Raw genomic sequence first — 57,671 nt, forward strand, 5'->3', positions numbered from 1 at the left:
GCGCGGCATCGGCGGCCTTGGCTGCAGCGAGCGCATGGTCGGGCGTCTCGACCAGGAAGGCGTTGAGCGGCTTGGCCTTGGCCACCTTCACCACGAAGGCGTCGGCGACCTCGACCGCAGAAAAGCTGCCGGCGCGCACGCCGTCGCGGATCGCGGCGATGCCCAGATCGGTCAGGTCGGTCATTATTCGATCACCTTGGGAACGGTAAAGAAGCCGTGCTCCGCCTGGGGGGCATTGGCCATCAGGGCGTCACGGATGCCGCCGCCGGTCAGCGGATCGGCGTTCACCACGTCGTCGCGCAGGCGCAAGCTATTGGGGATGACCGCGGTCATCGGCTCGACGCCGGCGGTGTCGACCTCGCCCAGTTGCTCGATCCAGCCGAGCAGGTTGCTGAGTTCGGGGGCGAGGCGGCCGGCGTCCTCGTCGGTGATCGCGATGCGCGCGAGCGCGGCGACCTTCTTTACGGTGGCGGTGTCTACGGACATGCCGAAGCGGCTACACCAAGCCCGCGCTGCGGCGCAACAGCTTCGGTTGCGGACGGATCGACCCGCCGCCCCTCCGCGCCCCACCCCGTTCGTGCTGAGCTTGTCGAAGCACGGGGTTCCACAAGCGACTCCAGTGCATGCGGCCACCCGCCCTTCGACAGGCTCAGGGCGAACGGATAACGGGTAGAGGGTATCGGGTATCGGGTATCGGGTATCGGGTATCGGGTACTCTATCCCTGTGCGGCGACATACTCCTCTACCGACCGCGTGCCGGCGCCCCCGCCGTCGATGCCCAGCTTCTTCAGCCGCAGCGCCACCTCCGCGCCGATCGTCTTTTCCATCGCGTCGCGCTGATCGGGCGGCATCGCCTTCAGATCGTCCTCGGTGATCTTCATGTCTTTCATCACCTGCCGCCGCATCCGCTCGGCCGGGGTCATCGTGCCTTCCTTGCGGAAGGCCTCCAGCGCGGCGTCGAGCTTGGCGCCGGCCGTCATGGGCACCGACGATGCGAGCGGCCCGGCACCTGTCGGCCGATCGCTCTTCGTGTGGAACCGCTGTAGCGTGAACCGCGCCGACTCCAGATAGATCGCGTCACCGTCGACCCGCGCCTTTGCATCCGTGATCCGATCGTTCAGCGTCGCCAGCCAGTCGGTCGGCGCGCCGGCCGTCGTGCCGCCGCCGCCCGTATCGATCGGGGCGGTCAACTGCGCCATGGCGTCGGAGCGCGCCGCGCCGCTCAGCACGAGATGGCCGGTAACGATCCGCAGTTCCCGCGGGCTCATTGCGGAAAAGTCGTAACGCCCCTCGGGCAAGCCCTGTGCCGCGCTGACGGTCCGCGCGCCCTCGGAATATTGCGCTTCGACGTCGGCCCGGCTGTGTCCACCGGCCCCGTAGTCGAGGTCGAAGGCCGCCACCGCCGCGGCGGCACTGGTACGCGCATCATCCCCGGCGACCGGCGTGGCCTGCGCCGCGAGCGCCGCCTCGAACCCGGCCTGACGCCGGCCCATGGACGGCATGGCAATCGCACGATCTGCTCTGGTCACCGCGGCAATCATCATGGCCTGCTCCCCTTCTGTGCGGCAGCAGTACCCACAATTGGTAAATGCCCAATGACCGTTTCGGACCGAAATCCTGATTGCCCCACCCCACATTGCCCCGCCGCCCGGCATCGGGCAGAGCGCGTCCATCGAACCGGGAGCCTCGCTTGGCGCGCAAATTCCTCTATGTCTTCGCCGTCCTGATCGCGCTCGTGATCGCCGGGGCGATCGCCTACCGCCTCGCCGGCAACCGCATCCTGCGCATGGCGCTGGTGCCGACCGAGACGTTCCAGGCGCAGGCGAGTGTCGATCCGCGCGTCTATGCCGACGCCAAGATGTGGATCGCCCGCCCCGATATCCCCGGCAATCCCGCGCGGTGGACGCCCACCGGCTACACCCCCGCCGCCGCGGGACAGGCGAAGGCCGCGGTCTTCTTCATCCACCCCACCTCGTACATCGGCCGCGCGCACTGGAACGCCGCGCTCGACGATGCCGAGACCAACGCCCGCGCCGCGATCTTCCTGCGCGGCCAGGCGAGCGCGTTCAACGACAGCGCCGACATCTGGGCACCGCGCTACCGCCAGGCGACGTTCGGCGCCTTCCTGACCAGCGAGGCCAGCGCCACCCAGGCGCTCGACCTCGCCTATCGCGACGTCGCCGCCGCCTTCGACGCCTTCGTGCGCCAAGTCGACCCCAAGCGCCCGATCATCCTCGCCGGCCATAGCCAGGGTGCGCTCCACCTCACCCGGCTGCTGCGCGAAAAAATCGCCGGCACGCCGATCGCGCGTCGTATCGCCGCCGCCTATGTCGTCGGCTGGCCGGTGTCGAAGACGACCGACCTCGCCGCGCTCGGCCTGCCCGCATGCACCCGCCCCGATCAGGCCCGCTGCCTGCTGTCGTGGCAGAGCTTTGCCGAGCCTGCCGACCCGTCGCTCATCACCGACCTTTACGACACGACGACCGGCTTCGACGGCCGCCCGCGCAAGGGCACCCCGATGGTCTGTACCAACCCGTTGACCGGCATCGCAGGCGCCGCCGCGCCGGCCAGCGCCAACCGCGGCACGCTCTACCCATCGGCCGATCTCAGCACGGCGACGATCCAGTCGGGCAAGGTGCCCGCGCGCTGCGACCCGCGCGGTGTCCTGCTGATCGGCACACCGCCGGAGGTGGGGGGTTACGTCCTCCCCGGAAACAACTATCACGTCTACGACTACAGCCTGTTCTGGGAGAATGTCCGCGCCGACGCCGCCCGCCGCCTCGCCGCGTTCGGAGCCAGCGCATGATCACCCTCGACCGCACGGACTTTCGCGCGGCCTTGCCGCAGGGCGGTCGCCTGATCGGGCTCGATCTCGGCACCAAGACGATCGGCACGGCGCTGTGCGACGCCGGCTGGAGCTTCGCGAGCCCCGCGGACCTTATCCGCCGCACCAAGTTCACCGCGGACAAGGCCGCGATCGCCAAGCTGATCGCCGCGCAGCACGTCCGCGGCATCGTGCTTGGCCTGCCGCTCAACCTCGACGGGACGGAAAGCCCGCGCAGCCAGTCGACCCGCGCCTTCGCGCGCAACTGCGCCGATCTCGCCCTCCCCATCCTGCTGTGGGACGAACGCTGGAGCACGGTGGCGGTCGAACGCACGATGATCGAACAGGATATGAGCCGCGCCAAGCGCGCCGAACGGATCGACAATCTCGCCGCCGCGCACATCCTGCAGGCAGCGATCGATGCCTTGGTGATGGTGCCGGCGCCGCCGAACTGATCGATCCGACGATCACCGCCAAAACTCCTCCCCCCGCCAGGGGGAGGTGGCGCGTCGAAGCTGTGACGGAGGGGGAGGTAAGGACGCCTATCGGTCCGAAACGCGCATGAACCTCCCCCTCCGTCAGCGCTGGCGCGCTGCCACCTCCCCCTGGCGGAGGAGGAATGATCGGCGCCGCACCCTCTTGGTAATCGACTCGGCCGATCCTGCTCATCGAAACGATCACCCGGATCCTCCGCGTCCTTGCCGCGTTGCAGCATAAGGGAAACATCCCTCGGGACGTCCCTCACCCATCTCCATTCCAAAGGTTTCCATCATGCCCACCGCCACCCAGGGCTATGCCGCCCAGGCTGCCGATGCCCCGCTCGCGCCCTTCCACTTCGAACGTCGCGATCCCGGTGCCAAGGACGTCGCGATCGACATCCTCTATTGCGGCGTCTGCCATTCCGATCTCCATACCGCGCGCGGCGAATGGGACGGGACGCTCTACCCCTGCGTCCCCGGGCACGAGATCGTCGGCCGCGTCTCCGCGGTCGGCAGCGACGTGACGAAGTTCAAGGTCGGCGACATCGCCGGCGTCGGCTGCATGGTCGACAGCTGCGGCCATTGCCCCTCGTGCAACGACGGCGAGGAGCAATATTGCGAGACGACGGGCTTCGTCGGCACCTACAATGGCCCGGACGAGGTGATGGGCGGTCACACCTTCGGCGGCTATTCCGACCATATCGTCGTGACCGAGGATTTCGTCCTCCACATCGGCCATGACGAGAAGGACCTCGCCGCCGTGGCACCGCTGCTCTGCGCCGGCATCACCACCTATTCGCCGCTGCATCACTGGAAGGTCGGCCCCGGCCAGAAGGTCGGCATCGTCGGTCTCGGCGGGCTCGGCCATATGGGCGTCAAGATCGCCGCGGCGATGGGCGCGGAGGTCTATGTCTTCTCGACCTCGCCGAACAAGCGTGACGACGCCAAGCGCCTCGGCGCCAAGGACCTGATCGTCTCGAAAGACGCCGATCAGATGGCCGCGCACGAGGGCTCGTTCGACTTTATCCTGAACACGGTCGCCGCCCCCCACGATCTCGACGCGCTGCTCGTCCAGCTGAAGCGCGACGGCACGATGTGCCTTGTCGGCGTGCCCGCGGAGCCGCACCCGGCGCCCTCGGTCGGCAACCTCGTCTTCCGCCGCCGCGCGCTGGCCGGTTCGCTGATCGGCGGGATCAAGGAGACGCAGGAGATGCTCGACTTCTGCAAGAAGCACGGCCTGACCAGCGATATCGAGATGATCCGCATGGAGCAGATCGACGAGGCCTACGAGCGGATGGTGAAGGGCGACGTCAAGTATCGCTTCGTCATCGACATGGCGACGCTGAAGGCCGCGGCCTGAACCGCGTCATCCGCCCGTCCGGTTCGTACCGGACGGGCGGTGTCGGCTAGCGCTCTACCCCGGCGCCATAAGGGCGGACCGCCAGTTGTTCGTGCATGCGCGCAGGCTGGTCGAGCCAGAAGGGCGCGAGCTTGGCGCTGTCGACGCGCTCGACGCCGACGGCGAAGCCGCGCGCGCTCTGCCCGGCGATGCCCGCGCCGGCATCGTAGAGTGCGTTGACCGCGACGACGGGGACGAACAACGTCCGGCCGCCTGCGGTGAGCGGGACGATATCCGCCCGCGCCTGCGCGACGACCAGACGGATCCGCCGCTCCTCGCCGGGGCCGAGCGCGAAGGGCGGGGTCGCGGGGCGGACGACGGGCTGATCGAACACGGGCGCGATCTCGTCGCCCTGCCCCGGTGTCGCACCGATCAGCGCCGCGCCGATGCGGATCGCCTGGGCGGGCACGCTGCCGTCGTTGCGGACGACCAGCTCGGCCTCCACCGTCGCGCTGAGCAGGTTCAGGCCGGCGCGGCGCGGGTGAAGGCTCAGCGACAACCGCCCGCGATCTCCGACGGGTGCGGATGGCGGCGCAGGTGCGGGCGCTGCCGGCGTGGCGGGTGACGCGGCCGGCGTGCGCGGCCGGACCGGTTGCGGTTTCGGAACGGGCACAGGCGCAGCAGGGGTGACCGGCTCGTCCGCGGCGTCGGCGCGGCGGCGACGCCACCACCAGGCCCCTGCCCCGCCGAGGCCCAACACTACCGCCAGCCCGATCAGCCAGCCGTAATCGGAACCGCTATTCGGTGCGGTCGCCGGTACGGCCGTGGCCGCGGGCGACGGCGTAGCGGCCTCGACCGGCGTGGGCGATGCTATTGAAGTCGCGGTCGCTGTTGGGGTCGGGGTCGGGGTCGGCACCGCTATCGCGGTCGGCGTGGCGGCCGGCGTAGGCGATGCGGTCGCCCGCGGCGTCGGGGTCGCTATAACACGCGGCGTCGGTGTGGCACGCGGGGTCACGCGCGGTGTCGGCGTCGCACGCGGGGACGCCGTGGGGGTCGGCAACGGCGCGATGACCGGCGCCGGCGTCGGGCTTGGCGTGGGTGTCGGCTGCGAGGGCGGCAGGCTGAAATTGTCCAGCCCCGGCAACGTCTGCGCGGCACTGCCGTTGCCGGTCTGCGCGGCGGCCGGAGCGATCGTCACGGGCGCGACGGCGGTCGCCATCAGGAAGGGGATCGTGCGCCGACGCACACCCCGGAAACTCGTCATCGGTGCGGAACTCTTCCAAAGATAAGCCCCCGCTCCTGCGGCATGCAGCGACGACCGCCAGTCGCGCTGCGACGAACCGCCCCACCAAGGCGACCGGCCGAACCGGTGCCCAGGCTGAAGCCCGTGTTGGATCGCTGTTGGACGTCCGCCCTTTGACAGCATCCAACACCGCGCCTATATGGGCGGCTCACCACAGCTTTTCGGGACATGAAGCGCCGTCGCGCAGCGCTTCGTACGGATAGAGGGTTGCGGTTTCAGACGCCAAAGGCCGACGCAGTATCATGCGATCGGCTTTTTTGCGTCGCTTCGTGCGTCCGGTCCGGGGATTTCCGGGCACGACATTTCGGCGGGACCCATCCGGGCCTCGCCAGCGACTTGAGGACAGATAACGCTCATGGCCACCAAGGCGATCCAGGGCAGCACCGCCAAGCGGCGCATCCGCAAGATCTTCGGGGATATCCACGAAGTCATCCAGATGCCGAACCTGATCGAGGTTCAGCGCGAAAGCTATGAGCAGTTCCTGCGCTCCGACAAGTCGACGGGCCACGTCTCGGGTCTGGAAAAGACGCTGCGCAGCGTCTTCCCGATCCAGGACTTCGCCGGCACCGCCTATCTCGACTTCGACGATTACGTCCTCGAACCGCCGAAGTTCGACGTCGAGGAATGCCGCCAGCGTGGCATCACTTATGCCGCGCCGATGCGCGTCACGCTGCGCCTGACCGCGTTCGAGGTCGATCCCGATACCGAAGCCAAGTCGGTCATCGATATCAAGGAGCAGGACGTCTACATGGGCGACATGCCCCTGATGACGGAGAACGGCACCTTCTTCATCAACGGCACCGAGCGCGTCATCGTCAGCCAGATGCACCGTTCGCCGGGCGTGCTGTTCGACCATGACCGCGGCAAGACGCATGCGAGCGGCAAGTATCTCTTCGCCGCGCGCGTGATCCCGTATCGCGGCTCGTGGCTGGACTTCGAGTTCGACGCCAAGGACATCGTCAACGTCCGTATCGACCGCAAGCGCAAGCTGCCGGTGACGGCGCTACTCTATGCGCTGGGCATGACCAGCGAGGACATCCTCAACCACTTCTACAACCGCGTGACCTACGTCCGCGGCGAAGGCGGCTGGCGCATTCCGTTCGCGGCCGAGAACTGGCGTGGCGTGAAGCCGCTGTTCGACATCGTCGACGCCTCGTCGGGCGAAGTCGTATTCGCGGCGCAGCAGAAGATCAGCCCCCGCGCAGCCAACAAGGCAGCCAAGGACGGCCTGACCGAGTTGCTGATCCCGACTGAGGAAATCTACGGCCGCTATTCGGCCTATGACCTGATCAACGAAGCGACCGGCGAGATTTACGTCGAGGCGGGTGACGAAATCGGCGCCGAAAACCTCGAAAAGCTCGACAAGGCGGGCATCGACCGCATCGAACTGCTCGACATCGACCATGTGTCGACCGGCGCGTGGATCCGCAACACGCTGAAGGCTGACAAGGCCGAAGAGCGCGAGCAGGCCTTGAGCGACATCTACCGCGTCATGCGCCCTGGCGAACCGCCGACGCTGGAAACCGCCGAAGCGCTGTTCGCCGGCCTGTTCTTCGATCCCGATCGCTACGACCTGTCGGCCGTGGGTCGCGTCAAGCTGAACATGCGCCTGGACCTCGACTGCCCGGACACGGTGACGACGCTGCGCACCGAGGATATCCTCGCCGTTGTGAAGACGCTGGTCGACCTGAAGGACGGCAAGGGCGAGATCGACGACATCGACAATCTCGGCAACCGCCGTGTGCGGTCTGTGGGCGAGCTGCTGGAGAACCAGTATCGCGTCGGCCTGCTGCGCATGGAGCGTGCGGTCAAGGAGCGTATGTCCTCCGTCGACGTCTCGACCGTGATGCCGAACGACCTGATCAACGCCAAGCCCGCGGTTGCCGCGGTGCGCGAGTTCTTCGGCTCGTCGCAGCTGTCGCAGTTCATGGACCAGACCAACCCGCTGTCCGAAGTGACGCACAAGCGTCGCGTCTCGGCGCTCGGGCCGGGCGGTCTGACGCGTGAGCGTGCGGGCTTCGAAGTCCGCGACGTTCACCCGACGCATTATGGCCGCATCTGCCCGATCGAAACGCCGGAAGGCCCGAACATCGGCCTGATCAACAGCCTCGCGTCGTTCAGCCGCGTCAACAAGTACGGCTTCATCGAGACGCCGTACCGCAAGATCATCGACGGCAAGGTGACCGACGACGTCGTCTATCTGTCGGCGATGGAAGAGGCCAAGCACACGATCGCGCAGGCCTCGGCCGAGCTGAAGGACGACGGCAGCTTCGCCGAAGACCTCGTCTCGGCGCGTCAGGCGGGCGAGTTCCTGATGGCGCTGCCCGAAACGATCACGCTGATGGACGTCAGCCCGAAGCAGCTGGTTTCGGTCGCCGCGTCGCTCATTCCGTTCCTGGAAAACGACGACGCCAACCGCGCGCTCATGGGCTCGAACATGCAGCGTCAGGCCGTGCCGCTGGTGAAGGCGGAAGCGCCCTTCGTCGGCACCGGCATGGAAGAGACCGTCGCGCGCGATTCGGGCGCGGCGATCGCCGCCAAGCGTGCGGGTATCGTCGACCAGGTCGACGCCAGCCGCATCGTCGTGCGCGCCACCGGTGACGTGGACGCGGGCAAGTCGGGCGTCGACATCTATACCCTGATGAAGTTCCAGCGTTCGAACCAGTCGACCTGCATCAACCAGCGTCCGCTGGTGAAGGTGGGCGACGTGGTCAACGCCGGCGACGTCATCGCCGACGGCCCGTCGACCGAGTTCGGCGAGCTGGCGCTGGGCCGCAATGCGCTCGTCGCGTTCATGCCCTGGAACGGCTACAATTACGAAGACTCCATCCTGATCTCGGAGCGGATCGTGAAGGACGACGTGTTCACGTCGATCCACATCGACGAGTTCGAGGTGATGGCGCGCGACACGAAGCTCGGGCCGGAGGACATCACCCGCGACATCCCGAACGTCGGCGAGGAAGCGCTGCGCAACCTCGACGAGGCGGGCATCGTCTATGTCGGCGCCGAAGTGGAGCCGGGCGACATCCTGGTCGGCAAGATCACGCCGAAGGGCGAAAGCCCGATGACGCCGGAAGAGAAGCTGCTCCGCGCCATCTTCGGTGAAAAGGCGTCGGACGTGCGCGACACGTCGCTGCGTCTGCCGCCGGGCGTTGCTGGTACGATCGTCGACGTCCGCGTCTTCAATCGTCACGGCATCGACAAGGATGAGCGCGCGATGGCGATCGAGCGCGAAGAGATCGAGCGCCTGAAGAAGGACTCGGACGACGAGCGCACGATCCTCAACCGGGCGACGTGGAGCCGCCTGCGCGAGATGCTGCTGGATCAGGTCGCGACCGCGGCGCCGAAGGGCGTCAAGAAGGGCTCGACCATCGACATGGACCTGCTCGACAGCGTCGACCGCCACGAATGGTGGAAGTTTGCCGTGCAGGACGATGCGGTCCAGTCGAACCTGGAAGCCGTCAAGCAGCAGTATGACGAAGCGGCCAAGCGGATCACGGACAAGTTCCATGACCGTCGCGAGAAGCTGGAGCGGGGCGACGAGCTGCCGCCGGGCGTGCTCAAGATGGTCAAGGTCTTCGTCGCGGTGAAGCGCAAGCTGCAGCCGGGCGACAAGATGGCCGGCCGTCACGGCAACAAGGGCGTCATCAGCCGCATCCTGCCGCAGGAGGACATGCCCTTCCTTGCGGACGGTACGCCGGTCGATCTGGTGCTGAACCCGCTGGGCGTGCCGTCGCGCATGAACGTCGGTCAGATCTTCGAAACGCACCTCGGCTGGGCGGCACGCAACCTGGGTATGCAGGTCGCGGCGCAGCTCGAAGAGTGGCGTGAGGCGAATCCGGATGCCAAGGCGGGCGACATGCCCGACGCGGTCAAGACGCGCCTCGTCGAAGTCTACGGCGATCACTATGCCGAAGACATCCAGAACCGTGAGCCGGAAGAGATCGCCGAGCTGGTCAAGAACATCCGCACCGGCGTGCCCATGGGCACGCCCGTGTTCGACGGCGCGCGCGAAAGCGACGTGTCGGCGATGCTGGAGCTGGCGGGTCTCGACACGTCGGGCCAGTCGGAGCTGTTCGACGGCCGCACTGGCGACAAGTTCGACCGGCGCGTGACCGTGGGCATCATCTACATGCTGAAGCTGCACCACCTGGTCGACGACAAGATCCACGCCCGGTCTATCGGGCCGTACAGTCTCGTCACCCAGCAGCCGCTGGGCGGTAAGGCGCAGTTCGGCGGCCAGCGCTTCGGCGAAATGGAGGTCTGGGCACTGCAGGCGTATGGCGCCGCTTATACGCTGCAGGAGATGCTGACGGTGAAGTCGGACGACGTCGTCGGCCGCACCAAGGTCTACGAGGCGATCGTCAAGGGCGACGACACGTTCGAGGCCGGCATCCCCGAGAGCTTCAACGTGCTCGTCAAGGAAATGCGCTCGCTGGGCCTCAACGTCGACCTCAAGTCCATGCAGGACCTGGAAGACGAAGGCGGCCTCGCCGAGGCGGCGGAGTAAGCCACGGCCTTCCCTCTCCCGGCGGGAGAGGGAGGGAGGCGCGAAACGCGCCGGAAGGGTGAGGGCAGCGGTCTGCCCTGCCCTCACCTTCCCACCAGCTTCGCTGGCGGGCCCCTTCCTCTCCCGATGGGAGAGGAGTTGAGTTTGAAAAGAGGTTCATACCCATGAACGAACTGACCAATTTCGCCAATCCGATCGCGAAGCCGGAAACCTTCGACCAGATCCAGATCGGTATCGCCTCGCCCGACAAGATCCGTTCGTGGTCGTTCGGTGAGATCAAGAAGCCCGAGACGATCAACTATCGCACGTTCAAGCCCGAGCGTGACGGCCTGTTCTGCGCGCGCATCTTCGGTCCGATCAAGGATTACGAATGCTTGTGCGGCAAGTACAAGCGCATGAAGTACAAGGGCATCGTCTGCGAAAAGTGCGGTGTCGAAGTCACGGTGTCGAAGGTGCGCCGCGAGCGTATGGGCCATATCGAACTGGCCGCCCCGGTCGCGCACATCTGGTTCCTGAAGTCGCTGCCGAGCCGCATCGGCCTGCTGCTCGACATGCAGCTGAAGCAGCTCGAGCGCGTGCTGTACTTCGAAGCGTATATCGTGATCGAGCCGGGCCTGACCCCGCTCGAAAAGTATCAGCTGCTCACCGAAGACGAACTGCTCGAAGCGCAGGACGAATACGGTGAAGACGCCTTCTCCGCCGGTATCGGCGCGGAAGCGGTCCGCATCATGCTCGAGAACCTCGACCTCGAGGGCGAGAAGGTGCAGCTTCTGGAAGAGCTGGCGACGACCAAGTCGGAGCTGAAGCCCAAGAAGATCATCAAGCGCCTGAAGGTCGTCGAGAGCTTCCTGGAATCGGGCAACCGTCCCGAATGGATGATCCTCGAGGTCGTGCCGGTCATCCCGCCCGAGCTGCGCCCGCTGGTGCCGCTGGACGGCGGTCGCTTCGCGACCTCGGACCTGAACGACCTGTATCGCCGAGTCATCAATCGCAACAACCGCCTGAAGCGCCTGATGGAGCTGCGTGCGCCGGACATCATCGTCCGCAACGAAAAGCGCATGTTGCAGGAAGCGGTCGACGCGCTGTTCGATAACGGCCGTCGCGGCCGCACGATCACGGGCGCCAACAAGCGTCCGCTCAAGTCGCTGTCCGACATGCTCAAGGGCAAGCAGGGCCGCTTCCGTCAGAACCTTCTGGGTAAGCGCGTCGACTATTCGGGCCGTTCGGTCATCGTGACCGGCCCGGAGCTGAAGCTGCACCAGTGCGGCCTGCCGAAGAAGATGGCGCTCGAGCTGTTCAAGCCGTTCATCTACGCCCGTCTGGACGCCAAGGGTCTGTCGATGACCCTGAAGCAGGCCAAGAAGTGGGTCGAGAAGGAGCGCAAGGAAGTCTGGGATATCCTGGACGAGGTGATCCGCGAGCACCCGGTCATGCTGAACCGCGCGCCGACGCTTCACCGCCTGGGCATCCAGGCGTTCGAGCCGGTGTTGATCGAGGGCAAGGCGATCCAGCTTCACCCGCTAGTCTGCTCGGCGTTCAACGCCGACTTCGACGGTGACCAGATGGCCGTGCACGTTCCGCTGTCGCTGGAAGCGCAGCTGGAAGCGCGCGTCCTGATGATGTCGACCAACAACATCCTGTCGCCCGCGAACGGCAAGCCGATCATCGTGCCGTCGCAGGACATGGTGCTGGGCCTGTATTACCTCTCGCTCCAGAAGGAGAAGGAGCCGGGTGAAGGCATGCTGCTCGCCGACATGGAGGAGGTGCATCAGGCCCTCTTCGCCGGTGCCGTGACGCTCCACACCAAGATCATCAGCCGCGTTCCGCAGACCGACGAGCAGGGCAATCAGTACCTGAAGCGCTACGAGACGACCCCAGGCCGCATGCTGCTCGGCGAGTGCCTGCCGAAGAGCCACAAGGTGCCCTTCGACACCGTCAACCGTGTCCTGACCAAGAAGGACGTGGGCGAGGTGATCGACGAAGTGTACCGTCACACCGGCCAGAAGGAGACCGTGCTGTTCGCCGATGCGATCATGGCGCTGGGCTTCCGTCACGCGTTCCGCGCCGGCATCTCGTTCGGCAAGGATGACATGATCATCGCGCCGGACAAGGATCGTCTGGTCGACGAGACGCGCGAGCAGGTGAAGGACTTCGAGCAGCAGTATCAGGACGGCCTGATCACGCAGCAGGAGAAGTACAACAAGGTGATCGACGCCTGGAGCCGCTGCGGCGACCAGGTCGCGAACTCGATGATGAACGAGATCAAGGCGGTCCGTCACTATGAGGACGGCCCGATGGTCGGCCGCGAGAAGGACATCAACTCGATCTACATGATGGCCCACTCGGGTGCCCGTGGTAGCCCCGCGCAGATCAAGCAGCTGGCCGGCATGCGCGGCCTGATGGCCAAGCCGTCGGGCGAGATCATCGAAACGCCGATCATCTCGAACTTCAAGGAAGGTCTGACCGTCCTCGAATACTTCAACTCGACCCACGGTGCTCGTAAGGGCCTCGCGGACACCGCGTTGAAGACCGCGAACTCGGGTTACCTCACCCGCCGCCTCGTCGACGTGTCGCAGGACTGCGTCATCATCGAAGAGGATTGCGGCACCGAGCGCGCGCTGGAGATGAAGGCGATCGTGCAGGGCGGTTCGACCATCGCGTCGCTCGCCGAGCGCATCCTCGGCCGCACCACGGCCGAAGACGTCGTCGATCCGAAGACCAATGCGGTGGTGATCCCGATCGGCACGCTGCTGGACGAAGCCATGGTCGCGCAGATCGAAGCCATGGGTATCCAGGGCATGAAGATCCGCTCGCCGCTGGTCTGCGAATCGAAGATCGGCGTCTGCGGCAAGTGCTACGGCCGTGACCTCGCGCGCGGTACGCCGGTGAACATCGGCGAAGCGGTCGGCGTCATCGCGGCGCAGTCGATCGGTGAGCCGGGCACGCAGCTGACGATGCGTACCTTCCACATCGGCGGCGCGGCGCAGCTCAACGAGCAGTCGAACCTCGAGGCGCCGGTCGACGGCACCGCGGTGTTCAAGGACCTGCGCCTGATCGTCGACCAGCGCGGTCGTCGCGTGGTGCTGTCGCGTTCGGGCGAAATCATGATCGTCGACATGGACGGTCGCGAGCTCTCGACGCACCGCATCCCGTACGGCGCCTATGTGATGTTCGACGACGGCCATATGCTGTCGAAGGGCGATCGCATGGCGGAGTGGGATCCGTTCACCATGCCGGTGATCACGGAAAACTCCGGTATCGTGAAGTATCAGGATCTGACCGAGGGCAAGACGCTCACCGAGCAGACCGACGAAGCGACCGGTATCGCCCAGCGCGTCGTGATCGAATATCGCACCTCGTCCAAGTCGAAGGAGGATCTGCGTCCGCGCCTGACCCTCACGACGTCGGAAGACGGCGAGGCCGCCCGCTACATGCTGGCGCCGGGTGCGGTGCTGTCGGTCGACGACAATGCCGAGGTGCAGGCCGGTGACGTTCTGGCCCGTGTCAGCCGCGAGTCCGCCAAGACCCGCGACATCACCGGCGGTCTGCCGCGCGTCGCCGAGCTGTTCGAAGCGCGTATCCCGAAGGAAGCGGCGATCATCGCCAAAGTCTCGGGCCGCGTGGTGTTCGGCAAGGACTATAAGGCGAAGCGGAAGATTGGCATCCAGCCGGAGGACGGCGGCGATATCGTCGAATATCTGGTGCCGAAGTCGAAGGTGATCGACGTTCAGGAAGGCGACTACGTCAAGCGTGGCGACAACCTGATCGGCGGTTCGCCGAACCCGCACGACATTCTGGAAACGATGGGCATCGAGCCGCTGGCCGAATATCTCGTCAGCGAAATCCAGGAAGTCTATCGACTGCAGGGCGTGAAGATCAACGACAAGCACATCGAGACGATCGTTCGTCAGATGCTGCAGAAGGTCGAGATCACCGACGGCGGCGACACCACGCTGCTGAAGGGCGAGCAGGTCGATCGCGAGGAAATGGACGCGATCAACGACAAGCTCGACGCGAACCAGGTCCGTGCGCAGGGCAAGCCCGTACTGCTCGGCATCACCAAGGCGTCGCTGCAGACCCGCAGCTTCATCTCGGCGGCGTCGTTCCAGGAAACCACCCGCGTCCTCACCGAGGCGGCGGTCCAGGGCAAGCAGGACACGCTGATGGGCCTGAAGGAGAATGTGATCGTCGGCCGTCTGATCCCGGCCGGCACCGGCGCGGGCATGAACCGCCTGCGCGTCGCGGCCTCCTCGCGCGATGCGGCGCTCCGCGTCCAACAGCGTGCGTTGCAGGCGGCGATCGTCGCCCCGGCTTCGGCCGCGGAACTGCGCGCTGCCGAACAGCAGCGTTCGGTGCGTGACGATGCCGGCACGGGTCCCGATCCGCTCGCCGAAGTCGTCCCCTCGGGCGACGGCAGCGACGAAGCCGCGGGCGAATATCTGAACCGGGAGTAATCCCGGCTCAGGCCCCGGCCTGACCTGACAGAAAAGCCGCCGTCCGGGATGCCGGGCGGCGGCTTTTTCGTGGCCTGCGAATGGAATGGATCGGACGATCGCCCACGAGGGACGTCCGGATTACTCAGATCCGCTGCGGGCGATCGTCGAACTGCCGCTGCGCCGCCTCGACCATCGGCATCGCCGTTTCGGCCCAGTCGATCATCCCCTGCATAGCCGTCAGCAATCCCCGCGCCAGTGGGGTTATGGCGTACGATACGGACACCGGAACGGTCTGTTCGACGCGGCGGGAAACGAGGCCATCGCGCTCCAGCGACCGCAGCGTCTGGCTGAGCATCTTTTGCGAGATGCCATCAATGCGCCGCTTCAGAACGCTGAAGCGCAGCTCGCCATCCCCCAGCAGCAGCAGGACGAGGACGCTCCATTTGTCGCCGATCCGGTCGAGCAGCTTCCGCGCGGGACAGTCGCGCGCATAGACATTGCCGCGGTCGATTACTTCCAGGTGACCGGGTAACATAAAGGTGCCGTCTTGCATGGCATCGGGTCGTAGCCGAGATGGTCACCATCGGAAACCATCGAGGACGATGATCATGAAGGTGGCGGTGTTGGGCGCGAGCGGGCGCGCGGGATCGGAGATCACGAAGGAACTGGCGGCGCGCGGTCATCGGGTCACGGCGATCGCCCGGCACCCGGATCGCATTCCCGTGGCGGACGGCATCACGCCGGTCACCGGCGACGCACACGATAGCGCCGCCCTCGCCACGCTGCTGCACGGCCATGACGCTGTCGTCAGCGCGCTCCATTTCGACGTGACCGCGGACATTCTGCTGTCCGCCTTGCGCCAGGCCGGGGTACGGCGGCTGCTCGTTACCGGAGGCGCGGGCAGCCTGGAGGTGGCGCCGGGTGTCGCCCTGATCGACACGCCGGAATTCCCACAGGAGTGGAAGGCCTTTGCCGAGGGCGGCGTGGCCTTCCTCGATGCCCTGCGCAGCGAACGCGACATCGACTGGACGTTCTTCTCGCCCGCGGCCGAGATTTTCGAAGGCCCCCGCACCGGGCAGTTCCGGCTGGGTGGCGACGCGCTGGTGACCGACGAGGCCGGGAACAGCCGGATCAGCTTCGCCGATTATGCGATCGCGATGGTCGACGAGCTGGAACGCCACCGCCATCCGCACGCCCGCTTCACCGCGGCCTATTGAGGCGACGAAGCCGACGGGCGCTTCTGCACGTCGAAAAGGTCGGTAGCGGCTGGCGAGCCGCACCGATCCGAAGAGCGCGCTCGTCTTATCGTTTTTCAACGAATCACTTGCCGTTTTTCGATATCATGCGCATCATCCGATGATGGAAGATGCGAAGCCCAAGCCCCCTCGCCTGCTGGTCTGGTCGGTCCGTGTCGTGCAAGCGTTTCGGATCGCCAATGCCATTGCGATCGCCTTTTTCGTCGCGGTGCTGATCGCGACGCTGCCCGGCGCCGAGCTGATCGAGCGGCTGCTGGTCCGCAAATATCATGGCCGTATCGACACCGCGGCGGTGATCGCGTTCCTGCAACTGACGATGCTGGTCGGCATCCCCGTCGGGGTGGCGGTCGAGCGGCTGCTTAAGGCGTTGCGGGCGATCCTGCGCACGGTCGAACAGGACGATCCCTTCGCGCGCACCAACGCCGCGCGGGTGCGGACGATCGGGTGGATGCTGCTGGTGATCCAGCTCGCCGACCTTGGCTATGGCCTCGCGCGCGTGGCGGCCAATGTGCTGCACATCGACTATCCCGACTGGCAGCCGAGCTTCACCGGCTGGCTCGCCGTGCTGATCGCGTTCGTCCTGGCGCAGGTGTTCGAACGGGGCGCGGCGATGCGCGACGATCTGGACGGCACCGTCTGATGCCGGTGCGTGTCCACCTGGACGACATGCTGCACGCCCGGCGCATGACGTTGACCGAGCTCAGCGAACGCGTCGACATCACCCTCGCCAACCTCTCCATCCTCAAGACGGGCAAGGCCAAGGCGATCCGCTTCTCGACGCTGGAGGCGATCTGCACCGTCCTCGATTGCCAGCCCGGCGACATCCTCACGTTTACGCACCAGGGAGATGAACCATGACCTTCTGGAAGGGCTTTCGGACGAGCTATGGCGGCAGCCTCGCCTTCCTCGCGGCCTGTCCGCTGCTCGCACTGGTGCCGGTCGTCTTCGAGCTGCTCCAGCACGTCGCCGAGGTGCATATCGGGATGTACGACAGCATCGCCGCTGCCAAGGCGCTGAAGCATCATCCGCTGCGCATGGCGCTGGGGATGGTGAAGGTGCTGGCGCTGCTGGTCCCCACCTATTGGATCACACGCTTCGTCCACACGCGCTCGCCCCGGTTCGCGGCGCAGCGCGATCCATTGGCGATGCGGCTGTTCGCGGGCGTGGTGGCGATCCACATGGCACTGTCGGCGGCGCAATTGTTCGGTCTGCCGCAGACGCCGGCGGCGCTGCTCGCCGGTCTGGCGGGTGGCCTGATCGTCCAGTGCCTGCTGGTCGCCTGGACGGTCGCGGCGACGCTGGGCGATGCGTCGATCGGCCCCGTCGCCTCGATTCGGATCATGGCGCGGCGGCTGCCGTGGACGATCGCCTTTACGGTCGTGGCGATGCTGCCGCTGATGATCCCGCATTATGTGCTGGGCGCTGCGGCGATCGTTGCGCCACGCGTCTGGCTTTGGCCGATCCTCACCGTCGATGCGTTGCTGGTCGGCTGGCTGTGCGCGGTCATGGCGGCAAGCAATTATGTCGCCGCAATGCGTGCCATCGGCCTTGCCGGCGGTGCGCTGCGACCGTCGGGGGTAGCGGACGTCGCAGGGCCGACCGCCCTGTCGCCCTATCCCGGCTAAGCGGCCGCTACCGGCGCCTCGCCCATGCGCCGCACGATCGTTTCAAACGCTCCATCCGCGACGCAAATTTCATTGAAGGCAGGCGGCGTGTGGCGCGTCCGTTTCGACAGCGTGCCCGCGCCGATCATCCGTACGATCCGGCCGTGGCGCTCGATGGGCAGGTCGAAGGGATCGTGGATGTGGCCCGACAGCACGGCATGGGCGCCAGCCTCCGCCAGTGCGCCGAGCGCCGCGTCACCGCCATGCGTCTTGGCGGTCCCCTTGGCGCCGCCGTCGATCAGCGGGTGGTGCGCGGCGACCAGGATGACGTTGCCCTTGGGCGCCTCCGCCATCATCGCCAGCGCGCGCCGGAGCGATCCCGAACTCACCCGCCCCTTCGACCAGTTCCACCGCCATTGGGCGCGCGCCGTCGTCTTCAACGGCACGATCGTGACGCCCGGCAGGTCGAGTTCACGCTCGATCATCCGCTCGACCGCGGCATAGCGCTGATACGGCGCGAACAACCGTCGGAACGGGTCCCAATAATAAGGGATATCGTGATTGCCGACTTCCAGCGTGACGGGCACGCCCAGGCTCGCCAGCCATTCGCCGCCGCGCTGGAATTCGCGGCGGGTGGCGCGCATCGTCAGGTCGCCGGTCATCACGACGGCATCGGGCGCTTCGTCGGCGACGCACTTGCCGAACCAGGCGATGGCCGCAGGATCCTCCGCCCCGAAATGGACGTCGCTGACGTGAAACAACCGTATCATGCTGCGCTGCTAGGCCGGATCACGCGAGGTCGGCAAGCCGCGCCGGCTCGTGCATCGGGCAGCCATTGAAACCGCGACGATAATCGGCGGAGAAGCGATAGGTGTCGCGGCGTGCGCGGTTGATGTTGCCGAGGGGCTGGTGCGCGGCGATACCATGCCAGATGCTGTAGGACAGCGCCTCGTCGGTGGCGCGCGTCTGCTCGTCGTCCCAGCCGATCTGCGGCGGCACGTCGAGCGTGGCGACGGTGACGAACGGGCTTTGCGCCTGGTCCCATTCGACCGTGGCATCCTCTACCGGCATCGAGTCGAGGTCGGTGTTGAGCTGGACGCGCAACTCCCACTGGCCGCCATGCGCGATCAATGTGTCGCGCACCGCCGCCCGCAGCGCATCGCGATCGTCCGAGGTATCGACGGCAACCCCCGTCAGCGCGACGAGTGCAGGCGACACCGGGAACAATGCGAACTTGGCGACATGGTCGCCGTAGCGAAACGGCGTCTGGCTGTAGAATGTCTCGCCCAGCGGATGCAGGTGCGGCGCGCCCCCCAACGTCTTCAACGTCGCCGACGGATGGCCGACCGCCTCCAGCCCCGCCTCGATCCCGCGCAGCACCTTTGACAGGACGACCTTGCCCGCCTCCATCCGATCGGTCGTCTTGGCGAGCAGCTTCAGATTCTTGAGGAACGCCTGCGCATCGGGCGCGGCGAACACGGGTCCGTCCGCCATGACGAAATCCTGCGTCCGGTCGTCCTCGGATCCCGGCAGACGCGCGCCGTCCACATCCAGCACCTTGACCGCCAGCCCGCGCGGCAGCCCGATCGCGTCGGGCAGCAGATCGCCCGCGTTGGTCGACAGGCGGAGCACCGCCTCATGCGTGCCCGGGCTCGCGAAGATGCCCTGTGCGAGTTCGGTCGGCAGCCCCTCATGGATCGTCAGCGTGCCCCGCGCGATGCCATGCGCCTTGGCATGCACCGACCGGACCGCCCGGCCATAGTCGCGCGACGTCGTATCGAGGATGTCGCGGAAGGATTCGGTCAGCCCCGCGATCGTCTCTGCTTCATCCGGATCGATCCGCTCGACATCGGGGCTGTAGCGGATCGGGGTATGGGCGAGCATCGGCATGTCCTTCAAAGTCCGCACCGCCAACCCGCCATGGCAGCGGCGCGTTCCCCCAAATTCTTCGGCGCGCAGACAATATTGATGCAGATTAATACGGGGCGGATTGTAATGCCTTGTGAGCGGGACCATGCTGTCTCGCGGATAGTATCAGAGTGATAATGGCGATTTCCCACCCGACCCGGGCCAGCGATGCGGCGGATTCGCCTCTCGACCTCACCATTTGCGATCGCGAGCCGATCCACATTCCGGGCGCGATCCAGCCGCACGGCCTGTTGCTCGTCGCGAGCATCGACGGCGACCATGCGGTGGTCGCGGGCGCCGGCGATCTGGAAACGCGGCTGCGCAGCGACTGGCTGGGGCAACCGCTCGCCACGCTGATCGGTCAAGAGGTAGGGCCGCTCATCGAAGGCCTCTCGGGCGGGCTGAACGCCCAGATGCCGCAGCCGATCGCCGGGCGCGACGAGCGCTTCACGGTGGCGCTGCACCGGTCGAGCACGCATCTGTTGGTCGAACTCGAGCCGATCGAAGCGGATGCCACCACCGCCGCCGCGACGCTGGCGTGGCTGGACGCGGTGGCGAGCAGCTTCGAGCGCGCGACGGACAAGACGACGCTGTGCGCGCGGGCCGCTGCTGCCTATCGCACGCTGACCGGCTTCGATCGGGTCATGATCTACCAGTTCCTCGACGATGGCGCCGGCGTCGTCGTTGCCGAGGATCGCGCGCCGCATCTGCCGACGTTCCTCAACCACCATTTCCCCGCGAGCGACATTCCGAAGCAGGCGCGCGCGCTCTACGTTCGCAACCGGACGCGGGCGATCCCCACGGTGGACTATACCCCCGCCCCGCTGCGGCCGGCGGGCTTCACCGGTGTCGATCTGTCCGACGTCGCGCTCCGCCACGTCTCGCCGATCCACCTTCAATATCTGCGCAACATGGGCGTGGGGGCGTCCGCGTCGATCTCGATCGTCAAGGACGGGCTGCTCTGGGGCCTGATCGCGTGTCACAATGACGGGCCGCGCCAGCTGCCCGCGCCGACCCGCAGCGCGGCCGCCACGCTGGCGAGCGCCCTCGCCCGCCAGATCCGCACGAAGGAAGAGGCGGCGGCGTATCGCGAACGATTGCAGCTACGCACCGTCGAGGACGGCCTCGCACCCCGGCTGGCCAATGAGGGCACGCTGCCGCAGATCATCCGCGCGACCCGCGACGAACTGCGCGAGATGCTGGACGCCGACGGCCTGGCGCTGGTGACCCGCGATCACGTCGAGGCCAGCGGCCGCTGCCCGCCCGACGCCGTGCTGCGCGCGATCGCCCGCTGGGTGCATGAGCGGGGCAACGAACCCATCGCGACGCACGAACTGCCCGCGCTGATGGGCGTGGAGGACGATGTGCTGACCTACGCCAGCGGCATGATCGCCATGCCGCTGCGGCAGGAGGATGCGACGCTGCTCTGGCTCCGCGCCGAACGGGTCGAGACGATCGAATGGGCGGGCAACCCACACAAGGCCCCCGGCCATAGCGCCGGCCCGCAGGCGAACGACGCCGCCGCCCTCACTCCCCGCGCGTCCTTCGCCAGCTATGTCGAGACGGTGCGCGGGCGCGCGCGCCGCTGGTCGCAGGAGCAGGTGGAGGCCGCGCACCGTATCCGCCGCCGCCTGTTCGAAGGGCGCCAGCAGGTTCGCCTACGCGGCCTGAACCGGGAGCTGACGCGGACGCTGCGCGAAAAGGAAACGCTGCTCGCGCAGAAGGACGTCCTGATGAAGGAGGTCAACCATCGCGTGCAGAACAGCCTGCAGCTGGTCGCGTCCTTCCTGCGTTTGCAGGCGAAGACCGCCGGCCCCGGCGCCATTGCGGACCATCTGGCCGAGGCGCAGGCGCGACTCGCGGCGGTCGCCCTGGTCCATCGCCGCCTGTATCGCGACGATCAGGTCGAGAGCGTCGATCTGTCACGCTATGTCGAGGAACTGGTCGGCGACATGCGCACCTCGCTGGGGGCCGACTGGGGACGCTACCTGACGCTGGATCTGGCGCCGGTGCTGGTGCCCACCGATCGTGCGGTGAACATCGGGCTGATCCTCACCGAACTGGTGATCAACGCGACCAAATATGCCTATGACGGCGCGGCCGGTCCACTGGCGATCACACTGGAGCAGCATGGCGGTCGGCTGCGGCTGATCGTCGCCGACGACGGCCGCGGTCGCGGCGAGGTGAACGGTGACGGCCAGGGATTTGGCAGCCGGATGATGGTCGCGATGGTGCAGCGCCTGTCTGGTACGCTCGACTATCACGACAACATGCCTGGCCTACGCGCCATCATGACCGCCCCGATCGCGGAAGAGTGAGGCGCACGCCCAAAATATTATACTATTGAGATACAACGATATCTCAAATGAAAGCGGCCAACGCCCCCGATTTCTCGATCGTTTCCGCACCGAAATGAGGCGCGGCTAAGCTTTATTTCACCTGTGCTGGTCTAGGGTTCAAACCCAATCAGCATCTTGAGGGATGACAGGTTTCCTGATTCATTGGGGTGTGGATCAGGAGAGGTGAGGCATGGCGCTGTTCTGGTTGTCGGATGAAGCGTGGGCGGCGATCGAGCCGCATCTGCCCAAGAACCAGCCCGGTGCCCGACGGGTAGACGACCGGCGGGTTATCTCCGGGATCGTGCATGTGCTGAAGATCGGCTGCCGCTGGTGCGACTGCCCAGCCGATTACGGGCCATCCACGACGATCTACAACCGGTTCAACCGCTGGTCGCGCCGTGGCTTCTGGCTCAACCTGCTCGACGCGCTGGTGGATGCCGGCGTGGTCACCAGAAGTACCGCGATCGACAGCACCTACATCAAGGCGCAACGCGCGGCCTTCGGCGCAAAAGGGGGCGCCAGATCCAGGCGATCGGTCGCTCGCGCGGTGGCTGGACGACCAAGATCCACGCGCTCACCGATGTCATCGGCCGCCCCTATGCGCTGATGCTGACGGCCGGCAATGTCAGCGACGTGAAGGCGGCGCCTGCGCTTCTCGAACGGGCTGGCCGCATGCGCTACCTCCTTGCTGACAAGGGCTATGATGCAGACCGGCTGCGCCGCTCGCTCCGCGATGCTGGAGCCGTCCCTGTCATTCCCGGCCGTCGAAACCGCAAACGCACCATCCGCTACGACAAGGACAGATACCGTGGCCGCCACCTGATCGAGAACGCCTTCTGCCGCCTCAAGGACTTCCGCCGTGTCGCCACCCGCTACGACAAACTCGCCGCCAACTTCCTGTCAGGCGTCGCCATTGCAACCGCGCTCGCATTCTGGCTCTGATTGAGTCTCAGCCCTAGGATTGGTTCTCGTAAAGGTAATCGGGAACGTGACGGATGACGGTGCCATTGAGCCATGGCGATGCGCGTGGGACGGCGATGTCCGGGCCACGCATCGCGGGAGCGCGCGGCATCGACGCCCTGCCGCCCGTCATGCCCCACGATACGGCGCCGTCGCGCATGGCCCGTCTGTCGTCCTGGCTGACCGGCGGCGCGACGCGCATCTCAGGGTCGGGGGAAGACGCCCGTCGTGAGGCGGGACGACGGCTGTTCGCACAGATCGGCGATTTCCTGTCGGCCCACGATCTGTCGCCGACCGAAGCGCACTTTCGGATCGCCCGCCGCTATGTGCTGGGCGAGGACAACCGGCTGACGCGCGCGATCGACGACGAGCTGGCACGGGCCGGGCGCCTGGATCCGGAGTTCGTCGATGGCCTGGCGGGGCAGGCCGAGGCGGAGACCCATCGTCAGGCCGAACGCATGGCGTCCATGGCCGACACGCTGTCCCGGCGCCTGCGCGACTCGGAGCGCGTGATCCGTCAGGGACAAGCGTCGACGCGCGACTATGAGACGGCGCTGAGCGCGGAGGCGGACGGTCTGGATCGCGATCCGCGCGGCACCGTGGCGCGACTGATCGACCTGACCGCCGCCGCCGTCGCCCGCACCCAGCAGCTCGCCGAGCGGCTCGATGAGACCCGCCGCGAAACCGAGACGCTGCGCACCACCTTGAAGGAAGCGCAGCGGGCCGCGGACGAGGATCACCTGACCGGCCTGCCCAATCGGCGCAGCTTCGACGCACGCTTGCGCGCGCTGAGCGGCGACACCGACATCGACTGGGCCGAATCCCGCCACAGCGTCGCGATCTGCGACATCGACAATTTCAAGAGCATCAACGATCGCCACGGCCATGATGCCGGCGACCGCGTGCTAAAGATGATCGGCAAGCATCTGTGCCGCGAACTGGGCGTCGCCGCCTTCGTCGCGCGGCACGGTGGCGAAGAATTCGCCTGCCTGTTCGAGGATATGGAGCCGGCCGACGCGATCGACCGGCTGGACATCGCGCGCGAAGCGCTCGCCGCCCGCACGCTCGTCAACCAGACGACGGGCGAAGGGATCGGGCAATTGACCTTCTCGGCTGGCGTCGCGGCCTTTTACGGCAATCCGGCCAGCGCGATGCGCACCGCCGACGAAGCCCTGTACCTCGCCAAGCGGCGGGGCAAGAACCGCGTGCTCCAGTCGCAGCCGGGCAATCGCTCAGACGAACTGGACGGCTGACGGACGGCCGTCGATATAGACGCTGGCCGGCCGGTCGATCGGAAAGCCGTTGGCCACGGCATGCGTCACGATCAGGCGAATGTTGCTGTAGGTGCGCGCGCTGGTCTCGGCGGCGCCGGGCTGGGCCATCCACGCATCCGACACGATATACCCCTTGGCCACCCGCTCCAGCGACCCCGCCTCTTCGACCAGCAGCTTCAATCGCCGGCGGACCGTGGTTTCCGGCAGGCTCATCGCCTCGGCGAGCGCGGCGGGCCGCACCGCATGGTCGGGGCCGAAACCGAATGGCTGTCCTGCGGCGCGGCTACGTTGCAGGTTCGCATAGAGGACGGTCGAAAACAGCATCAGATCCAGCCAGTTGCGATGGATGGTCCGGTTACTGTCGACCGCCGCCAGCATCACGTCGACCGACGCCGCAATCCCGACCTGCGGATCATAGGGCTTGGCGGCGGGCCGGGCGCCGGTCCACTCGCCGAGCTGTTCCAGCCCCTCGACGAAGCAGACGAAACTGTCGTGCGCCAGTCGCATCATCGCGGCGATGTCGGGCCGCTCCAGCACCTCGGCGCGCACCAGCACGCCGTATTGTCCGCGCACGCAAAGACCCGCCTCGGTCAGCGCGATGACGTGGCGGCGTACCGTTTCGAACGAGCGCGACAGCGAGATGGCGAGCGAATGCGTCGATATTGCCTTGCCGCGCGGATTGCGGCGCAGACTTTCGCGCACGATCAGCGAGAAGATGGCGAAGCGGTCGACGTCGCCTTCGAAGCTGCGCAGGCCGGCCGCGTTGATCCGCGTCTGCATCTCTGCCAGCAAGAATGTCACTTTGCCGACGTTCGGCGCCATTGGTCCACGACCCCCCTTTCACCCCGGCTCGCGAATGACAGGTACGCTGGCAAAAGCGTAGCATTTTGGACTTATCTTACGCCAAAATGAGTAATGACGGTTAAATCTACGTCAATCTGCCGCTACCTCTTGGCATGTGCGGCCATGAACAGCGCGAAGGTCGCCTTGGCGCCGTCCACCACTCCCTCACGCCATCCCGGCACAGCCGTCGCGACGCGCGCGTCGAGGCTTGCCAACAGCGCCCGCCAGGCACCGGGCGCGTGACGCGCCGACAGATAGGCATGCGGCAGGCCCGCGGCGATGCCGCGCGCCAGCACCTGCCCGCCCAGCCGCGAACCCTCCGCAACATAGAGCGCGCCCCAGGTCGCAGCCTCTTGGCTCGGCAGATCGAAGGGCAATGGATCCGGCATGCCGACATCGAGCGCGGCCAGGTCCGATACCAGCAAGGGGGTACGCGGCGTCCAGGCGAGCAAGCCCCAGGCGGGGTCGGCGCGGGCCAGCACCGCCTCGACCCCCGGCACGGCGCGGGCATGGGCGGTGAGCATGCGGCGATAATCTTCGCGCTCGTCGAGGCGCATCGTGCCGAAGGCGGCGTCCACCCGCTCGTGATCGATGGCGGTGGCGGCGCGGAGCGTGGCGACGAAGGACATGCCACGGCCCTGCCCCGCGCGCGCGCCCTTGTCGAGCGCGCGTAAGGCCGGGGCCGTACCGCCCGGTCCTGCCGACCCCGATTTTTCAGGCCTTGCCCCACCCCTCACGCGGGCTGGCGCAATTCGCGATGAGTCATGCTATCGTCATGGAAACTCGGCATGGCCGATGTGTCTTCCGCCGGACAAGTGGCCGCTTCCCGCGCGTCACCCATCCGTCCCGGTCCGGCGCAACGGGCAGAAACGGCTTGCGTGCCGCCTCTCCCGGCTCCATGCGCGCCGCGCCATTACTGAAAGGTCTTTTATGGTTGCCTGGTTCCAGGCGCTGATGCCGAAGCAGGGTCGCTTCTTCGAACAGTTCGAGGCGCACGCCGCCACGCTGGTCGCCGGTGCCGATGCCCTGCAACAGCTGTTCAGCGGCGATGGCGCGATCGCGCAGCACATCGCGGAGATCGAGCATCGCGAACATGAGGCCGACGACATCACCCGCGCGGTGTTGCAGGACGTGCGTCGCGTCTTCGTGACGCCGTTCGACCGCTCCGCGATCACCGACCTGATCGGCGTGATGGACGATTCGATCGACCAGATGCATCAGACGGCGATGACGATCGACCTGTACGGCGTCACAGCCTTCGCGCCCGACATGCGCGCGATGGCCGATCTGGCCGCCGAAGCCGCGCGCGTCACCGCCGAAGCGATCCCGCTGCTGCGCAAGCTCGACAGCAACGCCCCCCGCCTGCACCAGCTGACCGAACGGCTGGTTGCGCTGGAGGGCGAGGTGGACAAGCATCACGCCCAGGGCCTGCGCGCGCTGTTCAAGGAATGCGGCGACAACCAGACGATGCGCTTCATCGTCGATCGTGAAATCTACAGCCATCTGGAAAAGATCGCCGACCGGTTCGAGGATATCGCAAACGAGATCCAGGGTCTCGTGATCGATCACGCGTGATCCGATGACGATCTCCTTCACGCTGCTGGTCGCGCTGATCGGCGTCGCGCTGCTGTTCGACTTTCTGAACGGGCTGCACGACGCCGCCAATTCGATCGCGACGGTGGTTTCGACCCGCGTCCTGAAGCCGCATCACGCGGTGCTGTGGGCCGCCTTCTTCAACTTCATCGCCTTCGCCGTCTTCGGCCTGCACGTCGCGCAGACGGTGGGCAAGGGCATCGTCGATGCGCAGATCATCGACCCGCAGGTGATCTTCGGCGCGCTGATGGGCGCGATCGCGTGGAACGTCATCACGTGGCGCTACGGCATCCCGTCGTCGTCCAGCCACGCACTGATCGGCGGGCTGCTCGGCGCCGGCATCTCGAAGGCAGGCTTTTCCAGCGTCGTCTGGGCCGGTGTCGGCAAGACGGTGGCCGCGATCTTCCTGTCGCCCGCGGTCGGCCTGATCCTCGCGCTCATGCTGGTGCTGGCGGTCGCCTGGTCGTCGCTGAAGCTGACCCCCATGGGCGTCGACCGGCGCTTCCGCAAATTGCAGCTCGTCTCGGCCGCGCTCTACAGCTTGGGCCACGGCGGCAACGACGCGCAGAAGACGATGGGGATCATCGCTGTCCTGCTCTATTCGCAGGGCATGCTGGGCGGTGAATTCCACGTACCCTTCTGGGTCGTCCTGTCCTGTCAGGCCGCAATGGCGCTCGGCACCATGTCGGGCGGGTGGAAGATCGTCCACACGATGGGGTCCAAGATCACGCGGCTGACGCCGGCGCAGGGTTTCTGCGCGGAAACCGGCGGCGCGATCACGCTGTTCATGGCGACGATGGGCGGCATCCCCGTATCCTCGACGCATACGATCACCGGCGCGATCGTTGGTGTCGGATCGGCGCGGCGCCTGTCGGCGGTGCGCTGGAACGTCGCCAGCCGGATCGTCGTCGCCTGGGTCGTCACCCTCCCCGCCGCCGGCCTGATCGGCGCGGCCTTCTACGAAGCGGCCGCTCTGCTGAGCCGATAAGGCATCGTTCGAAGCGGGCGAGCCAGTCTCGCCCGCCGCGTTATTGTGAGCAAGGGCGTCCTCAGTCCGCCACCACGCGATTCCGCCCCCATGCCTTGGCGCGATACAGCGCGGCATCCGCCGCCTGGAAGATGGTCGCGGCGTCCACGCCGCGCATTGCGCAGGTCGCGACGCCGATGCTGATCGTGATCGCAAGATCCGGCGCGATGCCCCGGTAATCGCGCTGCTGCACCGCCGTCCGGATCCGCTCCCCGATGCGCGCCGCCTGCACGGCATCGGTGTCGGGCATCAGCAGCGCGAATTCCTCGCCGCCCAGTCGCGCGACCAGATGATCCGCGGGCGCCGCATGGCGCAGCACCTCGGCCACCGCGCATAGCGCCAGATCGCCGACGACATGCGAATGGCGATCGTTGACCTGCTTGAAATGGTCGATATCGACGATCGCCAGCGACCAATGGCGCCCGTCCTGCGCGCTGATCGTCGCGACGTGCGACAGTATGTCGTTGAAGCGACGGCGATTGGCGACCCCGGTCAGCGGGTCCTCGTTCGCCAATTGCTCCAGCGCATCGGCCTGTCCCCGCAGGCGGTCGAGCAGTTGCTCGCGCTCCTGCGCCACCTCTTCCAGCACATGGCTCTGCTGTCGCAGCTCGGCGGTGCGCGCATCGACCAGCCGCGCGAGCTGCCGTTCGCGCCGCGCCATCGCCAGCGTCCGCCAGCGGTGCAGGCACCACAGCGCCAGAATGACCAGCGCAGCGCAGGCCAGCTGGAACCATGAGCGTTGCCAGAGGAACGGTTCCAGCCGCACCGTGATCGTCTTGTCCGGCCCCCAGGCGCCACGCGCCTGCGCCGCCTGGACGCGGAAGGTATAGGTGCCGGGCGGCAGGGTGGTGAATTCCGCCGTCCGCTGCGACTCGCGATCCACCCAGCCGGTATCGAAGCCGTCCATCTGCGTGCGATAGCGAATACCCTGCGGCAACAGGTAGCTGAGGCCCGCATAAGCGATCGTCAGGCGGTGCGTTCCCGCCGGCAGCACGTACGCCCCGTCCGGCCCCGCGGTCATCGGCTGACCATCGGCCTCGACGCTTTCGATCGCGACCGCGGGCGGCGACATGAAGCGGAAGTGGGCCAGCCGGCGCGGGTCGACGAACGCCACCCCCTCCGCCGTCGCGATCCAGATCGTTCCGTCGCGCCGCTGCAGGGTCGTCGGCCCCGACGCACCGTTGCTCTGCGCGCTGGCGAGGCCGTCCAGCGCGGTGAACAGATCGGGCGCGATACGGGGCAGCTGGCCGTCCGCAGCCAGACGCAGCGCCTTGAAGCAGACGTGAACGATGCCCTTGTTGCTGCCGATCCAGGCGGATCCGCCGCGCCCGACCGTCATCTGGAACAGCCCGTCCACAGGCATGCCGCGTTCGATGCCGATATGGTCCAGCTGGCCGTCGCGACGATGCCGGAACAGGCCGCGATCGGTACTGATCCAGGTGTCGCCCGTTTCCGGATCATGGAAGAAACCGAAGACGCTGTTGGCCTGGCCCGCGCCCATGATGTCGATCCGATGCACGCCGCTGTGGTTCCACAGCCATGCGCCGCTCACCGTGCCGACCCACAGCCCCTCGGGCGTTTCCGACAGCGCATAGACGATCTCGGCCGGCAGATCGTGCGTGCGCGGCAGGCGGACGTGGCCGGAAGGGTCGATCAGCGCGACGCCGCGCTGAGTCCCCGCCCAGACGCCCCCGCCCCGCGCCTGCGCGAAGGCGCGGACGTGATTGGCCGGCAGACCCTGCGCCTGGGTGATGCGTCGGACGACCCGCCCGCCGCGCGCCTGCAACACACCATCGCCGAACGTGCCGATCGTCAGCAGGTCGTCCGGCCCGGCCGACAGGCTCATGACCGATACGCGATTGGCGGCCGGGCCCAGCGGCACCGGTCGCGGCACGCCCGACGGGGGCACCACGTCCAGCCCCTTGCTCGATCCGACCCACAGGCTGCCGTCCCGCGTCTCGGCGAGCGCCCGGACGTAATTGCCGGACAGGCCGTCTTCGTCCCGCAGATTGGCGAACAGCGCCTTGCGCAGCCGGAACAGCCCGCCATTGGCGCCCACCCAGATACTGTGTTCGCGATCCTCGAACAGCGCGGTGATCCGCCCCTCGGGCAGGCCGTTGCGCGTCGAAAAGTGATCGACGCGCGTGCCCTTCACCCGCAGCAGACCATCATTCTCCGTGCCCAGCCACAGGTCGCCGTTCGTGGCATGCAGAAAGTCGCTGAAGCGTTTGCCGTCGGGTTGCCGGAACACGAGGACCGCACGCCCCCCCTCGACGCGATACAGCGACGATCCCGCCGTCAGCCAGACGTGTCCCGCCTTGTCGCGGAAGGGCATCGCTTGTCCCGGCGGCAGGCCCAGTTCGGCCGACATGGCGCGCAGGCGACCGGCGCGATCGGCACGATAGGCGCCGTCCAGCGTCCCCAGCCACGGCCGCCCTTCGGCGTCGATGGCGATCCGCAAGACCGTGATCGGCTTCCCCATCGGCCCGCGCAGCACCGTGAAGCGACCATCGAGATCGAGTCGTCCGATCCCCAGCCGGTCGAAGCCCACCCAGACGCGACCCGCGTCGTCCACCGCCATCCGGTTGATCGCGGCCCGCGGCATGCCCTGCGCCCGCCCCCAGAACCGCCAGCGCCCGGCAGGATCGCGCCGCCCCAGATTGCCGCGGGTATCGCCCGTCCACAGGTTGCCCAACCGGTCGGCAGCGATCGTCGCGATCGCACTGTCGGGCAAGGCGGGCGTCGACATCCGCGAAAAGGTCGTGAAGCCGACGCCATTGTAGCGCGCCACGCCTTCCCATGTCGCGAACCACAGATATCCGTCCCCGGTCTGGGTGATCGCATGGACGGCATTGTGCGGCAGGCCCGCGGACGTCGACCACGCATCCTTGGCGAATCCTTCGATCGATTCGCGATGCGCGGCGGGTGGCGCAGCCGGCACGGCTGCCGACGCCACCGCCAGCATGCCGATCGGCGCGAGCGCCAACACCCGTCCAAACCTCACTCCGCGCCGCACTACCCACTCCGGTCGATGACGAACGCGATGTAACGCAAGGATATTAACAGGCTCGAACCGGACGCTTCACGCATGTGCCCATTTTGGCGGATTATCGCGACGCCGCCGCTGGCAGCGGGCAGCGCTTCACGCTGGATGGTCGTAACCGGCTCACCGGTGCCTCAGTGAAAGGCGGCGAACGTCCGGTAGCGGACGTTATGCCTGTAAGGTTATGATATTGCGGCCCGACCGGTCAGTGATAACCTCGTGTCATGCTCGCGCTTGTTCTCGCCGCTGCGATAGCGTCCCACGCCGATGCGCCTCCGCAGTTTCGTGACCCGCGTGTTGGTATGGCTGGCCGCCCTGAAACAGTGGCGGAGTACGCACGCGATGCTCGTGCGTGCGGTCTTAAAGTAGTAGTACGCCGCTTACGGGAGGCGGACTTGCTCACAAAACAAAACACCTTCCGGCCGAACACACAGATCGTATTGTTCGAAGAGCCATACGACCGCGCAGATCAGCGAGCGCTTTGCTTTTTGCAGGCCCGGAAGCGGTCATTCATCAGGTCCAATTTCCTTGGCCAGCCCCTACCGACGGAATTCAGGAGTCTGCCCTAACCACCGTCGAGTTGAAGATTTAGCGTAGGCTATTCGTTTTTTTTCGAAAGTGGATGTTCCGCTTTCGCCGCAATAGCGGACATTGGACCAGCGCCGCGAATTGACGCCGTTCGATTGCGAAGCTTTCCGCGTGTGCTATCTGGAAGCGATCATCAGGTGGCCCTACAGCGACTTCTGCGTAAATATGTACCGTGGAGAAGATTTATGGCACCGCTAATTCAAGCAATGCAAGCGCCTCCAAAGGTCCAAATTGTCGATCCAGCAAGGAAGGCGAAGGCGACAGCGGCGAGCACCCGATACCGCGAATGCTTAGAGCGTAACGCAGAGAAAATAGATGACCATGTTTCCCCGCCGGACCAGATTGGCGCTTTAGTTGCACCTCACTGCTTTCAAGAAGCAACTTCCGCGGAGGAGGCGATATTGGATGTCGACCCAACCCCACCTACGATGCGCGAGCGCGTACGCTCCATTTTCAAGGGGCAACGGTTATGGAACGCCACTCGAACTGTCGTCAGGCTACGCGGTCAATCAAAGTAAGAGGCACCGGCGCTGCGCTGTGGTGCTCAATCTCTACGTCCGCTTTCCTCCCAAAAGGCGACATCCCCCGTTCCCCACTAGGGTTCGAGCCGGTTCACAGGAGGGAGATTGGAGCGGGTGAAGGGAATCGAACCCTCGTATTCAGCTTGGGAAGCTGCTGCTCTACCATTGAGCTACACCCGCGCAGGCGCCCGGTTAGCCGGGCCGCCGCGGGGATGCAAGCGGTGTGTCAGGTCAGCAGGTGCAACGTGTCGGGTGCGGCCCAGGCCAGCGCACGGCCTTGGGCCGCCAGCGCCACGGCATCGACGCGGTTCCGATCGGTAACGACGATGCGCAGGCGGGTGCCGTGGCGGCTGGCCGAGGCGACATTGCCGCTGCCGCCCAGCGCCGCTTGCAGCATCGGCGACAGGTCCACCGGCGCCGCGGCCGGGGTCGGCGCGGCAGCGACAGGCGCGACGCCCCCACCCGCATCCGCCGCGTCCCCCGCATCCAGCGCCGCGCGCATGTCCATCGCGAGCGCATCCGCGATGCCGCCGACGATCACCTGCACCGACGTCCCGGACGGACGCAGCACGCCGCGCGCGCCGAGGCTGCGCAGGCGCGCTTCGTCGATCGCGGTGGCGTCCGACACGCCCAGGCGCAGGCGCGTGGCACAGGCGTCGATGCTGCGCAGATTGGCCCGCCCGCCCAGCGCGGCAACGAAGGCCGCGGCCTTGGCATCCGCGGGGACGGCGGCGGCGGGTGCGGCCCCCGCCTCCACCGGCTCCCGGCCCGGCGTCTTGAGGTCGAACCGCACGATCGCCCAGCGGAACAGCGTGTAATAGACCAGCGCATAGACCGCACCGACGGGCAGCAGCATCAGCGGCTTCGTCGCCTTGCCGTAGTTCAGCACGTAATCGAACAGGCCCGCCGAAAAGCCATAGCCCATGCGCACGCCGAGCGCGTTCATGATCGCTTCCGACAGGCCGGTCAGCACCGCGTGGATCGCGTACAGCACGGGCGCGAGGAACATGAAGCTAAACTCGATCGGCTCGGTCACGCCGGTCAGGAACGAGGTGAGCGCCAGACTGAACAGCATGCCACCCACCGCCTTGCGGCGATCGGGCGCGGCGGCGTGGTACATGGCGAGGCAGGCGGCGGGCAGGCCGAACATCATGACCGGGAAGAACCCGCTCATGAAGCCGCCCGCGGTCGGATCGCCGGCGAAGAAACGCGTCAGGTCGCCGGTCTTGCCGTGATAATCGCCGACGACGAAATAGGCGACGTTGTTGAGAATGTGGTGCAGGCCCGTCACCAGCAGCAGCCGGTTGAGCAGACCGAAGGCGAACAGGCCGAAGCCGCCCGCGGCGACGACGCCGCGGCTCAGCGCATCAACGCCCGCGTTGATCCCCGCATAGCTCGGCCCCAGCAGCGCGCCGATCGCCAGGCCTGCAAGGCCAGCGAGGATCGGCACCAGCCGCCGCCCGCCGAAGAAGGCGAGATATTCGGGCAGCTTTACGGTGGCGAAGCGATTGTAGAACAAGCCGCCGACCAGGCCTGCGATGATGCCGATCGGCACCTGCAGCTTGTCGATCGCCGCGCCCTTCCACGCCGTCGCCAACGTCGCGGCGATGGCATCCGCGGTGCCCGGCGGCACCGTGCCGGGGGGCGGCACGAGAAATATCTGCGCGGTGTTGCCGATGGTCAGATAGCAGACGATGCCCGCCATCACCGCGGCACCGTTGCCGTCGCGTGCGAAGCCGGTGGCGACGCCCACGGCGAAGAGCAGCCCAAGATGCGCGAAGATCGCATCCCCCGCCGCGCTGACGAAGGCGATGTTCAAAAGGTCCGGCTGCCCCAGCCGCAGCAGCAGGCCGGCGACGGGCAGCACCGCGATGGGCAGCATCAGCGCACGGCCGAGCGGCTGGAGGAAGCTCATCACGGAAAAGCGGGACTGGCTCATCGGGCGGCCTCCTCGGCGAAACGTCGGGCACGGCCGCGGACCTCGGCGGCACTGGCGGCAGAGAGAGCGGCGGCGGCAAGGTCCTGCACCGCGGGCAGCGTCAGTCGCGCGACGAGCGCCTTGATCGCGGGCACACGCGCCGGCGGCACCGACAAAGTGCGCACGCCGAGGCCGACCAGAATGGGCGCGGCGAGCGGATCGGCGGCAAGCCCGCCGCAGACGCTGACCGGCACGCCGCGCGTCGCCGCGCCGCGGCAGGTCATCTCGATCAGGCGCAGCACGGCGGGGTGCAGCCCGTCAATCCCGGCGGCGAGCGCCGGATTGCCGCGGTCCATCGCCAGCACATATTGGGTGAGGTCGTTGCTGCCGATCGACAGGAAGTCGCTGTGCGCCGCAATCAGGTCCGCGGTTGCGGCGGCGGCGGGGGTTTCGACCATCGCGCCGAGCTGCACCGGACCGACGCCGAGTTCGTCGCGCAGGGCATCGAGCGCGGCACGCACCGCGACCATCTCGTCGACGCTCGCGACCATCGGCACCATGATCCGGCACCGCGCGACATCGGGGACGGAGAGGATCGCGCGCAGCTGCGCATCGAGCACCTCCGGCCGGGCAAGCGCGACGCGGATGCCGCGCAGGCCGAGCGCGGGATTCTCTTCCGCAGGGATATCCAGATAAGGCGCCGGCTTGTCGCCGCCGACGTCGAGCAGGCGGATCACGACGGGCCGGTCGGGCAATGCTGCGACGATGCCGCGATAATCCGCCGCCTGTTCCGCGACGGCGGGCGGCGTCGCCCGATCGAGGAACAGGAATTCGGTGCGCAACAGGCCGCAGCCCTCCGCCCCCTGTGCCGCGGCGGCTTGCGCATCGGCGAGGTTCCCCAGATTGGCATAGACGTGGATCGCCTGTCCGTCCGCAGTCGTCGCCGGGCGGTCGCCCGCGGCGAGCGCCGCCGCTTCGTCCGCGGCGCGCTGCGCGATCGTGTCGCGCGCGGCGGCGAGGCATTCCTCGGTCGGATTGGGGATCAGGATCGCCGCATCGGCGTCGAGCATCAGCACCGCGCCGTCGTCAATGGCGTTGATCGCCGTGCCGAGCGCCACCACCATCGGCACGCCCATGCCCGCCGCAAGGATCGCGACGTGCGACGTCGGCCCGCCTCCTGCCAAAGCGAAGCCCGCCACCTTTGCCGCCGACAGGGCGCCCAGCTGCGACGGCAGCAATTCGTCGGCGAGCACGATCGCCCCCGCGGGCACGCTGGCCAAGGCCGGCTGCGTGCCGAGGATCGCATGCACCACCCGCAGCGCCACGTCGCGAATGTCGTCCGCCCGCTCGGCGATGCGCGCGTTGCCGGAGGCGCGCAGCGCCGCGCCCTGCGTCTCCGCCGCGCTCAGCATCGCCGCGGCGGCCGACAAGCCGTTGGCCACCGCCGCATCGGCCCGCGCGCGCAAATCCGGATCGGCCAGGATCGCGCGATGCGCCTGCAGCACGCCGCCGAGATGACCGGGTCGGGCGGCCTCTGCATCCAGCGCCCCATCGACGCTGGCGATGGCGGCGGCGAGCCGCTCGCGCTCGACGACGACGCCCTCGCCGGCGCTGGGCACGTCGGGCAGTTCGGCGCGCAACCAAAAGGCGGGGCCGATCGCGAGGCCCGGCGCCGCCGACACACCGCCCAGCACGCCCGGCGGCAGCGTCGCCGGGGTGGCGCGCACCACCGGCCGGGCGGCGGGGGCTGGCGCCGCGCCATCCTCCACCTCATGCGTCAACAGCGCCTCGATCGCGGCGATCACCGCCTCGGCACCGCTGCCGCGTGCGACGATCGTCACCGGGCTACCCGTCGCGAGCCCCAGCGACAGCAAGGCGATCGGGCTCGATGCCGCGGCCGTCTGACCCGCGGCGATGAGCTGGACGTCGGCGCCACTCTCGCGCACCGCCGCGACGATCCGCGCGGCCGGGCGCGCGTGCAGCCCGTGCGGCAGGCGCACGATCGTCTCGTGGCGCACCGTCTCGCCGGACGCGGCGGCGGTGGCGGCGCCGGCTGCACCGCTGACGATACGGACCAGCGGATCGCCGACCGCGACCAGCCCCTCGCCCGCCGCATCGGCCAGCGACACCGCGGCGCCCTCGACGACGATCACCGGCGTGACCGCGGACGCGGCGCCGAGCACCACGGCGTCGAGATCGAAGCGGATCAGCGGATCGCCGCTGCGCACCGCATCGCCCGGCGCGACCAGCGGCGTGAAGCCCTTGCCGGCCATCGCGACGGTGTCGATGCCGATATGCATCAGCAGCGCGACGCCCTCGCCCAGCCCCAGCGTCACGGCATGGCCGGCAGCGTGGACGGTCAGCACGGTCGCGTCGCAGGGGGCGTGCAGCGTGTCGCCGACGGGATCGATGCCCAGCCCCGGCCCCATCATGCCCTCGGCGAACACCGGATCGGGAATCCCACCGAGCGGCAGCACCCATCCTGCCAGCGGCGCCTTCAGCTGCACGTCGATCATCCCGTCATCCCTTCGGCCGTTGCCGTCCGCTACCGCTCCCTGACGGGGCGATCATACCGATTGAATACCAATCGCAAAGTAAATCTGTAACATCAACGGGAGAGTGCAACGGGCCCGACAATTCCCGACGGCGCCTGCGCATCCGCCTGCACGATCAACACGATAGCCCGCTCGCCGCCACCAGCTGGCAGGGCGGCTGCAATTGGTCCGGTCGCCGCATCGGCCTTGTCGGCGATCCGCACGCCGTCGACCCACAGCTCCGCCCGCCCGGCGACCGCGGCAAAGGCGATGCGGCCACCCTTGGCGGCGATCGCGCGGATCGGCGTGACGCGCGCGCGATAGACCTGCCAGCCCCCCTGGGGTTCGGGCGCAGTCGCGGTCCCGCTGCGGACGAAGCTCCAGCTGTTATTGTCGCCATCCGCCGGCGCCAGGCTGGCGTCGGGCTTGGCGCTCAGCCGCGGCGAGCGACGCCACGAATCGATCGTGCGCACCATCGTCGCCGTCGGCACCTGCACCCGCGGCGTTGCCGCAAGCCGGTCGATCCGCAGCGTCGCCGGCTTCAGGCCGGGCGCCGTCGCGCGCAGCGTGATGCGCCCGCGCGGCGCCGCATCCGCCTGCACGATCACCTGCGCCAGTCCGTTGAACAGCGATCGGGCATTGCCCTTTTCGGGCTCGTGGCTGTTGGGATCGCCATTGCCCAGCCCAATGATCGTAGCGCCCTCGATCGCGAAGCCGACCGGCAGGTTCGCGGTCGGCACATACCGGCCCTTCGCATCCACCGCATCGACGGTGACGGGCTGCACGTCCTCGCCATCGCCCGCCATCACACGCCGCGCCGGCGTTAGGCGCAGCGCGACCGGCGCGCCGACCGTTTCATGCCCTGCCCGCGCGACCTCGCGCCCGCCGCGATACGCGATCGCCTCCAGCGTTCCCGGCGCATAGGGCACGGTGAAGCTGTTCCCCATCAGCCGGTCGACCGCCCCCTCGCCAACGACCCGGCCGTTCAGCGTCACGACGATCCGTTCGGCATTGGACATGACGAGCAGCTTGATCGGCTGGCCTTCCTTGCCCGGCCACGTCCAATGCGGCGCAATGCCGATGACGGGTGCGTCGTCGATCCAGCCGGCGCGGTGGATGTCATAGGCGGTCTTGCGAAAACCGCAGAGGTCGAGGATCCCGAAGAAGCTCGCGATCGTCGGCCAGGCGTAGGGCGTCGGCTCGCCATGATAGTCGAAGCCCGTCCACACGAAGCCGCCCGCTACGAACGGCCGGCCTGCGATCTTCGCCCAGCCGGCGCGATGCGTCTCGCCCCAGGCCGCGGCATGATCGTCCATCGACGACAGGACATGCGCCGCGGCATCGTCGGCAAAGGCCCCGCGCGTCATGAATGCGCTGGTATCTTCCGAACTCGTCATCGGTTTGGCGGGGTTCAGCGCGTGGAACTTGTCGTAATCGCCGGGATAGTAATTGAACCCGACGACGTCGACGACGCTCGACACATTGTGCGGGTTGAAGAACGACCCGTTCATCGCCGCGGTCACTGGCCGGCTGTCGTCGAGGCGGCGCACCGCGGCTTCCATCCGCCGCACCATCTCGACACCCGCCGCCGTGCCCTGCATCGGCTCTTCGTTGAACACCGACCACAGGATGACGCTGGGGTGATTGCGGTCGCGCCGCACCAGCCATTCCAGCTGCGCCATATAATCGGGCGAGGGATTGAAGTTGCGGTTCTCGTCCATGACGAGGAACCCCATCCGGTCGCACAGTTGCAGGAAGGCGGTGGCGGGCGCGTTGTGCGAACAGCGGATCGCGTTGCAGCCCAGCTCCTTCATCCGTTCCAGCCGCCACATCAGCAGCGTGTCGGGCACCGCCGTGCCGACACCGGCGTGGTCGAGGTGCAGGCACACGCCCTTCAGCTTGACGTGCTGATCGTTGAGAAAAAGGCCCTTGTCGGCATCGAAGCGGATCGTGCGGAAGCCGACCTGCACCCGCCGCGCGTCGACGCTCTTGCCGTCGCGTTCCAGAGCCACCGCCACCGTGTAGAGCGTCGGCGTCTCGACCGACCAGCGCTGCGGGCGCGCGATGGTCAGCGTCGTCGTCAGCTCCGCAGCGTCGAGCGATGGCACCGCCACCAGCGCGCTCGTCGCCGTCGCGACGGTCCGCCCGTCGGGATCGACCAGGTTCGCCACCGCGCGCACGCGCACCGGCGCCGCCTCGGTCGAGCGGGCGGTGACGGTCACCGGCACGCGCCAGGCGTCGCCGCCATCATGGCGCGGATCGCAATGCACGCCATCGGTCTCGATCGACACCGGTGCGCGCCGCGCCAGCCAGGCGTGGCGGTACAGGCCGGCACCTTCGTACCACCAGCCCTCCATGGCATCGGCATCGACGCGGATCGCCACGACGTTCAGGGCATCCCCGAACCGGGCGAACGGCGTGATGTCGAGGTAGAGGCTGTTATAGCCCGACCAATTGTGCGCGACCGGACTGCCGTTCACCCAGACGGTCGCATTGGTCGCGATGCCGTCGAATTGCAATTCCAGGTAACGCCCCTCGTCGGCGGGATCGAGCCGGAAGGCACGGCGATACCAGCCGATCCCGCGCGGACGGTAGCCCTGCGACGGATTGGCGGTCTCGACGAACGGCTGGAAGCTCGCCCAGTCGTGCGGTAGCGTGACGGGGCGCCATTCGCTGTCGTCATAGTCCATCGCCGCCGCGCCGCGCGCGTTGCCCGCCTTGGCGCGCAGATACGTTTCTTCGTGCGTCGTCGCGGGCGACACGATCACGTCGCCCTCGTGGAAGAGCCAGCCCGTGTCGAAGCCGATCCGCGATGGATCGATCACCGGCAGCGGATCGGGCAGCCGATCGTTGGCCTGCGGCATCGGCAGCGCGCCATAGCCCGTCGCGCTCTTGGCGGAGGCGATGGCGGGCAATCCCGCCGACAAACCCAATGTCAGGCCGGCACCGGCGGCTGTCCCGAGAAGCTGCCGCCGGTCGATCGTCATGCGTTTACCGCCTCATGCTCTTTCGCCGCGGCGCCCGGCACCGCGACGCCGCCGATCACCGTCTCGACCGGCGCCATCGCCGCCGTCAGTCGCGCCCAGTCCGCCCGCAGGCCGGCCGCGAGCGTGCCCCGCTCCGCCTCCAGGCCCAGGAAGGCCGCGGGATTGCCCGCCGCCATCCGCGCCGCCACCGCCGGCTCCAGCCCCAGCATGCCCATCGCATTGGCCACCGCGGTCGCCATATCGAGGTCCGATCCAGCGAGCGTGCCGTCTTCATACGCGCAGATGCCATCCGCCACGCGGATCTGGCGCCCTTGCAGAACGAAGTCCTTATGCTCCGCACCGACCGAGGACATGGCGTCGGTGACGAGCATCATCCGATCCGGCCCGCGTGCGCGGATCGCGATGCGCAGCACGGCGGGCGCGACATGCACGCCATCGACGATCAGCCCGCACCACGGCCGCGGATCGTCGAGCGCCGCGCCGACCAGCCCTGGCGTCCGCTGCACCATCGCCGGCATCGCGTTGAACAGATGGGTGATTCCCGTCAGCCCGGCGTCGAACGCCGCGAGCGCCGTGTCATAGGGCACTTCGGTATGCCCCGCGCTGACGCGCACGCCGGCCGCCGCCAAACGGCGGATATGTTCGATGTTCGCGAGTTCGGGCGCGATCGTCACCATCGTCACGCCGCGCCGCGGCTTGGCGAGCAGCGCGACCATTTCTTCGTCGAGCAGGCGGAAACGCCCGGCATCGTGGATGCCCTTGCGCGCGACGTTCAGGAACGGCCCTTCGATATGCACACCGACGACGCCCGGCACGCCCGCGCCGATCGCCTGGTCGACGGCATCCAGCGCCAGCGCGATCCGATCGGGCGTGTCGCTGATCAGCGTCGGCATCAGCGCCGTCGTGCCATAGCGCGCATGGGCCGCGGCGATGGCGCGCACGCCCTCGACGGTCGGCTCGTCGTTCAGCAGCACGCCGCCGCCGCCGTTGACCTGCGTGTCGATGAAGCCGGGCATCACCCAGCCCCCCTCCAAGTCGACCGCATCGGTCGCCGCGCCGTCGAGCGGGCGGATGCTCGCGATCCGGTCGCCGGTGACGACGATCTCGGCGCCGCGCCACACGGCATCGCCGACCACGACGTGGCCGTTGGTGAAGCGATGGGCGGTGCTCATAGCGTGCGCGTCACCTTGGCGAGATGCGGCGGCGAATCGGGGTCGAGGCCGCGATGCCGCGACAGCGCTTCGGCGAGGCCATAGAAGCTTGCCAGCATCAGGATCGGCTGCACCGCCGGGTGCGCCTCCAGCGCCAGCAGGTTTGCGCGGTCGTCGCCGGCATGCGCCGCCAGCACCGCCGCGCCGCGTTCGCGGAACGTCTCGACCACCGCCATCACGTCCTCGCCCGCCGCATCGGACGTGGCGAGCGCCAGCACCGGATAGCCTTCGCCGACGATCGCCATCGGCCCATGACGGACCTCGGCGGCGCTGAACGGCTCGGCCTGCAACTGGCAGGTTTCCTTCAGCTTCAGCGCGCATTCCTGCGCCACGCCGAAGCCATAGCCGCGACCGATCACGAACATTTGCTTGGCCTTGGCGAGCACGTCCACGCCCGCGCTCCAGTCGAGCGTCACCGCCGCATCGAGCTGTTCGGGCAGCGCCGCGACCGCCGCCTTCAGCGCCTCGTCGCCCGACCAGGCCGCGACCAGCGCGGCAAGACCCGCCATCGCCGCGATGCACGACTTGGTGGCCGCGACCGACTTCTCCGGCCCGGCCGACAGCGCCAGCAGCGTATCCGCCATCTCGGCAAGCGGCGACGATTCGTCGTTCACCAGTGCGACGACTTCCGCCCCCGCCTTGGCATGCGCTTCGACGGTCGCGAGCAAGTCCGGGCTACGGCCCGATTGCGAGATCGCGATGCACAATGCGCGACGCGTCGACACCGGCGCATCGAACAGCGACACGACCGAGGGCGCTGCCGACGCGACCGGCACGCCGACCATCGTCTCGATCAGATATTTGCCATAGGTCGCGGCATGATCCGACGACCCGCGGGCACAGGTAACGACGACGTCGGGCGCGTTTGCGCGCAGGCGCTCGCCCAACGCGGCCAGCGCTTCGGCATTGCGTGCGACCAGCCGCGCGACGGTCGCCCCCGCCTCCAAAGTCTCGGCGCGCATCAGCGTCGTGCCGATCGTCGTGTCCGTCATCGTATCCGTCGTCACAGCAAGGCGCCCTTCGCTAAGGATCAGGTGTCGGCGAGCTCGGCCACGAAATCGTAGCTGTCGCCGCGGTAATAGGATCGGGTGAATTCGACCGCGCGGCCGTCGCGCAGGAAGGCGCGGCGCTCGATCAGCAGCCCGGGCGAGCCGGGATCGACGCCCAGCATGCGCGCATGGTCGCCGCCGAACGGCACCGCACGCAGCCGCTGCAACGCGCGCACTGGGCGATGCCCCGCCTCGGTCAGCGCCGTGTACAGCGAGGCATCGACCGCATCGACCGACGGCAGGCAGAAACCGGCGATCGTCGACAGCTCCAGCGCCATCGGCACCTCGTCGGCGAAGCGCAGCCGCTGGAAGCGATAGACCGGCGCGCTGGGCGACAGCGCCAGCGCCATCGATTCCTCGGGCGACACGATGCCGGCCGCGCGCGAAATCCACGCGCTCGACGGCACGCGCCCGCGCGCCACCATATCTTCCGAGAAGGACGACAATTTGCTGAAGTTCTTCTCGACGCGCCCGGCGACGAACGTCCCCGCGCCGCGGCGGCGGGTCAGCAGGCCTTCCTCGACCAGCCCCTCGATCGCCTTGCGCACCGTGATGCGCGACACGCCATATTCGACCGCCAGATCGCGCTCCGCGGGGATCGCATCGCCGCGCGTGATGACGTCCGTGGCGATCGCGTCACGGATCAGCTGTTGCAGCTGGAGATAGAGCGGCGAGGGATTTTCAGCGCGAAACCGCCCCACCTTGCTCATGAAACTCATCGTCGATCCCCTTTTCCGCAAGCGTCTTCGGCATCAGGCGTGCCACGCTACGCGGACCGGCGCCAGTGGCACCTTGCGCTACAATTGTCTTAGATTGGACTTGTCGTCAATCACCTGTCGCAGCGCTGCGACTCTATTGGCATTGGTCTGGCGCGGCAGCGGACCGAAGCCAAAGCGGTCCCGCTCCACTGCCGGCGCAGGATCGCTGGCCGAACCATGCAGCGCGCCCGCATTGGTCGCATCCAGCAGCGCGGCTGCCGTGTCGGCCGCCACCCCCGCCCCCGCCATGATCGTGCAACGCCCCGCTGCGCGCGCAACCATCGCCGCGATCGTCGCCGCCCCCTCCATCGCGGTGCGCGCGCCGCCGGAGGTCAGCACATGGTCGAACCCCAGTGCGACCGCCACATCGACCGCCGCCACCGGGTCGGCCACGACATCGATCGCACGGTGCAAGGTGAGCGGCGGGCGATCCTCGCCAAGCCCCGCGATCCAGGCCCGCATCGCCTGCTCCGCAAGCTTTCCCCCAGCCGTCACGCCAATCACCAGCCCCTGCACCCCGGTCGCGACCAGGGCACGCGCCTCAGCCAACGCCAGCGCCATATCGTCGGCATCATAGTCGAACCCGCCCGCCCGCGGCCGCACCATCGCCCGCACGGGCACACCCGCTGGCACCGCCAGCGCGAGGACGTCCGCGACCAACCCCGCCGACGGCGTCAGCCCACCGAGCGCCAGCGCACTGCACAGCTCGATCCGGTCACATCCCCCCGCGATCGCCGCCGCCGCGCCCACCGCCGATTCGACACAGATTTCCAGCGCGACTCGGGAGCGCCCCACTGTTTGCGATACCATCACCCCGAAATCTCCTTTGGAACGGCATTTCACCCTAAACGGCTGATCGCACGAGAGCGAAACGACACAATAGGTCAGCTACCCTACCAAAATAAATGTGACAGTTTTTATATATACCATTTGGGCTTTATTGGATATGTAGCAATGCAGCAGCAACGAGCAGGAAACGCGTAACTGTTTCGCCGTCGCTGCACTGTCGCCGGCTTTGCGGCAGTTGGGAACATAAGGGGGGGCATGCGGCCGGGCGTGTTCCATATTCAGGGAACAGCCTATGCGCCTGCGCCACGTGATCCTCGTCTCCACCATTCTTGCCGGATTCGCCGGCAGCGCCCACGCACAGGAAGCGCCGACCGCTACGCCGACGGGAAGCACCCAGACCTCGGGCCAGACCGACGCCGCGGGCGACGACATCGTCGTCACCGGTTATCGCGGGTCGCTGCGCGAAGCCATCAACGTCAAGCGGAACGCCAACGCCGTTGTCGACGTCATCACCGCGGAAGACGTCGGCAAGTTCCCCGATCGTAACGTCGCGGAATCGCTCTCGCACATCCCGGGCGTCAGCATCGACCGTCGCTTTGTCGAAGGCGAGAAGGTCGCGATTCTCGGCACCGATCCGGCGCTCAACCGCATGCTGCTGGACGGCCACGCGCTTGCCTCGGCAGACTGGGGTGGCAACGACAACGATCCGTCGAGCCGCACCTTCAACTATTCGCTGCTGGCACCGGAACTGGTCGACCGGCTGGAAGTCTACAAGTCGCCGGAAGCGCGTATCGAGGAAGGCAGCCTCGGCGGCACCGTGATCGTTCGCACCCGCCGTCCGCTCGACTTGGCAGCCAATGCGATCTTCGCCTCGGGCGGCTATTCGTACAACGACCGTTCCGACAAGGGGAATGTTCGCGCGTCCGGTCTTTACAGCTGGAAGAATGCCGACGAGACGTTCGGCATTCTGGTCGCAGCCACCTACGACAAGCAGAACCTGACCCGCGCGGGCGTCGAATTCTTCGGCTACGACAATGTCGCTCCGAACGGTACGGGCGCGTGCCCTTACAACAGCCCGTTCGTCAACTGCACCAACGGCACGCTGAGCCTGAAGAGCCAGGGCGCTACGATCAACGGCGGCACGATCGCCGACCTGTATAAGGCAACCTCGCCGTTCGGCATCAACTATGCCTATTTCCAGCAGCAGCGCCAGCGCGCCAGCGTCACCGGCACCGTCCAGTATCGGCCGCGTCCTGACCTGACGTTCACGCTGAACGGCCTGCACATCGACGGCAACTACAACAATTATAGCCAGTCGATGTACACGATCCCCGGCGCATGGACCGGCAGCGTGCTGCAATCGGCGACGGTGAGCAACGGCGTGGTTACTGGCGCGACGTTCGGCGCCGCTCCCAATCAGAGCGCACAGCTCGACACGCTGGTCCGCCGGACGAAGCTGAAGACCGACAACGTCAATCTGTTCGCCGATTGGGAAGGCGACAGTGGCGCCAAGATCGCCTTCGCGGGCGGCTGGTCGAAGGCAACCGGTGGGCGCAATCCGGAATATCTCTTCAACGTCCAGACCAAGCTGCCTTACAGCTATGCGTTCACGCCGGACTCGGCGACGGTCAACTTCACCGGCGACCTGACCAACCCCGCGAATTATTTCACCAACCCCAATAACAACCCTGCCCAGATCGAGGGGCGTCCGCTCATCATCAACGGCAAGCAGCTTGTCGGCGCCCAGATCGGGGGGCTCGATTACAGCGTGACGACCGACCGCGACATTTTTGGCGGGTACGACGCCACCGTGCCCGTCGCGTTGGGCCCGCTCACGCAGATCCTCATCGGATCGCGGGTCACTGACCACGTCAACCGCGTGGACGCTCGCGGTATCAACACTTACCTCACGTCCTCACGCACGGCGAACCAGCTCGGCGTGACGACGCTGACCACGCCTGACGGCACGTTCGACGGCAGCGGCGGCATGGGCAACGCGACCAAGTATCTGAACCTGCCGGATCAGGCCGTGATCGACATTCTGGCGAATGCGATCAACAGCCCGCTCGTCACGAAGGTCGGCGCGTCCACCAAGGTACGCGAGACCGTGATCGCCAGCTATGTTCAGGCGAATTTCGAACAGGGTCCGCTTCGCGGCAACGTCGGTGGTCGGCTGGTGTACACGCGCGATGTGTCGAATTTCGCCACCACGCCCAGCGCCGTTGCGAACCCGCAGCCGATCCCGACCCGTGTCGCGACCGACTATCTGAAGTTCCTGCCGAGCGCGAACGTCGCCTGGACCATCTCGCCGAAGGTCATCTTGCGCGGTGCCGTGGCCAAGGTGATCTCGCGTCCGCGCTATCAGGATCTGGCTGCCGCGACCTCGCTCAACGACATCACGCTCGACGGCGGCGGCGGCAATCCGAACCTGAAGCCGTACGAGTCGGTGAACTACGAACTGACCGCGGAATGGTATCCGCGGAGCGGCACGCTGCTTGCGGTCGAACTATTCCGCCGCGACATCAAGAACTACGTCATCGCGTTCCGTCAGAACGTCGACTATTTCAACGCGTTGCAGAACCGGATCACCACGTACAACGTCAGCCAGCCGATCAACGGCGCGAAGGCGACGGTGAACGGCGTGCTCGTGTCGGGGCAGGCTGAAATCTGGGGCGGTTTCGGCCTGCAGGCGAACTATTCCTATCAGGATAGCAGCACCTCGTCGGTCGACGTCACGGGCACGACGCTGAATCTGCCGTATCTGTCGAAGCATACGGTCAACGTGATCCCTTATTTCGAAAAGGGTCCGTTCCAGGCTCGCGTCAGCTACAACTACCGCACCTCTTATTTCCGTACGATCGGCCGCCTCGGCTCGCGCGAGATGGTGGCGCCGTATAATCAGCTCGACGCGTCCGCCTCCCTCAACCTGCTGGACGGCGTCGTGCTCAGCGTGAACGCGCAGAACCTGCTCGACGAAACCTATCGCCAGTATAACGCGACCCCGGATCGTCCGACCGCCTTCTACAAGAACGGTCGCACGTTCTCCGCAGCCTTGTCGTTCCGCGTGTAAGATATTGGCGCCGGCCGATCGACGGCCGGCGTCACCCTGTTCCTCCCCGACGAGCGCGCTCCCCTGCGCGCTCCGGCCCTCGGACCCCGGCGCGCTATCCAGCGACGCCGGGGTCTTTTTTGTGACTTTTTGATGCGCGGGCATGGACGCCGCGACGATGCTGCTTCAAGATACGTGCAATACCAAAACATGACCAAGGGGCAGGCATGACGCAGCACGTCGGTATCGCAACCATCGTCGGGGGAGCGGCGCTGGCCCTGCTCGCCTCCGCCACCCCTGCCATCGCGCAGACGGGCGCAGAGCCTGCGCTCGCGCTGCTGCCGATGCCGCAATCCGTGGTCCGCGGTACGGGCAGCTTCACCGTCGCCAACGGCGCGACCATCGCCGCGACCGACGCCGGCGCCAGCGCCGCCGCCCGCCTGCTCGCCGACCATGTCCGCACCACCCGCGGCCTCGCGCTCACCCCCGGCACCACCGGCGCGATCCGCCTCGTCCGCGACGCCAGCGTCACCGGCGACGAAGCCTATCGCCTCACGGTCACGCCGCAGGGGATCACCGTCGCGGCATCGGGGAACCGCGGCCTCGTCCATGGCGCGATGACGCTCGCGCAATTGCTCAGCCCCGATGCGGCGTTCAGCAAACCCGTCGCCGTCCCCGCCCTCACCATCACCGACGCACCGCGCTTCGGCTGGCGCGGGCTGATGATCGACCCCGCGCGCCACTTCCTCCCCATGCCGGCGCTGCGGGCGATCGTCGACCAGATGGCGAGCGTGAAGCTCAACACGCTCCACCTCCACCTGACGGACGATCAGGGCTGGCGTGTCGAAATCAAGAAATACCCCAAGCTCACCAGCATCGGCGGCTGGCGGCTGCCGCCGTGGACCGGCGGAGCCCAGCCGACCGAGAAGGACCGCGTCGGCGGCTTCTACACCCAGGCAGAGCTGAAGGAATTGGTCGCCTATGCCGGCGTCCGCGGCATCACCATCGTGCCGGAGATCGACCTGCCCGGCCACGCCAACGCGCTCGTCGCCGCCTATCCGGAGCTCGGCATCCTCGGCGACCGGCCGCTGGTCAGCAACAATTGGGGCATCATGCCCTATCTGTTCAATCCGGGGCCGAAGGGCATCGCCTTCGTCAAGGACGTGCTCGACGAGCTGATGACGATCTTCCCCGGCACTTACATCCACCTCGGCGGCGACGAAGCGGTCAAGGACCAGTGGGAACGCAGCCCCGAGGTGCAGGCGCAGATGAAGGCGCTGGGCATCAAGACCGAAAACGCCCTGCAAAGCTGGATGATCGAACAGTTCGGCACCTACCTCCAGTCCAAGGGCCGCCGCCTGATCGGCTGGGACGAGATCTTGGAAGGCGGCCTGCCCGCCTCCGCCTCGGTCATGTCGTGGCGCGGCGAACAGGGCGGGATCGACGCCGCCAACATGGGGCATGACGTCGTGATGTCGCCGGGCAATCCGCTCTACCTCAACGGCTTGCAGAGCCGCCGCAGCGACGAGCCGCCCGGCCGGCTCGACATCACGACGCTGCAACAGGTCTATGCCTACGACCCGCTGCCCAAGGGCATCGCCGCGGACAAGGCGCACCACGTCCTCGGCGCGCAAGGCAATCTGTGGAGCGAATATATCGTCACGCCGGGGCAGCTGCAGCATCTGATCTTCCCGCGCGCCGGCGCGCTCGCCGAAATCACCTGGTCGCCCAAGGTCCAGCGCGACCGGCCAGCGGACCTCGCCGCCTTCCTCCCCCGCCTGCAACGCCAGGACGATCGCTGGTCGCGCGCCGGCATGCGCGTCGCCGACAGCGCCTTTGCGGTCGGCTTCGACCTCACCGGCACGCGCGGCGATGCGCTGCGCAAGAACAGCGTGGCGCTCGCGCTGTCGACGCAGGTCCCCTATGGCACGATCCGCTACACCGTCGACGGCAGCGCGCCGACGCTGCGCTCGCCCGCCTACACCACGCCGTTGACGCTGAAGCCCGGCATCATGGTGAAGGCCGTCGCCTTCGACGCAAACGGCGCCCCGACCGCCGCAGTGCGCAGCTTCGACACGTCGCGCGCGGCCCTCCTCGCGCGCTCGAGCTCGGACATGGCGGCCTGCCCCGCCGGCGCGCTCGGCCTGCGCGTGCCGCTCACCTCGGAAGCGACCGCCGACGCGCCCGTCTACAACATCAATCTTTTCGACACCTGCACGCTCTACCCCGACGCGCCGCTCGACGTCGCACGCAGCTATAGCGTCGAGGTCGTGCGCCTGGCCCGCCATTACGGCCTCGCGCACGAACAGCGCATGGTGCGCGAACATTACAATGTGTCGGCGCATGGCGAGCTGCTTGTGCAAGTCGGCTGTATCACCGCCGCCGCCGCGCAAAAGGCTGGCGACAAAACCGCCCACCCGATCGCGGTCGGCGCCTTCCCGCTGCCCGATCCGAAGACGGCGCCGCAGCGCTTCACGCTGTCGGGCACGCTGCCAAAGATGACGGGTGATCGCGACGTCTGCTTCCAGTTCACCTCCCCGCTAACCGACCCCTTCTATACGGTGGGCAAGGTCCAGCTGACGGAAGGTTCGAAGTGAAGCGCGCCCTCCTGACCCTGCTGCTCGCCACCTCGCCGCTCGCCGCGCGCGAGGTGGTGCCGCTCGATGGCGCATGGCAGGCGCGGCTCGACCCCGCCGACACCGCCGCCACCAAGGCACACCCAAAGGAAGCGCGCTGGTTCGCCGCGCGTGTGCCGGGTAGCGTGCAGGAAGACCTGATCCGCCTGAAACGAGTGCCCGATCCCTTCATCGGCACCAATGAAGGCGCGATCCAATGGGCCGGCCTGGCGGCGTGGCAGTATCGGAAAGTCCTGACCGTGACGCCGGCGATGCTCGCGCACCGGCACCTCGACCTCGTGTTCGACGGGCTCGACACGTTCGCGACCGTCACCGTCAACGGCCAGCCGCTGCTGACCGCGGACAACGCCCATCGCCGCTGGCGTGCCGATGCGAAGCCGCTGCTCAAGATCGGCGACAATGAGATCCTCGTATCGATCGCCAGCCCGATCAAGACGCTCCAGCCGATGGTGCTGAAGGAAGCGCACCCGCTGCCCGGCGAATATGACAGCGCGTTCGGTGACGAGCCCAAGGGCGTGCAGACCAGCCCCTATATCCGCAAGCCGAAATATCAGTACGGCTGGGACTGGGGTCCCCGCCTCGTCGCCAACGGCATCTGGCGCTCGGTCAAGCTGGAGGCGTGGGACGACGCCCGCCTCGATCATGTCCGCGTTGCGCAGGACGCGCTGAACGACGCAGAAGCGCGCCTGACCGCGCACGCCACCGTCATCGCCGACACGACCAAGCAGGTCACGCTCACCGCCACCGTCACCGGCCCGGACGGCAGCCGCCAGACCGGCCAGGCGACCGTCACGCTCGCGCCGGGCGAGAACCCGGTGTCGATCCCGCTGACCATCCCGCGTCCGCAGCGCTGGCAACCGGTCGGCTATGGCGCGCAGCCGCTCTATACCGTCGCGACCACCTTCGACGGCGACACGCAGACGCGCACCATCGGCCTGCGCACCGTCACCCTCGATCGCAGGCAAGGCGCGTTCGGCTTCGTCGTCAACGGAACGCCGATCTTCGCCAAGGGCGCGAACGTCATTCCGTTCGACAGCTTCCCCGCCCGCGTCGACCCGGCCGAACCCGAAGCGCTGCTCAAGGCGGCGCGCGACGCCAACATGAACATGGTCCGCATCTGGGGCGGCGGCTATTACCTCGACGACGCCTTCTACGCCGCCGCCGACCGGATGGGCATCATGGTGTGGCAGGACTTCATGTTCGGCGGATCGGTGACGCCGCCCGACGCCGCCTTCCGCGCCAATGTCGCTGCCGAAGCCGACGAACAGGTCGCGCGGATCGGCGACCACCCCTCGGTCGTGATCTGGGCCGGTGGCAACGAAGTGCTGTCGGGCTGGGAAAACTGGGGCGACCGCAAGGCGTTCAAGAAAGCGGTCGGCGCCGACGAACAGGAACGGATCGGCGCCGGCATGGCCGTGCTGTTCGACCGCGTGTTGCGCGACGCGGTGACGCGCAACAGCCCCGGCACCCCCTATATGCCCGGCTCGCCCTCGACCGATTACGAAGGTCCGGTGGATACCGACGCCAATGGCGACCGCCATTTCTGGGATGTGTGGTCGGGATCGAAGCCGGTCGAGAACTATCTCGACAGCTGCCCGCGCTTCATGAGCGAATATGGCTTCCAGTCGATGCCGACCATGGCGACGATCCGCCTGTTCGCCGGCAAGGGGACGCTCGACCCCGAAAGCCCGGTGATGAAGGCGCACCAGAAGTTCCTGGCCGGCGAAGGCAATGCCCGCCTGAAGCTCTATCTCGACCAGCGCCTGCGTGCCCCCAAGGATTTCGCCGACTTCGTCTACCTGACGCAGGTCAATCAGGCGCAGGCGATCGACCTCGCCGCGCGCCACCACCGTGCCTGCCGCCCGGTGACGATGGGCTCGTTGTTCTGGCAGCTGAACGACGTCTGGCCGTCGATCAGCTGGGCGAGCATCGACCATCTCGGCCAGTGGAAGCTTCTGCAATATCAGGCGAAACGGTTCTTCGCGCCGCAGGCGATCGTCACCGAACACCGCAATGGCGCGACCCGCGTCGTCCTGGTGTCCGACGCAACCGGCGCGATCCCCGCGCATTGGCGCGTGACGGTGCGTGACATGACCGGTGCGACATTGGGCGTGCGCGAAGCGGACGCGACGCTCGCGCCATTGTCGTCGACCACCGTCGCGACGCTGCCCGACGCCGACCTGTTCGGCAGCGCCGATCCGGCGAAGAGCTATGCCGTCGCCGAATTGATCGTCGGTGGGCAGGCCGTCAGCCGCACGATCGTGGAACGCCTCGTGCCCAAGGACATGGCCTATCCCGATCCGGGCCTGACCATGCGCCGCTCGGGCAACGACCTGACGATCACCGCAAAGAACCTCGCCCGCGCGGTAATGGTCGACATGGGCGACACGCCCGGTCAGGCAAGCGACAGCGGCTTCGACCTGCTGCCCGGCGAGAGTAAGACGGTGACGTTGACCGGCAAGCAGACGCCAGTGCTCAGGACGCTCGCCCGCTGATGGCCCGAACGCTCTCCTCCCCACCCCGTCACCCCGGACTTGGTCCGGGGTCCACCTGGCCGCGGGGGCAGCGTCAGAGCCTCCAGCCCTCCCCCTCGCCGCAGAGTGGACCCCGGAACCAGTCCGGGGTGACGAAGCGCGCGGGGCACCCCAACCGCACACCCTCTTCGCGTCTTCGCGTCGTCGCGCGAACCATCATCGGAGCGCCTGAATGATCCCCGCCCTCCTGCTGCTCGCGCAAGCGGCCGACCCCGTCTCCGCCGCCATCGCCACGATGACGCCCGAACAAAAGGCCGCGCAGCTGCAAAGCACCGCGCCCGCCGATCCCGCGATCGGCCTGCCCGCCTACGACTGGTGGAACGAAGGCCTCCACGGCCTCGCGCGCGACGGCCAGGCGACCGTCTTCCCGCAGGCGATCGGCCTTGCCGCCACTTGGGACACCGATCTGCTGGGGAAGGTCGGCACCGTCGTCTCGACCGAGGCGCGCGCCAAGTTCAACGCGCAGCCCGTCACCGCGAACCGCCGCATCTATCAAGGCCTCACCATCTGGTCGCCCAACATCAACATCTTCCGCGATCCGCGCTGGGGCCGGGGGCAAGAGACCTACGGCGAGGACCCGTATCTCACCGGCACGTTGGGCGTCGCCTTCGTGCAAGGGTTGCAAGGCCCCGACCCCGCCCACCCGCGCGTCGTCGCCACGCCGAAGCACTTCGCCGTCCACAGCGGTCCCGAAGCCGGTCGCGACAGCTTCGACGTCGATCCCAGTCCTCGCGATCTCGAAGCGACCTATTTCCCCGCCTTCCGCCGCACGATCACCGAAGGCCGGGCGATGTCGCTGATGTGTGCCTATAACAGCATCCATGGCGTCCCCGCCTGCGCCTCGTCGCCGCTGATGAACGAGCGCCTGCGCCGCGACTGGGGCTTTACCGGCTTTACGGTGTCGGACTGCGACGCGGTCGGCAACATCAGCAGCTATCACCATTATCGGCTCGACACCGCCAGCGGCGCGGCGGCGGCGGTGCGCGGCGGCACCGACGTCAATTGCGGCAGCGCCTATGCTGCGCTGCCCCAGGCGCTGAAGCAGGGCCTGATCACCCAGGCCGAGGTCGACACCGCACTCACCCGCGCCTTCCGCGCGCGCCAAGCGCTGGGCATCGCGTTCGGCGGCACCAGCCCCGACAGCCGCATCCGCGCCGATCAGGTCGGCACGCCCGCCCATCAGGCGATCGCGCTGGAGGCCGCCCGCAAATCGATCGTGCTGCTCCAGAACAACGCCGACCGCCTGCCCCTGAAGGCCGGCGCGAAGATCGCGGTCATCGGCGCCGACGCCGACGACCTCGGCGTGCTTCAGGGCAATTACCACGGCACCGCGATCCGCCCGGTCACCCCGCTCGACGGCATACGCGCGCGCTTCGGCGCCGCCAACGTCAGCTATGCGCAAGGCTCCGCGCTCGCCGACGGGGCTGCGGTCGTCGTCCCCGAAACCGCCTTGCGCGCGAGCGGCAAGCCCGGCCTGCGTGCCGATTATAGCGGCCCCGCGTCGGTCACCCGGCAGGACCGCCGCATCGATCTCGACTTCAACCGCGCGCCCGTCGCGCCCGGCCTGCCCGTCGGCCCGTTCAAGGCGAACTGGACCGGCGAGTTCGTGCCCCCCGGCCCCGGCCAGTACCGCCTCATCATCGACCAGTCGCAATGCTGGAAGGATTGCACCATTCACGACAGCGCCCGCGTTACGCTGGACGGCAAGGTGCTGCACGACGGCCCGCTGCCCAAGGGCCGCGTCGAGATGACGGTGGATAGCGACGGCTCGCCCCAGCCCATCGCGATCACGCTGGACCATGTGTCGGACGACGAAAGCTTCCGCCTGCTCTGGATGCCGCCGGCCCAGCCGCTGCTCGACCAGGCGGTGGCAGCGGTGCGCGATGCCGACGTCGCGATCGTCATCGCCGGCCTGTCGCCCGATCTGGAAGGCGAGGCGCTGTCCGTGTCCGTCCCCGGCTTCGTCGGCGGTGACCGCACTGACATCGCGCTGCCGCTGCCGCAACAGCGCCTGCTCGCCGCACTGAAGGCGACCGGCAAGCCGATCGTCCTCGTCCTCAGCAGCGGCAGCGCGGTCAGCGTTGATCCCACGTCCGCCGACGCGATCCTCGCCAATTGGTATCCGGGCGAGGCCGGCGGCACCGCGCTTGCCGACGTGCTGTCGGGCGTCACCAACCCCGCTGGCCGCCTGCCCGTCACCTTCTACCGCGCCACCACGGATCTGCCCGCCTTCATCGATTACGCGATGAAGGAACGCACCTATCGCTACTTCACCGGCACGCCTTTATGGGGCTTCGGCCACGGCCTGAGCTACACGCGCTTCGGCTATACCGCGCCGCGCGGCGCCGCCAGCGTCGCCGCCGGCCAACCGCTCAAGGTCGAGACCACCGTCACCAACACCGGCCCGCGCGACGGCGACGAGGTGGTGCAGGCCTATCTCGTCCCCCCTGCCTCCACCCGCCCGCTCGGCAGCACGGAGGCGGTGCTGCAACGCCAGCTCGTCGGCTACCGCCGCGTGAACCTGAAGCGCGGCAAGGGCATGGCCGTCGCCTTCACCCTCACCCCCCGCGACATGAGCATCGTCGACCACGACGGCCGCCGCCACGTCGCGCCGGGCGCCTACCGCCTCTACGTCGGCGGCGGCCAGCCCGGCGACGGAGCGGGCCAGTGGTTCGACTTCGCCGTGACCGGCACCGACACGGACCTGCCGAAATGACCCGCGACCTCTCCACCCCACACTCCCCGTCACCCCGGACTCTTTCCGGGGTCCACCGCTCCGCGGGGGGCGGGCCAGAGGCTCAAGCCCTCCCCCCAGCCGCACAGTGGACCCCGGACCAAGTCCGGGGTGACGCAGAAGGGTGGAACCGCCGCCATTTCCTCGCCGCGAGCGCAGCGACCGCCGCCAGCGCCGCCACCCCCGCCTTCGCCGCGCCCGCCTTCCCCAGCAAGCGCCCCGCCCCCGCCGACCGCCGCTTCACCAGCCCCGCGGTCGAGCGCGATCTCACCCGCGTCGCGAAACAGATCGGCGACCCGAAACTGCGCTGGATGTTCGGCAACTGCTACCCGAACACGCTCGACACCACCGTCCGCATGAGCACCATCGACGGCAAGCCCGACGCCTTCGTGATCACCGGCGACATTCCCTGCCTGTGGCTGCGCGACAGCTCGGCGCAGCTCAAACCCTATCTCCACCTCGTCAGACAAGCGCCCGAACTGCGCCGCCTGTTCACGGGCCTCATCGCCCGCCAGGCGCGCTGCATCCTGATCGACAGCTACGCCAACGCCTTCATGGACGACCCGACGGCGAAATCGAACCTCGAATGGTCGCTGCACGACGACACCGTCATGAAGCCGGGCGTCGCGGAGCGGAAATGGGAGGTGGATTCGCTCTGCTACCCGATGCGCCTCGCTCACCAATATTGGCGCGCCACCGGCGACAAGACGCCGTTCGACGCGACCTGGGCCGCCGCCGCGAAGCGCAGCATCGCGACCTTCCGCGAACAGCAGCGGATGGACGGCCACGGCCCCTACAGCTTCCGCCGTTCCGCCCCCCAGCCGACCGAGACGCTCCTGTGGGGCTATGGCAGCCCCACCAAGCCCAACGGCCTGATCCATTCGGGCTTCCGCCCGTCGGACGATTCCTGCACCTATCCGATGCTGATCCCCAGCAACCTGTTCGCGATGACCGCACTGCGCGAACTCGCCACGGTGGCGCAGGAAACCGGCAACGACGGCGGCATCGTCCGCGACGCGACGCAGCTCGCACTCGAAATCGAAAGCGCGCTGCGCCGCTTCGGCACGATGCGCCTGCGCGACGGGCGCGAGGTCTGGGCCTATGAGGTCGACGGCTTCGGCAACGCGCTGTTCATGGACGACGCCAACGTACCGAGCCTGTCGGGCCTCGCCTATCTCGGCTGCGTCGATCCCGCCGATCCCCTGTGGCAGCGCACCCGCGACGCCTGTTGGAGCGACACCAACCCCTGGTTCTTCTCGGGGAAAGCCGGCGAAGGCATCGGCGGCCCGCACGTCGGCGAAGGCCAGATCTGGCCGATGTCGCTCACCATCCGTGCGCTGACATCCACCGACGACGCCACGATCCGCGCCTGTCTGAAGACGCTGCGCGACACCGACGGCGGCACCGGCTTCATTCACGAAAGCTTCGACCGGAACGATCCCGCCAAGTTCACGCGGAGCTGGTTCGCCTGGGCCAACGGCCTGTTCGCCGAACTCATCCTCCATCTGGCGAAGACGAAGCCCGCCCTGCTTAAGGAGACCTTCTGATGTCCTCACCCTTCCGCGGCTTCGCCGCTCCCTCCCTCTCCCGCCGGGAGAGGGAAGGGGCCCGCCCGGCGCAGCCGGGTGGGAAGGGTGAGGGCGTCACCCGCCGCGCCCTGCTCGCCAGCACCGCCGCCGCCAGCCTCCCCCTCCCCGCCTTCGCCGCGACCGCAGCGCCGGCACGCGCCAACCTGTTCATCGGCACCGGCGGTCACGGCCACACCTATCCCGGCGCGACCGTCCCGTTCGGCATGGTGCAGCTGTCCCCCGACACCGACGTCGAGCGCTGGGACGCGTGTTCGGGCTATCACCGCACCGACTCGTCGATCATGGGCTTCAGCCACACGCATCTGTCGGGCACCGGCATCGGTGACATGCTCGACGTGCTGGTCGTCCCCACGCGCGGCCCCGTGAAGCTGCTCCCCGGCCCGCTCGACAACCCCGACGCCGGCTATCGCCAGCGCTTCACCGCCGAACATGCCGAACCCGGTTACTACCGCGTCGCGCTCGAAAGCGGTGTCCGCGCCGAACTGACCGTGACGGAGCGGACCGGCCACCACCGCTACACCTTCCCCGCCGGCCCCGCACACGTCCTGATCGACCTGTCGCACCTGATCCTCGACAAGAGCGATCATCCCCCGCTCGTCACCGACGCCAGCCTCGACATGGACGCCGCCGGCACGCTCACCGGCAGCCGCACCGTCAACCGCTGGGCCAAGGGCCGCCACATCCACTTCGCGATGCAGCTGTCGCGCAAACCCGACCGCGTCACCTTCTATGGCGACGCCGATGCGCAGCAGCCCGTCGGCGCGCAGGGCGTGAAAGGCAACCGCGTCAAAGCCGTCCTCCATTACGACGACGCCGGCGCCGCCCCGCTAGTCATCCGCTGCGGCATCTCCGGCGTCGACGTCGCTGGGGCCCGCGCCAACCTCGCCGCCGAGGGCAAGAGCTGGGACTTCGACGCCGTCCGCCGCGCTGCGCAAGGCCGCTGGACTCGCGAACTCGGCGCGATCGGCGTCGAAGGCGGCACCGAGGATCAGCGCACGATCTTCACCAGCGCGCTCTACCATGCCCTGCTCGCACCGACGCTCTTCTCCGACGTCGACGGCCGCTACATCGGCCTCGACCGCAAGCCGCACACGCTCCCGCAGGGCAATGCCGCCTACAGCACCTTCTCGCTGTGGGACACGTATCGCGCGCTCCATCCGCTGCTCACCATCGTCGCGCCCGACAAGGCGCAAAGCCTCGTCGCCGACCTGATCCGCCAGACGCAGCAGAGCCCCTACGGCCCGCCGTGCTGGCCGCTGCAGGGCATCGAGACGGGCACGATGATCGGCTGGCACGCCGTCTCGGTCCTCGCCGAGGCGCAGAAGAAGGGCATCAAGGCCGATTACGCCGCCGCCTGGCCCGGCATCGCCAAACGCAGCTTCGACTTCTCGGCGCCCGACCTCGACAACAGCAAGGGCCGCGACCTCTACGACACGATGGGCTACGTGCCCGCCGACAAGCTGTTTGAAAGCGTCAGCCGTACGCAGGAATATGCGTATGACGACTGGGCCTCGTCGCACCTCGCCCGCGCCGCCGGCAAGACGGCGGAGGCCGACCGCTTGCTCAAGCGCTCGCGCAACTGGCGCAACGTCATCGACGGCCGCATCGGCTTCGCGAGACCACGCTTCGCCGATGGCAGCTGGTGGACGCCCTACGATCCCATCCAATTGGGCCACATGCCCAAGCCCTGGTGGCGCGACTATACCGAGGCGAACGGCTGGCAGGCGACCTTCCTCAACCAGCACGACATCTACGGCCTGATGGAGCATATGGGCGGCGAGGCGAAATTCGAACGCCAGCTCGACGCCTTCTTCACCGCACCCTCGACCTTGCCCGCCAACGCGCCGCCCGACATCGCCGGCCTCGTCGGCCAGTACGCGCACGGTAACGAACCCGATCAGCACGCGGCCTATATGTACGCCTACACCGGCGCGGCGTGGAAGACGCAAGGAATGGTCCGTCGCCTGTGTACCGAGATGTACAAGAACGACCCCGACGGCATCATCGGCAACGACGATTGCGGACAGATGAGCGCG

General features: G+C 67.6%; 35 protein-coding genes, 1 tRNA gene and 2 pseudogenes (2 of these 38 only partly in view). 20 read left to right on the forward strand and 18 right to left on the reverse strand.

Going from position 1 to position 57,671, the window contains the following annotated elements; translation table 11 throughout:
• The 3 genes from gatA to ACP7A3_RS14965 form a co-directional block, all read right to left on the reverse strand.
• On the reverse strand, positions 1 to 184 hold the start of the coding sequence (gatA, locus tag ACP7A3_RS14955) for an Asp-tRNA(Asn)/Glu-tRNA(Gln) amidotransferase subunit GatA (protein ID WP_043059949.1). 1,298 nt of this gene lie to the left of the window's left edge; 184 of the gene's 1,482 nt are visible here — the first part of the coding sequence; the start codon lies at positions 182 to 184; its stop codon lies beyond the left edge, outside the window.
• Positions 184 to 486: an Asp-tRNA(Asn)/Glu-tRNA(Gln) amidotransferase subunit GatC gene (gene gatC / locus ACP7A3_RS14960; protein WP_043059950.1), complete on the reverse strand. Its 303-nt coding sequence runs from the start codon at positions 484 to 486 to the stop codon at positions 184 to 186. The genes gatA and gatC overlap by 1 nt, the downstream gene beginning before the upstream one ends.
• Before the next feature lie 230 nt (positions 487 to 716).
• Complete coding sequence (locus ACP7A3_RS14965; protein WP_426256342.1) at positions 717 to 1,673, reverse strand: hypothetical protein; 957 nt, start codon at positions 1,671 to 1,673, stop codon at positions 717 to 719.
• A 17-nt stretch (positions 1,674 to 1,690) separates the two neighbouring features.
• Between ACP7A3_RS14965 and ACP7A3_RS14970 the strand changes: the two genes are divergently transcribed.
• From ACP7A3_RS14970 to ACP7A3_RS14980, 3 genes are all read left to right on the forward strand, one after another.
• Positions 1,691 to 2,806 carry a DUF3089 domain-containing protein gene (locus ACP7A3_RS14970; RefSeq protein WP_426256341.1) on the forward strand — a complete coding sequence of 372 codons (1,116 nt, stop codon included), beginning with the start codon at positions 1,691 to 1,693 and terminating at the stop codon, positions 2,804 to 2,806.
• Complete coding sequence (gene ruvX, locus ACP7A3_RS14975) at positions 2,803 to 3,279, forward strand: Holliday junction resolvase RuvX (RefSeq protein WP_426256340.1); 477 nt, start codon at positions 2,803 to 2,805, stop codon at positions 3,277 to 3,279. Before ACP7A3_RS14970 ends, ruvX begins: the two co-directional genes overlap by 4 nt.
• A gap of 316 nt (positions 3,280 to 3,595) precedes the next feature.
• Positions 3,596 to 4,663 (forward strand): NAD(P)-dependent alcohol dehydrogenase, encoded by a 1,068-nt coding sequence (locus tag ACP7A3_RS14980; RefSeq protein ID WP_426256339.1) that lies wholly within the window; start codon positions 3,596 to 3,598, stop codon positions 4,661 to 4,663.
• 46 nt (positions 4,664 to 4,709) lie between these two features.
• On the opposite strand, the gene ACP7A3_RS14985 is transcribed toward ACP7A3_RS14980, so the two are convergent.
• On the reverse strand, positions 4,710 to 5,906 hold the full coding sequence (locus ACP7A3_RS14985) for a hypothetical protein (protein WP_426256338.1): 1,197 nt from the start codon (positions 5,904 to 5,906) through the stop codon (positions 4,710 to 4,712).
• Positions 5,907 to 6,300: 394 nt separating this feature from the next.
• Here ACP7A3_RS14985 and rpoB point away from each other — a divergent pair, with 394 nt between their 5' ends.
• Together rpoB and rpoC are read left to right on the forward strand one after the other, a co-directional pair.
• On the forward strand, positions 6,301 to 10,455 hold the full coding sequence (rpoB, locus tag ACP7A3_RS14990) for a DNA-directed RNA polymerase subunit beta (RefSeq protein WP_426256337.1): 4,155 nt from the start codon (positions 6,301 to 6,303) through the stop codon (positions 10,453 to 10,455).
• A 164-nt stretch (positions 10,456 to 10,619) separates the two neighbouring features.
• The gene (gene rpoC / locus ACP7A3_RS14995; RefSeq protein ID WP_017978135.1) at positions 10,620 to 14,909 is read left to right on the forward strand and encodes a DNA-directed RNA polymerase subunit beta'; all 4,290 of its coding nucleotides are present in this window, start codon (positions 10,620 to 10,622) and stop codon (positions 14,907 to 14,909) included.
• A 124-nt stretch (positions 14,910 to 15,033) separates the two neighbouring features.
• Here rpoC and ACP7A3_RS15000 read toward each other — a convergent pair whose 3' ends face one another.
• Positions 15,034 to 15,426 carry a winged helix-turn-helix transcriptional regulator gene (locus ACP7A3_RS15000; protein ID WP_426256336.1) on the reverse strand — a complete coding sequence of 131 codons (393 nt, stop codon included), beginning with the start codon at positions 15,424 to 15,426 and terminating at the stop codon, positions 15,034 to 15,036.
• 67 nt (positions 15,427 to 15,493) lie between these two features.
• On the opposite strand from ACP7A3_RS15000, the gene ACP7A3_RS15005 reads away from it, so the two are divergent.
• The 4 genes from ACP7A3_RS15005 (at position 15,494) to ACP7A3_RS15020 (ending at position 17,772) form a co-directional block, all read left to right on the forward strand.
• The gene (locus ACP7A3_RS15005) at positions 15,494 to 16,108 is read left to right on the forward strand and encodes an NAD(P)-dependent oxidoreductase (protein ID WP_426256335.1); all 615 of its coding nucleotides are present in this window, start codon (positions 15,494 to 15,496) and stop codon (positions 16,106 to 16,108) included.
• 139 nt (positions 16,109 to 16,247) lie between these two features.
• Positions 16,248 to 16,787: a DUF2975 domain-containing protein gene (locus ACP7A3_RS15010; RefSeq protein ID WP_426256334.1), complete on the forward strand. Its 540-nt coding sequence runs from the start codon at positions 16,248 to 16,250 to the stop codon at positions 16,785 to 16,787.
• A complete protein-coding gene (locus tag ACP7A3_RS15015; protein ID WP_017978131.1) occupies positions 16,787 to 17,005 on the forward strand; it encodes a helix-turn-helix domain-containing protein in 219 nt (72 codons plus the stop codon). The genes ACP7A3_RS15010 and ACP7A3_RS15015 overlap by 1 nt, the downstream gene beginning before the upstream one ends.
• Complete coding sequence (locus tag ACP7A3_RS15020; protein WP_426256333.1) at positions 17,002 to 17,772, forward strand: hypothetical protein; 771 nt, start codon at positions 17,002 to 17,004, stop codon at positions 17,770 to 17,772. Before ACP7A3_RS15015 ends, ACP7A3_RS15020 begins: the two co-directional genes overlap by 4 nt.
• Here the strand turns inward: ACP7A3_RS15020 and ACP7A3_RS15025 are convergent.
• Together ACP7A3_RS15025 and ACP7A3_RS15030 are read right to left on the reverse strand one after the other, a co-directional pair.
• Positions 17,769 to 18,521 (reverse strand): metallophosphoesterase family protein, encoded by a 753-nt coding sequence (locus tag ACP7A3_RS15025; RefSeq protein ID WP_426256332.1) that lies wholly within the window; start codon positions 18,519 to 18,521, stop codon positions 17,769 to 17,771. The genes ACP7A3_RS15020 and ACP7A3_RS15025 overlap by 4 nt on opposite strands.
• A 19-nt stretch (positions 18,522 to 18,540) precedes the next feature.
• A complete protein-coding gene (locus ACP7A3_RS15030; protein ID WP_426256446.1) occupies positions 18,541 to 19,641 on the reverse strand; it encodes a catalase family protein in 1,101 nt (366 codons plus the stop codon).
• A gap of 155 nt (positions 19,642 to 19,796) precedes the next feature.
• Between ACP7A3_RS15030 and ACP7A3_RS15035 the strand changes: the two genes are divergently transcribed.
• The 3 genes and pseudogenes from ACP7A3_RS15035 (at position 19,797) to ACP7A3_RS15045 (ending at position 24,211) form a co-directional block, all read left to right on the forward strand.
• Positions 19,797 to 21,977, forward strand: coding sequence for a histidine kinase dimerization/phosphoacceptor domain -containing protein (locus ACP7A3_RS15035; RefSeq protein WP_426256331.1), 2,181 nt, complete (start codon positions 19,797 to 19,799; stop codon positions 21,975 to 21,977).
• A gap of 211 nt (positions 21,978 to 22,188) precedes the next feature.
• Positions 22,189 to 22,940: pseudogene (locus ACP7A3_RS15040) on the forward strand (IS5 family transposase).
• A gap of 53 nt (positions 22,941 to 22,993) precedes the next feature.
• The gene (locus tag ACP7A3_RS15045; protein WP_426256330.1) at positions 22,994 to 24,211 is read left to right on the forward strand and encodes a diguanylate cyclase; all 1,218 of its coding nucleotides are present in this window, start codon (positions 22,994 to 22,996) and stop codon (positions 24,209 to 24,211) included.
• Here ACP7A3_RS15045 and ACP7A3_RS15050 read toward each other — a convergent pair.
• On the reverse strand, positions 24,191 to 25,033 hold the full coding sequence (locus tag ACP7A3_RS15050) for a hypothetical protein (protein ID WP_226341733.1): 843 nt from the start codon (positions 25,031 to 25,033) through the stop codon (positions 24,191 to 24,193). The two genes, ACP7A3_RS15045 and ACP7A3_RS15050, sit on opposite strands and share 21 nt — an antisense overlap.
• A 143-nt stretch (positions 25,034 to 25,176) precedes the next feature.
• A complete protein-coding gene (locus ACP7A3_RS15055) occupies positions 25,177 to 25,704 on the reverse strand; it encodes a biliverdin-producing heme oxygenase (RefSeq protein ID WP_426256329.1) in 528 nt (175 codons plus the stop codon).
• Positions 25,705 to 25,990: 286 nt separating this feature from the next.
• Between ACP7A3_RS15055 and ACP7A3_RS15060 the strand changes: the two are divergent.
• Together ACP7A3_RS15060 and ACP7A3_RS15065 are read left to right on the forward strand one after the other, a co-directional pair.
• Positions 25,991 to 26,650, forward strand: a pseudogene (locus ACP7A3_RS15060) (DUF47 domain-containing protein); the annotation flags it as partial.
• 4 nt (positions 26,651 to 26,654) lie between these two features.
• Positions 26,655 to 27,656 (forward strand): inorganic phosphate transporter, encoded by a 1,002-nt coding sequence (locus ACP7A3_RS15065; RefSeq protein WP_043059964.1) that lies wholly within the window; start codon positions 26,655 to 26,657, stop codon positions 27,654 to 27,656.
• 61 nt (positions 27,657 to 27,717) lie between these two features.
• On the opposite strand, the gene ACP7A3_RS15070 is transcribed toward ACP7A3_RS15065, so the two are convergent.
• From ACP7A3_RS15070 to ACP7A3_RS15110, 9 genes are all read right to left on the reverse strand, one after another.
• Complete coding sequence (locus ACP7A3_RS15070) at positions 27,718 to 30,684, reverse strand: diguanylate cyclase (protein ID WP_426256445.1); 2,967 nt, start codon at positions 30,682 to 30,684, stop codon at positions 27,718 to 27,720.
• Between the two features lie 1,269 nt (positions 30,685 to 31,953).
• Positions 31,954 to 32,027: transfer RNA gene (locus tag ACP7A3_RS15075), tRNA-Gly, on the reverse strand.
• Between the two features lie 46 nt (positions 32,028 to 32,073).
• Positions 32,074 to 33,762: an N-acetylglucosamine-specific PTS transporter subunit IIBC gene (gene nagE, locus ACP7A3_RS15080; protein ID WP_426256444.1), complete on the reverse strand. Its 1,689-nt coding sequence runs from the start codon at positions 33,760 to 33,762 to the stop codon at positions 32,074 to 32,076.
• A gap of 20 nt (positions 33,763 to 33,782) precedes the next feature.
• Positions 33,783 to 36,281: a phosphoenolpyruvate--protein phosphotransferase gene (ptsP, locus tag ACP7A3_RS15085; protein WP_426256328.1), complete on the reverse strand. Its 2,499-nt coding sequence runs from the start codon at positions 36,279 to 36,281 to the stop codon at positions 33,783 to 33,785.
• A 92-nt stretch (positions 36,282 to 36,373) separates the two neighbouring features.
• On the reverse strand, positions 36,374 to 39,286 hold the full coding sequence (galA, locus tag ACP7A3_RS15090) for a beta-galactosidase GalA (RefSeq protein ID WP_426256327.1): 2,913 nt from the start codon (positions 39,284 to 39,286) through the stop codon (positions 36,374 to 36,376).
• A complete protein-coding gene (gene nagA / locus ACP7A3_RS15095; protein WP_426256326.1) occupies positions 39,283 to 40,458 on the reverse strand; it encodes an N-acetylglucosamine-6-phosphate deacetylase in 1,176 nt (391 codons plus the stop codon). Before nagA ends, galA begins: the two co-directional genes overlap by 4 nt.
• The gene (locus ACP7A3_RS15100) at positions 40,455 to 41,489 is read right to left on the reverse strand and encodes an SIS domain-containing protein (RefSeq protein ID WP_426256443.1); all 1,035 of its coding nucleotides are present in this window, start codon (positions 41,487 to 41,489) and stop codon (positions 40,455 to 40,457) included. The genes nagA and ACP7A3_RS15100 overlap by 4 nt, the downstream gene beginning before the upstream one ends.
• A 38-nt stretch (positions 41,490 to 41,527) precedes the next feature.
• Positions 41,528 to 42,265 (reverse strand): GntR family transcriptional regulator, encoded by a 738-nt coding sequence (locus ACP7A3_RS15105; protein WP_020486424.1) that lies wholly within the window; start codon positions 42,263 to 42,265, stop codon positions 41,528 to 41,530.
• Between the two features lie 78 nt (positions 42,266 to 42,343).
• Complete coding sequence (locus ACP7A3_RS15110) at positions 42,344 to 43,114, reverse strand: copper homeostasis protein CutC (protein WP_231372525.1); 771 nt, start codon at positions 43,112 to 43,114, stop codon at positions 42,344 to 42,346.
• Positions 43,115 to 43,385: 271 nt separating this feature from the next.
• On the opposite strand from ACP7A3_RS15110, the gene ACP7A3_RS15115 reads away from it, so the two are divergent.
• The 6 genes from ACP7A3_RS15115 to ACP7A3_RS15140 form a co-directional block, all read left to right on the forward strand.
• The gene (locus ACP7A3_RS15115) at positions 43,386 to 46,163 is read left to right on the forward strand and encodes a TonB-dependent receptor (protein WP_426290045.1); all 2,778 of its coding nucleotides are present in this window, start codon (positions 43,386 to 43,388) and stop codon (positions 46,161 to 46,163) included.
• 206 nt (positions 46,164 to 46,369) lie between these two features.
• Positions 46,370 to 48,739, forward strand: coding sequence for a beta-N-acetylhexosaminidase (locus ACP7A3_RS15120; protein ID WP_426256324.1), 2,370 nt, complete (start codon positions 46,370 to 46,372; stop codon positions 48,737 to 48,739).
• The gene (locus tag ACP7A3_RS15125; protein ID WP_426256323.1) at positions 48,736 to 51,273 is read left to right on the forward strand and encodes a beta-mannosidase; all 2,538 of its coding nucleotides are present in this window, start codon (positions 48,736 to 48,738) and stop codon (positions 51,271 to 51,273) included. The genes ACP7A3_RS15120 and ACP7A3_RS15125 overlap by 4 nt, the downstream gene beginning before the upstream one ends.
• Before the next feature lie 211 nt (positions 51,274 to 51,484).
• Entirely contained in the window at positions 51,485 to 54,028 is a 2,544-nt protein-coding gene (locus tag ACP7A3_RS15130) for a glycoside hydrolase family 3 C-terminal domain-containing protein (protein WP_426256322.1), read from the forward strand.
• On the forward strand, positions 54,025 to 55,593 hold the full coding sequence (locus ACP7A3_RS15135; RefSeq protein WP_426256321.1) for a glycoside hydrolase family 125 protein: 1,569 nt from the start codon (positions 54,025 to 54,027) through the stop codon (positions 55,591 to 55,593). The genes ACP7A3_RS15130 and ACP7A3_RS15135 overlap by 4 nt, the downstream gene beginning before the upstream one ends.
• Positions 55,593 to 57,671, forward strand: the 5' portion of a protein-coding gene (locus ACP7A3_RS15140; protein WP_426256320.1) for a GH92 family glycosyl hydrolase. 324 nt of this gene lie beyond the right edge of the window; only the first 2,079 of its 2,403 coding nucleotides appear in the window; its start codon is at positions 55,593 to 55,595; its stop codon lies off the right edge, out of view. Before ACP7A3_RS15135 ends, ACP7A3_RS15140 begins: the two co-directional genes overlap by 1 nt.

It is taken from the genome of Sphingomonas sp. DC5200-1 (genome assembly GCF_049897245.1).
In the GTDB taxonomy this organism is placed as follows: Bacteria; Pseudomonadota; Alphaproteobacteria; order Sphingomonadales; family Sphingomonadaceae; genus Sphingomonas; species Sphingomonas aquatilis.

What these genes read in the sequence shown, in the direction of transcription:
- nagA (WP_426256326.1), bottom strand. Translation starts at nt 40,458, where the DNA reads ATGAGCACCGCCCATCGCTTCACCAACGGCCACGTCGTGGTCGGCGAT.
- rpoC (WP_017978135.1), top strand. Translation starts at nt 10,620, where the DNA reads ATGAACGAACTGACCAATTTCGCCAATCCGATCGCGAAGCCGGAAACC.
- ACP7A3_RS15120 (WP_426256324.1), top strand. Translation starts at nt 46,370, where the DNA reads ATGACGCAGCACGTCGGTATCGCAACCATCGTCGGGGGAGCGGCGCTG.
- rpoB (WP_426256337.1), top strand. Translation starts at nt 6,301, where the DNA reads ATGGCCACCAAGGCGATCCAGGGCAGCACCGCCAAGCGGCGCATCCGC.
- ACP7A3_RS14980 (WP_426256339.1), top strand. Translation starts at nt 3,596, where the DNA reads ATGCCCACCGCCACCCAGGGCTATGCCGCCCAGGCTGCCGATGCCCCG.
- ACP7A3_RS15010 (WP_426256334.1), top strand. Translation starts at nt 16,248, where the DNA reads ATGATGGAAGATGCGAAGCCCAAGCCCCCTCGCCTGCTGGTCTGGTCG.
- gatC (WP_043059950.1), bottom strand. Translation starts at nt 486, where the DNA reads ATGTCCGTAGACACCGCCACCGTAAAGAAGGTCGCCGCGCTCGCGCGC.
- ACP7A3_RS15005 (WP_426256335.1), top strand. Translation starts at nt 15,494, where the DNA reads ATGATCATGAAGGTGGCGGTGTTGGGCGCGAGCGGGCGCGCGGGATCG.
- ptsP (WP_426256328.1), bottom strand. Translation starts at nt 36,281, where the DNA reads ATGATCGACGTGCAGCTGAAGGCGCCGCTGGCAGGATGGGTGCTGCCG.
- ACP7A3_RS15030 (WP_426256446.1), bottom strand. Translation starts at nt 19,641, where the DNA reads ATGCCGATGCTCGCCCATACCCCGATCCGCTACAGCCCCGATGTCGAG.
- ACP7A3_RS15115 (WP_426290045.1), top strand. Translation starts at nt 43,386, where the DNA reads ATGCGCCTGCGCCACGTGATCCTCGTCTCCACCATTCTTGCCGGATTC.
- ACP7A3_RS15105 (WP_020486424.1), bottom strand. Translation starts at nt 42,265, where the DNA reads ATGAGTTTCATGAGCAAGGTGGGGCGGTTTCGCGCTGAAAATCCCTCG.
- ACP7A3_RS15110 (WP_231372525.1), bottom strand. Translation starts at nt 43,114, where the DNA reads ATGGTATCGCAAACAGTGGGGCGCTCCCGAGTCGCGCTGGAAATCTGT.
- ACP7A3_RS15020 (WP_426256333.1), top strand. Translation starts at nt 17,002, where the DNA reads ATGACCTTCTGGAAGGGCTTTCGGACGAGCTATGGCGGCAGCCTCGCC.
- ACP7A3_RS15135 (WP_426256321.1), top strand. Translation starts at nt 54,025, where the DNA reads ATGACCCGCGACCTCTCCACCCCACACTCCCCGTCACCCCGGACTCTT.
- ACP7A3_RS15025 (WP_426256332.1), bottom strand. Translation starts at nt 18,521, where the DNA reads ATGATACGGTTGTTTCACGTCAGCGACGTCCATTTCGGGGCGGAGGAT.
- ACP7A3_RS15065 (WP_043059964.1), top strand. Translation starts at nt 26,655, where the DNA reads ATGACGATCTCCTTCACGCTGCTGGTCGCGCTGATCGGCGTCGCGCTG.
- ACP7A3_RS15035 (WP_426256331.1), top strand. Translation starts at nt 19,797, where the DNA reads ATGGCGATTTCCCACCCGACCCGGGCCAGCGATGCGGCGGATTCGCCT.
- ACP7A3_RS15055 (WP_426256329.1), bottom strand. Translation starts at nt 25,704, where the DNA reads ATGTCCTTCGTCGCCACGCTCCGCGCCGCCACCGCCATCGATCACGAG.
- ACP7A3_RS15000 (WP_426256336.1), bottom strand. Translation starts at nt 15,426, where the DNA reads ATGTTACCCGGTCACCTGGAAGTAATCGACCGCGGCAATGTCTATGCG.
- galA (WP_426256327.1), bottom strand. Translation starts at nt 39,286, where the DNA reads ATGACGATCGACCGGCGGCAGCTTCTCGGGACAGCCGCCGGTGCCGGC.
- ACP7A3_RS14985 (WP_426256338.1), bottom strand. Translation starts at nt 5,906, where the DNA reads ATGACGAGTTTCCGGGGTGTGCGTCGGCGCACGATCCCCTTCCTGATG.
- ruvX (WP_426256340.1), top strand. Translation starts at nt 2,803, where the DNA reads ATGATCACCCTCGACCGCACGGACTTTCGCGCGGCCTTGCCGCAGGGC.
- nagE (WP_426256444.1), bottom strand. Translation starts at nt 33,762, where the DNA reads ATGAGCTTCCTCCAGCCGCTCGGCCGTGCGCTGATGCTGCCCATCGCG.
- ACP7A3_RS15130 (WP_426256322.1), top strand. Translation starts at nt 51,485, where the DNA reads ATGATCCCCGCCCTCCTGCTGCTCGCGCAAGCGGCCGACCCCGTCTCC.
- ACP7A3_RS15015 (WP_017978131.1), top strand. Translation starts at nt 16,787, where the DNA reads ATGCCGGTGCGTGTCCACCTGGACGACATGCTGCACGCCCGGCGCATG.
- ACP7A3_RS15045 (WP_426256330.1), top strand. Translation starts at nt 22,994, where the DNA reads ATGACGGTGCCATTGAGCCATGGCGATGCGCGTGGGACGGCGATGTCC.
- ACP7A3_RS15100 (WP_426256443.1), bottom strand. Translation starts at nt 41,489, where the DNA reads ATGACGGACACGACGATCGGCACGACGCTGATGCGCGCCGAGACTTTG.
- ACP7A3_RS14965 (WP_426256342.1), bottom strand. Translation starts at nt 1,673, where the DNA reads ATGGACGCGCTCTGCCCGATGCCGGGCGGCGGGGCAATGTGGGGTGGG.